General features: G+C 70.0%; 56 protein-coding genes (2 of these 56 running past the window's edge). 24 read left to right on the forward strand and 32 right to left on the reverse strand.

All coding sequences use genetic code 11. The features are described from left to right. A protein-coding gene (locus tag SK571_RS09740; RefSeq protein ID WP_319983693.1) for an acyl-CoA synthetase crosses the window boundary here: on the reverse strand, window positions 1-613 show its beginning. 902 nt of this gene lie to the left of the window's left edge; the window shows 613 of its 1,515 coding nt (coding positions 1-613); the start codon lies at window positions 611-613; its stop codon lies off the left edge, out of view. Window positions 614-638: 25 nt separating this feature from the next. Then, complete coding sequence (locus tag SK571_RS09745; RefSeq protein WP_319983694.1) at window positions 639-1,667, reverse strand: LLM class F420-dependent oxidoreductase; 1,029 nt, start codon at window positions 1,665-1,667, stop codon at window positions 639-641. A 45-nt stretch (window positions 1,668-1,712) separates the two neighbouring features. Here SK571_RS09745 and SK571_RS09750 point away from each other — a divergent pair, with 45 nt between their 5' ends. From SK571_RS09750 to SK571_RS09770, 5 genes are all read left to right on the forward strand, one after another. Then, on the forward strand, window positions 1,713-2,657 hold the full coding sequence (locus SK571_RS09750) for a Zn-ribbon domain-containing OB-fold protein (protein WP_319983695.1): 945 nt from the start codon (window positions 1,713-1,715) through the stop codon (window positions 2,655-2,657). Between the two features lie 7 nt (window positions 2,658-2,664). Further along, window positions 2,665-3,720, forward strand: a complete 1,056-nt coding sequence (locus SK571_RS09755; protein ID WP_319983696.1) for a thiolase domain-containing protein — start codon at window positions 2,665-2,667, stop codon at window positions 3,718-3,720. Beyond that, a complete protein-coding gene (locus SK571_RS09760; protein ID WP_319983697.1) occupies window positions 3,721-4,863 on the forward strand; it encodes a thiolase domain-containing protein in 1,143 nt (380 codons plus the stop codon). It abuts the gene before it with no gap. Next, a complete protein-coding gene (locus tag SK571_RS09765) occupies window positions 4,860-5,720 on the forward strand; it encodes a TIGR03619 family F420-dependent LLM class oxidoreductase (RefSeq protein ID WP_319983698.1) in 861 nt (286 codons plus the stop codon). Before SK571_RS09760 ends, SK571_RS09765 begins: the two co-directional genes overlap by 4 nt. A 62-nt stretch (window positions 5,721-5,782) precedes the next feature. Then, entirely contained in the window at window positions 5,783-6,157 is a 375-nt protein-coding gene (locus tag SK571_RS09770; protein ID WP_319983699.1) for a nuclear transport factor 2 family protein, read from the forward strand. 55 nt (window positions 6,158-6,212) lie between these two features. On the opposite strand, the gene SK571_RS09775 is transcribed toward SK571_RS09770, so the two are convergent. Next, window positions 6,213-7,439 carry a cytochrome P450 gene (locus SK571_RS09775; protein WP_319983700.1) on the reverse strand — a complete coding sequence of 409 codons (1,227 nt, stop codon included), beginning with the start codon at window positions 7,437-7,439 and terminating at the stop codon, window positions 6,213-6,215. Window positions 7,440-7,565: 126 nt separating this feature from the next. On the opposite strand from SK571_RS09775, the gene SK571_RS09780 reads away from it, so the two are divergent. Then, the gene (locus tag SK571_RS09780) at window positions 7,566-8,693 is read left to right on the forward strand and encodes a steroid 3-ketoacyl-CoA thiolase (protein ID WP_319983701.1); all 1,128 of its coding nucleotides are present in this window, start codon (window positions 7,566-7,568) and stop codon (window positions 8,691-8,693) included. Here SK571_RS09780 and SK571_RS09785 read toward each other — a convergent pair. Genes SK571_RS09785 through SK571_RS09795 form a run of 3 tightly spaced genes read right to left on the reverse strand, consistent with a single transcriptional unit; the run spans window position 8,677 to window position 11,244 of the window. After that, window positions 8,677-9,621, reverse strand: coding sequence for a BUD32 family EKC/KEOPS complex subunit (locus tag SK571_RS09785; RefSeq protein ID WP_319983702.1), 945 nt, complete (start codon window positions 9,619-9,621; stop codon window positions 8,677-8,679). The two genes, SK571_RS09780 and SK571_RS09785, sit on opposite strands and share 17 nt — an antisense overlap. A 10-nt stretch (window positions 9,622-9,631) precedes the next feature. Continuing rightward, the gene (locus SK571_RS09790) at window positions 9,632-10,486 is read right to left on the reverse strand and encodes an SDR family oxidoreductase (RefSeq protein ID WP_319983703.1); all 855 of its coding nucleotides are present in this window, start codon (window positions 10,484-10,486) and stop codon (window positions 9,632-9,634) included. After that, complete coding sequence (locus SK571_RS09795; RefSeq protein ID WP_319983704.1) at window positions 10,483-11,244, reverse strand: SDR family oxidoreductase; 762 nt, start codon at window positions 11,242-11,244, stop codon at window positions 10,483-10,485. Before SK571_RS09795 ends, SK571_RS09790 begins: the two co-directional genes overlap by 4 nt. A gap of 63 nt (window positions 11,245-11,307) precedes the next feature. Here SK571_RS09795 and SK571_RS09800 point away from each other — a divergent pair, with 63 nt between their 5' ends. The 4 genes from SK571_RS09800 to SK571_RS09815 are packed head-to-tail and all read left to right on the forward strand — an operon-like array spanning window position 11,308 to window position 14,603. After that, window positions 11,308-12,075 carry an enoyl-CoA hydratase family protein gene (locus SK571_RS09800; protein WP_319983705.1) on the forward strand — a complete coding sequence of 256 codons (768 nt, stop codon included), beginning with the start codon at window positions 11,308-11,310 and terminating at the stop codon, window positions 12,073-12,075. Further along, on the forward strand, window positions 12,050-12,847 hold the full coding sequence (locus SK571_RS09805) for a CoA transferase subunit A (RefSeq protein WP_319983706.1): 798 nt from the start codon (window positions 12,050-12,052) through the stop codon (window positions 12,845-12,847). The genes SK571_RS09800 and SK571_RS09805 overlap by 26 nt, the downstream gene beginning before the upstream one ends. Next, window positions 12,844-13,557 (forward strand): CoA-transferase subunit beta, encoded by a 714-nt coding sequence (locus SK571_RS09810; RefSeq protein ID WP_319983707.1) that lies wholly within the window; start codon window positions 12,844-12,846, stop codon window positions 13,555-13,557. The genes SK571_RS09805 and SK571_RS09810 overlap by 4 nt, the downstream gene beginning before the upstream one ends. After that, window positions 13,554-14,603 (forward strand): NAD(P)H-dependent flavin oxidoreductase, encoded by a 1,050-nt coding sequence (locus SK571_RS09815; protein ID WP_319983708.1) that lies wholly within the window; start codon window positions 13,554-13,556, stop codon window positions 14,601-14,603. The genes SK571_RS09810 and SK571_RS09815 overlap by 4 nt, the downstream gene beginning before the upstream one ends. Here the strand turns inward: SK571_RS09815 and SK571_RS09820 are convergent. From SK571_RS09820 to SK571_RS09835, 4 genes are read right to left on the reverse strand one after another with little or no spacing between them, the layout of a single operon-like run. After that, on the reverse strand, window positions 14,587-15,717 hold the full coding sequence (locus SK571_RS09820; protein ID WP_319983709.1) for an acetyl-CoA C-acetyltransferase: 1,131 nt from the start codon (window positions 15,715-15,717) through the stop codon (window positions 14,587-14,589). The two genes, SK571_RS09815 and SK571_RS09820, sit on opposite strands and share 17 nt — an antisense overlap. A gap of 13 nt (window positions 15,718-15,730) precedes the next feature. Beyond that, window positions 15,731-16,327: a TetR/AcrR family transcriptional regulator gene (locus SK571_RS09825; protein ID WP_319983710.1), complete on the reverse strand. Its 597-nt coding sequence runs from the start codon at window positions 16,325-16,327 to the stop codon at window positions 15,731-15,733. Window positions 16,328-16,341: 14 nt separating this feature from the next. Beyond that, on the reverse strand, window positions 16,342-17,085 hold the full coding sequence (locus SK571_RS09830) for an SDR family oxidoreductase (protein WP_319983711.1): 744 nt from the start codon (window positions 17,083-17,085) through the stop codon (window positions 16,342-16,344). After that, window positions 17,082-18,155, reverse strand: a complete 1,074-nt coding sequence (locus SK571_RS09835; protein ID WP_319983712.1) for an acyl-CoA dehydrogenase family protein — start codon at window positions 18,153-18,155, stop codon at window positions 17,082-17,084. Before SK571_RS09835 ends, SK571_RS09830 begins: the two co-directional genes overlap by 4 nt. A gap of 43 nt (window positions 18,156-18,198) precedes the next feature. Here SK571_RS09835 and SK571_RS09840 point away from each other — a divergent pair, with 43 nt between their 5' ends. From SK571_RS09840 to SK571_RS09865, 6 genes are read left to right on the forward strand one after another with little or no spacing between them, the layout of a single operon-like run. After that, entirely contained in the window at window positions 18,199-19,674 is a 1,476-nt protein-coding gene (locus SK571_RS09840; protein ID WP_319983713.1) for a FadD3 family acyl-CoA ligase, read from the forward strand. After that, window positions 19,671-20,501 (forward strand): enoyl-CoA hydratase, encoded by an 831-nt coding sequence (locus SK571_RS09845; RefSeq protein ID WP_319983714.1) that lies wholly within the window; start codon window positions 19,671-19,673, stop codon window positions 20,499-20,501. The genes SK571_RS09840 and SK571_RS09845 overlap by 4 nt, the downstream gene beginning before the upstream one ends. After that, window positions 20,501-21,592: an acyl-CoA dehydrogenase family protein gene (locus tag SK571_RS09850; protein WP_319983715.1), complete on the forward strand. Its 1,092-nt coding sequence runs from the start codon at window positions 20,501-20,503 to the stop codon at window positions 21,590-21,592. The genes SK571_RS09845 and SK571_RS09850 overlap by 1 nt, the downstream gene beginning before the upstream one ends. Continuing rightward, a complete protein-coding gene (locus SK571_RS09855; protein ID WP_319983716.1) occupies window positions 21,589-22,392 on the forward strand; it encodes an acyl-CoA dehydrogenase family protein in 804 nt (267 codons plus the stop codon). The genes SK571_RS09850 and SK571_RS09855 overlap by 4 nt, the downstream gene beginning before the upstream one ends. Next, on the forward strand, window positions 22,389-23,351 hold the full coding sequence (locus SK571_RS09860; RefSeq protein WP_319983717.1) for an acyl-CoA dehydrogenase family protein: 963 nt from the start codon (window positions 22,389-22,391) through the stop codon (window positions 23,349-23,351). The genes SK571_RS09855 and SK571_RS09860 overlap by 4 nt, the downstream gene beginning before the upstream one ends. Before the next feature lie 3 nt (window positions 23,352-23,354). Beyond that, window positions 23,355-23,936, forward strand: a complete 582-nt coding sequence (locus SK571_RS09865; RefSeq protein ID WP_319983718.1) for a hypothetical protein — start codon at window positions 23,355-23,357, stop codon at window positions 23,934-23,936. Here the strand turns inward: SK571_RS09865 and SK571_RS09870 are convergent. Beyond that, window positions 23,933-24,316, reverse strand: a complete 384-nt coding sequence (locus SK571_RS09870) for a helix-turn-helix domain-containing protein (protein WP_319983719.1) — start codon at window positions 24,314-24,316, stop codon at window positions 23,933-23,935. The genes SK571_RS09865 and SK571_RS09870 overlap by 4 nt on opposite strands. A gap of 42 nt (window positions 24,317-24,358) precedes the next feature. Here SK571_RS09870 and SK571_RS09875 point away from each other — a divergent pair, with 42 nt between their 5' ends. Beyond that, on the forward strand, window positions 24,359-25,174 hold the full coding sequence (locus SK571_RS09875) for a class I SAM-dependent methyltransferase (protein WP_319983720.1): 816 nt from the start codon (window positions 24,359-24,361) through the stop codon (window positions 25,172-25,174). On the opposite strand, the gene hsaB is transcribed toward SK571_RS09875, so the two are convergent. Genes hsaB through SK571_RS09915 form a run of 8 tightly spaced genes read right to left on the reverse strand, consistent with a single transcriptional unit; the run spans window position 25,160 to window position 32,678 of the window. Beyond that, window positions 25,160-25,732: a 3-hydroxy-9,10-secoandrosta-1,3,5(10)-triene-9,17-dione monooxygenase reductase subunit gene (gene hsaB / locus SK571_RS09880; protein WP_319983721.1), complete on the reverse strand. Its 573-nt coding sequence runs from the start codon at window positions 25,730-25,732 to the stop codon at window positions 25,160-25,162. The two genes, SK571_RS09875 and hsaB, sit on opposite strands and share 15 nt — an antisense overlap. Continuing rightward, window positions 25,696-26,598, reverse strand: coding sequence for an iron-dependent extradiol dioxygenase HsaC (gene hsaC / locus SK571_RS09885; protein WP_319983722.1), 903 nt, complete (start codon window positions 26,596-26,598; stop codon window positions 25,696-25,698). The genes hsaB and hsaC overlap by 37 nt, the downstream gene beginning before the upstream one ends. Further along, on the reverse strand, window positions 26,598-27,407 hold the full coding sequence (gene hsaD / locus SK571_RS09890) for a 4,5:9,10-diseco-3-hydroxy-5,9,17-trioxoandrosta-1(10),2-diene-4-oate hydrolase (RefSeq protein WP_319983723.1): 810 nt from the start codon (window positions 27,405-27,407) through the stop codon (window positions 26,598-26,600). The genes hsaC and hsaD overlap by 1 nt, the downstream gene beginning before the upstream one ends. A 10-nt stretch (window positions 27,408-27,417) precedes the next feature. After that, window positions 27,418-28,584 (reverse strand): 3-hydroxy-9,10-secoandrosta-1,3,5(10)-triene-9,17-dione monooxygenase oxygenase subunit, encoded by a 1,167-nt coding sequence (hsaA, locus tag SK571_RS09895; RefSeq protein WP_319983724.1) that lies wholly within the window; start codon window positions 28,582-28,584, stop codon window positions 27,418-27,420. After that, window positions 28,581-29,603 carry a 4-hydroxy-2-oxovalerate aldolase gene (gene dmpG / locus SK571_RS09900; RefSeq protein ID WP_319983725.1) on the reverse strand — a complete coding sequence of 341 codons (1,023 nt, stop codon included), beginning with the start codon at window positions 29,601-29,603 and terminating at the stop codon, window positions 28,581-28,583. The genes hsaA and dmpG overlap by 4 nt, the downstream gene beginning before the upstream one ends. Then, a complete protein-coding gene (locus tag SK571_RS09905; protein ID WP_319983726.1) occupies window positions 29,557-30,447 on the reverse strand; it encodes an acetaldehyde dehydrogenase (acetylating) in 891 nt (296 codons plus the stop codon). The genes dmpG and SK571_RS09905 overlap by 47 nt, the downstream gene beginning before the upstream one ends. Window positions 30,448-30,456: 9 nt before the next feature. Then, window positions 30,457-31,227, reverse strand: a complete 771-nt coding sequence (locus SK571_RS09910) for a 2-keto-4-pentenoate hydratase (protein WP_319983727.1) — start codon at window positions 31,225-31,227, stop codon at window positions 30,457-30,459. Continuing rightward, the gene (locus SK571_RS09915) at window positions 31,221-32,678 is read right to left on the reverse strand and encodes an FAD-binding protein (RefSeq protein ID WP_319983728.1); all 1,458 of its coding nucleotides are present in this window, start codon (window positions 32,676-32,678) and stop codon (window positions 31,221-31,223) included. The genes SK571_RS09910 and SK571_RS09915 overlap by 7 nt, the downstream gene beginning before the upstream one ends. Before the next feature lie 113 nt (window positions 32,679-32,791). On the opposite strand from SK571_RS09915, the gene SK571_RS09920 reads away from it, so the two are divergent. The 5 genes from SK571_RS09920 to SK571_RS09940 are packed head-to-tail and all read left to right on the forward strand — an operon-like array spanning window position 32,792 to window position 37,528. Next, window positions 32,792-34,363, forward strand: coding sequence for an FAD-dependent oxidoreductase (locus tag SK571_RS09920; protein WP_319983729.1), 1,572 nt, complete (start codon window positions 32,792-32,794; stop codon window positions 34,361-34,363). Continuing rightward, complete coding sequence (locus tag SK571_RS09925; protein WP_319983730.1) at window positions 34,360-35,487, forward strand: Rieske 2Fe-2S domain-containing protein; 1,128 nt, start codon at window positions 34,360-34,362, stop codon at window positions 35,485-35,487. The genes SK571_RS09920 and SK571_RS09925 overlap by 4 nt, the downstream gene beginning before the upstream one ends. Beyond that, window positions 35,484-35,723, forward strand: a complete 240-nt coding sequence (locus SK571_RS09930; protein WP_319983731.1) for a hypothetical protein — start codon at window positions 35,484-35,486, stop codon at window positions 35,721-35,723. The genes SK571_RS09925 and SK571_RS09930 overlap by 4 nt, the downstream gene beginning before the upstream one ends. After that, on the forward strand, window positions 35,716-36,684 hold the full coding sequence (locus tag SK571_RS09935) for a ferredoxin--NADP reductase (RefSeq protein ID WP_319983732.1): 969 nt from the start codon (window positions 35,716-35,718) through the stop codon (window positions 36,682-36,684). Before SK571_RS09930 ends, SK571_RS09935 begins: the two co-directional genes overlap by 8 nt. Window positions 36,685-36,694: 10 nt before the next feature. Continuing rightward, window positions 36,695-37,528: a MaoC/PaaZ C-terminal domain-containing protein gene (locus SK571_RS09940; protein ID WP_319983733.1), complete on the forward strand. Its 834-nt coding sequence runs from the start codon at window positions 36,695-36,697 to the stop codon at window positions 37,526-37,528. Here the strand turns inward: SK571_RS09940 and SK571_RS09945 are convergent. From SK571_RS09945 to SK571_RS09970, 6 genes are read right to left on the reverse strand one after another with little or no spacing between them, the layout of a single operon-like run. Then, window positions 37,508-38,650, reverse strand: coding sequence for a lipid-transfer protein (locus tag SK571_RS09945; protein WP_319983734.1), 1,143 nt, complete (start codon window positions 38,648-38,650; stop codon window positions 37,508-37,510). The genes SK571_RS09940 and SK571_RS09945 overlap by 21 nt on opposite strands. After that, window positions 38,647-39,030 (reverse strand): MaoC family dehydratase, encoded by a 384-nt coding sequence (locus SK571_RS09950; RefSeq protein ID WP_319983735.1) that lies wholly within the window; start codon window positions 39,028-39,030, stop codon window positions 38,647-38,649. Before SK571_RS09950 ends, SK571_RS09945 begins: the two co-directional genes overlap by 4 nt. Continuing rightward, on the reverse strand, window positions 39,017-39,901 hold the full coding sequence (locus SK571_RS09955) for a bifunctional MaoC family dehydratase N-terminal/OB-fold nucleic acid binding domain-containing protein (protein ID WP_319984021.1): 885 nt from the start codon (window positions 39,899-39,901) through the stop codon (window positions 39,017-39,019). The genes SK571_RS09950 and SK571_RS09955 overlap by 14 nt, the downstream gene beginning before the upstream one ends. Then, window positions 39,901-41,028 (reverse strand): acyl-CoA dehydrogenase family protein, encoded by a 1,128-nt coding sequence (locus tag SK571_RS09960; RefSeq protein ID WP_319983736.1) that lies wholly within the window; start codon window positions 41,026-41,028, stop codon window positions 39,901-39,903. Before SK571_RS09960 ends, SK571_RS09955 begins: the two co-directional genes overlap by 1 nt. Continuing rightward, window positions 41,018-41,980 carry an acyl-CoA dehydrogenase family protein gene (locus tag SK571_RS09965; protein WP_319983737.1) on the reverse strand — a complete coding sequence of 321 codons (963 nt, stop codon included), beginning with the start codon at window positions 41,978-41,980 and terminating at the stop codon, window positions 41,018-41,020. Before SK571_RS09965 ends, SK571_RS09960 begins: the two co-directional genes overlap by 11 nt. After that, window positions 41,981-43,882 carry an acyl-CoA dehydrogenase family protein gene (locus SK571_RS09970; RefSeq protein WP_319983738.1) on the reverse strand — a complete coding sequence of 634 codons (1,902 nt, stop codon included), beginning with the start codon at window positions 43,880-43,882 and terminating at the stop codon, window positions 41,981-41,983. It abuts the gene before it with no gap. A gap of 159 nt (window positions 43,883-44,041) precedes the next feature. Between SK571_RS09970 and kstR the strand changes: the two genes are divergently transcribed. Both kstR and SK571_RS09980 read left to right on the forward strand, forming a co-directional pair. Further along, window positions 44,042-44,617 carry a cholesterol catabolism transcriptional regulator KstR gene (gene kstR, locus SK571_RS09975; RefSeq protein ID WP_266037289.1) on the forward strand — a complete coding sequence of 192 codons (576 nt, stop codon included), beginning with the start codon at window positions 44,042-44,044 and terminating at the stop codon, window positions 44,615-44,617. A gap of 76 nt (window positions 44,618-44,693) precedes the next feature. Further along, on the forward strand, window positions 44,694-45,095 hold the full coding sequence (locus tag SK571_RS09980) for an MmpS family transport accessory protein (RefSeq protein WP_319983739.1): 402 nt from the start codon (window positions 44,694-44,696) through the stop codon (window positions 45,093-45,095). Here the strand turns inward: SK571_RS09980 and SK571_RS09985 are convergent, their stop codons facing one another. The 7 genes in view from SK571_RS09985 to SK571_RS10015 are tightly spaced (each overlapping or abutting the next) and all read right to left on the reverse strand, a layout consistent with a single transcriptional unit that may run on beyond the window. Beyond that, window positions 45,096-49,184, reverse strand: a complete 4,089-nt coding sequence (locus SK571_RS09985) for a CHAT domain-containing protein (protein WP_319983740.1) — start codon at window positions 49,182-49,184, stop codon at window positions 45,096-45,098. It lies immediately after the preceding gene. Next, entirely contained in the window at window positions 49,184-51,829 is a 2,646-nt protein-coding gene (locus SK571_RS09990; RefSeq protein ID WP_319983741.1) for a protein kinase domain-containing protein, read from the reverse strand. Before SK571_RS09990 ends, SK571_RS09985 begins: the two co-directional genes overlap by 1 nt. Then, entirely contained in the window at window positions 51,822-52,553 is a 732-nt protein-coding gene (locus SK571_RS09995; RefSeq protein ID WP_319983742.1) for a PP2C family protein-serine/threonine phosphatase, read from the reverse strand. Before SK571_RS09995 ends, SK571_RS09990 begins: the two co-directional genes overlap by 8 nt. Then, on the reverse strand, window positions 52,550-53,029 hold the full coding sequence (locus tag SK571_RS10000) for an FHA domain-containing protein (protein ID WP_319983743.1): 480 nt from the start codon (window positions 53,027-53,029) through the stop codon (window positions 52,550-52,552). Before SK571_RS10000 ends, SK571_RS09995 begins: the two co-directional genes overlap by 4 nt. Then, window positions 53,017-53,646, reverse strand: coding sequence for a 4Fe-4S single cluster domain-containing protein (locus tag SK571_RS10005; RefSeq protein WP_319983744.1), 630 nt, complete (start codon window positions 53,644-53,646; stop codon window positions 53,017-53,019). The genes SK571_RS10000 and SK571_RS10005 overlap by 13 nt, the downstream gene beginning before the upstream one ends. Further along, complete coding sequence (locus SK571_RS10010; protein WP_319983745.1) at window positions 53,640-55,514, reverse strand: AAA family ATPase; 1,875 nt, start codon at window positions 55,512-55,514, stop codon at window positions 53,640-53,642. Before SK571_RS10010 ends, SK571_RS10005 begins: the two co-directional genes overlap by 7 nt. Then, a protein-coding gene (locus tag SK571_RS10015) for a hypothetical protein (protein ID WP_319983746.1) crosses the window boundary here: on the reverse strand, window positions 55,504-56,607 show its 3' portion. The gene runs 45 nt beyond the window's last position; 1,104 of the gene's 1,149 nt are visible here — the last part of the coding sequence; its start codon lies off the right edge, out of view; it ends in the stop codon at window positions 55,504-55,506. The genes SK571_RS10010 and SK571_RS10015 overlap by 11 nt, the downstream gene beginning before the upstream one ends.

The raw sequence follows: 56,607 nt of genomic DNA on the forward strand, positions 1-56,607 counted from the left end.
ACCCGCACAGGTGCACGTGCCCGTCGTGCGGCTTGATCCCGAAGATGCCGAAGAACCAGGCGGCCGACGGCGGCACGACGTCGGGGTCGGCGCCGGTCAACGGCCTGCGCACGCCCTTGGGGCGGCCGGTCGTGCCGGAGGTGTAGAGCATCGGCGACCCGGTGGTGCGGCCGTCGGGCCTGCCTTCCTCGCCCTCGCCGAGCTTCGTCAGCGGGGTGAAGTCCGCGATCTCACCGACGGCGAACTTGGCCTCGGACGGAAGACCCGCCGCGGCTTCGACGGCCGCCTCGGCGAACCGTTCGTGGGCGACGAAAACCTTGGCACCGCTGTCCTGCACGAGATACGCGACCTCGGCCCCGGTCAGGTGCCAGTTGGCCATCACGACGTAGAGGCCGGTCTGGAAGGCGGCGAAGTACACCGACACCAGATCGGCGCTGTTGGGCAGCATCAGCACGATGCTGTCGCCGGGTTCGAGCCCCAGTGCCCGGAACCCGCGTCCGTAGCGGTTCGCGGTGTCCGCGAGCTCCGAATAGGTGATCTCGCGACCACTCGGATCGACCAGCGCGGTCAGGTCCGGCTGATCGGCAGCGATGTTCCAGAGTCCTGTGACCACACCCTCAAAGTAGAACGCGTTTCACCTACTGACAAGCCTCCGACAAGGCCTTGATCGAGGCAACGTCGCGGCAGCCGACGAGCAGCGTCGTGACGCCCGCCTTCTCCCACCGCCGGACCTCCTCGCGCACGTGCTCCGCGTTGCCGACGATGCTGATCTCGGCCACCAGCTCGTCCGGAACCACCTGCGCCGCCTCGTCCTTGCGCCCGGCCTGGAAGAGCCTGCCGACGTCCTGGACGACCTCGCCGTATCCCATGCGGGTGAACACCTCCGCGTGGAAGTTCATCCCCGGCGCGCCCATTCCGCCGATGTACAAAGCGACGAACGGCTTCAGCATCGCCCTGACCGAGGCCGGATCGTCCGTCACGACGACCTGACAGGTGGCCGCGACCTCGAAGTTCTCCCTGCTACGGCCTGACTTGGCGAACCCCTGGTCGAGCCACTCGTCGTACATGCCGGCGAGCCGTGGCGCGTAGTAGATGGCGAGCCACCCGTCCGCGATCTCCGACGTCAGCGCGACGTTCTTCGGACCCTCCGCACCGAGCCAAATCGGCAGGTCAGCGCGCAGCGGATGGGTGATGGGCTTGAGCGGTTTGCCGAGCCCCAGAGCGCCGGGCCCCTGATAGGGCAACGGGTAGTGCGGGCCGTCGTTGCGCACCGGCGCCTCGCGAGCCATCACCTGCCGCAGGATCGACACGTACTCCCTGGTCCTGGCCAGGGGTTTCGCGAACGGCCGCCCGTACCAGCCCTCCACGACCTGCGGCCCGGACACGCCCAGGCCGAGCACGAACCGTCCACCGGAGAGGTGGTCCAGGGTCAGCGCGTGCATCGCGCAGGCGGCGGGCGTGCGCGCCGACATCTGCACGACGGACGTGCCGAGCCGCACGCGCGAAGTCCCGGATCCCCACCACGCCAACGGGGTGAACGCGTCCGAGCCCCACGCCTCGGCGGCGAACACCGCGTCGAAGCCGAATTTCTCCGCCGCCGCCACGAGTTCGGCGGCGTTCTGAGGCGGACCGGCGCCCCAGTACCCGAGCTGCAGACCGAGCTTCATGCACCCATCTTGCCACCATTTCGAGAACCTGTTTCACTTTGATCTGTGACTCGGCCGCTGAGTGCTCCGCTCGACGTTGGCTTCGACTACACGCGCTCCCTCGGCCCGACGCTGGGCCGGTTCCTCTCGGATCTCCGCCGCCGCAAGGTGACCGGGATCCGCGGCAGCGACGGGCGCGTGCACGTGCCACCGCTCGAGTACGACCCCGTGACCGCCGAACGTCTGCAGGAGTTCGTGGACGTGGCGGCGACCGGTGTCGTGCGCGGGTGGTCGTGGATCCCCGAGCCCCTCGAAGGACAGCCGCTCGACCGGCCGTTCGCGTGGGCGCTGATCCAGCTCGACGGCGCGGACACCTCGCTGCTGCACGCCGTCGACGCGGGCTCACCGGACCAGATGGCGACCGGAACACGCGTGCGCGCAAGGTGGCGCCCAGAACGCGTCGGCGCCATCACCGACATCGAGTGCTTCGAGATCTCCGACGAACCGGCCGACCCGCCCGCGAAGGCCGACGACGTCACCATGGTCACCACGCCGGTGAACCTGCACTACACGCACTCGGCGTCGCCGACGGAGGACCCGTTCCTGCGCGGCCTCATGGAAGGCAGGCTGATCGCCCAGCGCTGCCCGGTGTGCGAGAAGGTCTACTTCCCGCCGCGCCCGGCCTGCCCCGTGGACGGTGTGCCGACGACGGACCAGATCGAGCTGTCCGACCACGGCACCATCACGACGTACTGCGTGGTCAACGTGCCGTTCCTCGGCCAGCGCATCCCGCCGCCGTACGTCTCGGCGTACGTGCTGCTCGACGGCGCGGACATCCCGTTCCTGCACCTGCTGCTCGGTGTCGCACCGGAGGACGTGCGGATGGGCATGCGCGTCGAAGCGGTGTGGAAGCCGCGCGAGGAGTGGGGCCCGACGATGCAGAACATCGACCACTTCAGGCCGTCCGGCGAGCCGGACGCGCCGTTCGACTCCTACTCCCAGCACCTGTGAGGCTCGCGTGCGTGACATTGCGGTAGTCGGCTTCGCGCAGACGCCCTGCGTGCGCGAGACGGACGGCACCACCAACGGTGTCGAGATGCTGGTGCCGATCTTCCACGAGGTGCTCGGCGGGCTCGGGCTCACCAAGACCGACATCGGGTTCTGGTGCTCGGGCTCCTCGGACTACCTGGCCGGGCGCGCGTTCTCCTTCGTCTCGGCGGTCGACGCGATCGGGGCCTTCCCGCCGATCGCCGAGTCGCACGTCGAGATGGACGCCGCGTGGGCGCTCTACGAGGCGTGGGTGAAGCTGCTCTGCGGCGAGATCGACACCGCCCTGGTTTACGGCTTCGGCAAGTCCTCTGCCGGGCAACTCCGGCGGGTCATGGCGATGCAGCTGGATCCGTACCTCGTGACGCCGTTGTGGCCCGATTCGCTTGGCCTGGCGGGCATCCAGGCACGCATGGGCATCGAGAACGGCCTGTGGGACGAACGCGCGATGGCCGCCGTGGCCGCGCAGAGCCGTTCCGCCGCCCTCTCGAACCCGCTCGCCCAGCTGTCCGGCGAGGTCGACGCCGACGAACTGCTGGCCCTCCCCTACGTCGCGGATCCGTTGCGGCGGCACGACTGCGCGCCGATCACCGATGGTGCGGCCACGATCGTGCTTGCGGCAGGCGACAAAGCGCGGGAGCTGTGCGAGCGTCCGGCGTGGATCACCGGCTTCGAACACCGCACCGACACACCGTCGTTCGGCACGCGCGACCTCACGACTTCTCCCTCCGCCGTGGCCGCGGGCAAGGCAGCGGGCGCCGACGGCGTCCAGGTGGCCGAACTGCACGCGCCGTTCACCCACCAGGAAATCCTGCTGCGCCAGGCACTCGGGCTCGGTGACGACGTGACCGTGAACCCCTCCGGCGGTGTGCTGGCGGGCAACCCGATGTTCGCGGCCGGCCTGGCGCGCATCGGTGAGGCCGCGCGCAGGATCCACGACGGCTCGGCGACCAAGGTCCTGGGGCACGCCACCAGCGGACCGCTCCTCCAACAGAACCTCGTCTGCGTGATGGAAGGGCGGGAGTAGATGCGACCGGCAGCAGTGGTCGGCGTCGGCCAGACGCACCACGCCGCGAAACGCCTCGACGTGTCGATGGCGGGCCTCTGCCGCGAGGCGATCGACCGCGCGATGGCCGACGCGGGCGTGGACTGGTCCGACATCGACGCCGTGGTCCTCGGCAAGGCACCGGACCTGTTCGAGGGCGTGATGATGCCCGAACTGTTCCTCGCGGACGCGCTGGGCGCGGTCGGCAAACCGTTGCTGCGCGTGCACACCGCCGGTTCGGTCGGCGGCAGCACGGGCAACGTGGCGGCCTCACTCGTCCAGTCCGGCGTGCACGACCGCGTCCTGGCCGTGGCGTTCGAGAAGCAGTCCGAGTCGAACGCGATGTGGGCGCTGTCGGTGCCGACGCCGTTCACCATGCCCGTGCACGCGGGCGCGGGCGGCTACTTCGCACCACACGTGCGTTCCTACATCCGCCGCGCCGGCGCTCCCGAACACGTGGGCGCGATGGTCGCGGCCAAGGACCGCCGCAACGGCTCCAAGAACCCCTACGCGCACCTCAAACAACCGGACATCACCGTCGAGTCGGTGCAGGCCTCCACCATGCTGTGGGACCCGATCCGGTACGACGAGACCTGTCCGTCGTCGGACGGCGCCTGCGCGGTCGTGATCTCGTCGAAACCCACGTCGGGCCAGGCCGCCTGGATCCGCGCGACCGCGATGCGCACCGAACCCACGACGTTCGCCGGACGCGACCAGGTCAACCCGCAGGCTGGCCAGGACGCCGCCAGGGCGTTGTGGAAGCAGGCGGGCATCACCGACCCGCTGTCCGAAGTGGACGCCGCCGAGATCTACGTGCCGTTCTCGTGGTTCGAGCCGATGTGGCTCGAGAACCTCGGTTTCACCGACGTCGGCCAGGGCTGGAAGCTCACCGAGGCGGGCGAGACCGAGATCGGCGGCCGCCTGCCGGTGAACCCGAGCGGCGGTGTGCTGTCGTCCAACCCGATCGGCGCCTCCGGCCTGCTGCGCTTCGCCGAAGCCGCCATGCAGGTCATGGGCACCGCGGGAGACCACCAGGTCGACGGCGCGCGGGTCGCGCTGGGCCACGCGTACGGCGGTGGTTCGCAGTTCTTCGCCATGTGGGTCGTCGGATCGGAGCAGCCGTGAAGTTCACCGTCGGTATCGCCATGAGCCCGCTCGACCAGCTGACCGAGTTGGCCCGGTGCGCCGAGGAGTGCGGCTACGCCTCGATCGCGCTGCCGGACTCCCTGTTCTTCTCGGAGAAGGTGTCCGCGGACTACCCGTACACCCCGGACGGCTCCCGCATGTGGAACGCCGACACCCCGTGGGTGGACCCGTTCGTCGCCGCGGCCGCGATGGGCGCGGTGACGTCCCGCATCAACTTCTACACGCAGGTCCTGAAGCTGGGCTCCCGCAACCCGTTGCTGCTCGCCCGCCAGGTCGGGTCGGTCGCGCACATGACCGGCAACCGCTTCGGCTTCGGCGTGGGCCTCGGCTGGTCGCCGGAGGAGTTCGAGTGGTGCGGTGTGCCGTACAAGAACCGCGGCCCGCGCGTGGACGAGATGATCGACGTGCTGAAGCTCGTGCTCGGCGGCGGCATGGTCGAGTACCACGGCGACTACTTCGACTTCGACCGGCTGCAGATGTCGCCGGCACCCACTTCGCCGGTGCCGTTCTACGTCGGTGGCCACTCCGCAGCCGCGTTGAAGCGCGCCGCCCGCGTCGGTGACGGCTGGACGTCGGCGATGATCAAGTTCGAGGAGCTCAGGTCGGTCATCGCGCAGCTCACCGATCTCGGCTGCTTCGAGCGGCCGTTCGAGATCCAGGCCGTGTGCATCGACCGGTTCGGGCTCGACGGCTACAAGCAGCTCGACGAGATCGGCGTGACCGACACGATCGTGGTGCCCTGGCTGTTCTACGGCGTCGGCTTCGACGGCAGCCTGCAGGCCAAGAAGGACGGACTTCGGCGCTTCGCCGACGAGGTGATCGGAGAGTTCGCGTGACTGCTGTGACTTGGACTGCGTCCAAGACCGAAACCCCTGCCCGCGTGGCCTCGTGGCGTTCTATGGAAGCCGTCTCGAGCGGCAAGAAGGACGAGTGGCTGGCCCTGTTCGCCGAGGACGCCGTCGTGGAGGACCCGGTGGGTCCGTCGATGTTCGACGCCGAGGGCAAGGGTCACCACGGCAAGGAGGCGATCGCCGCCTTCTGGGACCTCGCGATCGCCAACGTGGAGCGCTTCGAGTTCGCGATGCACGACTCGTTCGCGGCGGGCTCCGAGTGCGCGAACGTGGGCACGATCAGCGCGTTCCTGCCCGGTGGGGCGCGCGTCGACACCGAGGGCGTGTTCGTCTACAACGTGGGCGAGGACGGCCTGATCAAGTCGATGCGGGCGTTCTGGGAGACCGAACGAGCACTCGCGACCCTGCGCGTCGAGACCTGACGCCACACAGCATGAGGCCCCTCCATCCCGCAGGTGGAGGGGCCTCAGTCGTTTCTCACGCGTACTGGACGCGGAACTCCTTGATGCCGTTGAGCCAGCCCGAACGCAGCCGCCGCGGCTCCGCGACCTGCTTGATGTTCGGCATGGCGTCCGCGATCGCGTTGAAGATCAGGTCGATCTCCAGCCTGGCCAGGTTCGCGCCGACGCAGAAGTGCGCGCCGCTGCCGCCGAACCCGAGGTGCGGGTTGGGGTCGCGGGTGATGTCGAACTCCTGCGGGCGGTCGAAGACCTCCTCGTCGAAGTTGGCTGACGAGTAGAACATCCCGACGCGCTGCCCCTGCTTGATCTCCACGCCACTCAGCTCCGTGTCGGCCATCGCGGTGCGCTGGAACGACACCACCGGCGTGGCCCACCGGACGATCTCGTCACCGGTCGTCGCGGGCCGCTGGTCCTTGTACAGCTCCCACTGCTCGGGGTGGTCGAAGAACGCCTTCATGCCGTGCGTGATGGCGTTGCGCGTGGTCTCGTTGCCCGCCACGGCGAGCAGCAGCACGAAGAACCCGAACTCCTCCGACGCGAGCCCCGCGCCGTCCACGTCCGCCTGGACCAGCTTCGTGACGATGTCCTCGCGCGGGCACTTCCGCCGGTCCTCGGCCATCGTCCAGGAGTAGCCGAGCAGCTCGGTGGCGGCGGTCAGCGGTTCGATCTCGAACTCGGGGTCGTCGTAGGCGATCATCTGGTTCGACCAGTCGAAGATCTTGCGGCGGTCGTCCTGCGGGATGCCGATCAGCTCCGCGATGGCCTGCAACGGCAGCTCGCACGCGACGTCCGACACGAAGTCGCCGCTGCCCTTGTCCAGCGCCTCCGCGACGATCCGCTCAGCGCGTGCGGCCAGGGCCTCCCGCAGGCTGTTGACCGCGCGCGGGGTGAAGCCGCGGGAGATGATGCCGCGGACCTTCGTGTGCGTCGGCGGGTCCATGTTCAGCAACAACAACCGCTGCATCTCGATGTTGTCGCGCGGCATGTCGTCCTTGAAGCGGATGATCGCCGTGTTCTCCCGGCTGGAGAACAGCTCGCTGTTGCGCGAGATCTCCTTGACGTCGCGGTGCTTCGTCACCACCCAGAAGCCCTCGTCCGGGAACCCGCCCTTGCCCAGCGGCTTGGAGTTCCACCAGATCGGCGCGGTCTGACGCAGTTCGGCGAACTCCTCGAACGGCAGCCGGCTCGCGTACATGTCGGGGTCGGTGAAGTCGAAGCCTTCCGGGATGCGCGGCTTGCCCACAGAAACCTCCTAGGTGGAACGCGTTCTATCTGATTCAAACACGCTTGCGGCTTGTGTTGAAGCCCCCACACGGCCAATCTGGAGCAACACAGGAACGTGTTCTAGTTTGAGGCCAAGGAGGCTCGCGTGGGCAGTCCGGTGATCGTGGGAGCGGTGCGCACGCCCATCGGCAGGCGGAACGGCTGGTTGTCCGGCCTGCACGCCGCCGAGCTCCTCGGTGCGGCACAACGGGGACTTCTCGACCGGACGGGTGTCGATCCGTCCACCGTCGAACAGGTCATCGGCGGCACCGTCACCCAGGCGGGCGAGCAGTCGAACAACATCGCCAGGACGGCCTGGCTGCACGCGGGCCTGCCGCACACCACCGGCTGCACCACCGTCGACGCCCAGTGCGGGTCGGCCCAGCAGTCCACGCACCTCATCGCCGGCCTGATCGCGGCGGGCGCCATCGACGCCGGTGTCGCGTGCGGGGTCGAGGCGATGAGCCGCGTGCCGTTGCGCAGCAACATCGGTGAGACCGGGATGCCGCGCCCCGACTCGTGGACCATCGACCTGCCCAACCAGTTCGTCGCCGCCGAACGGGTCGCGGAACGGCGTGGCATCGGGCGGGAGGAGGTCGACCGGTTCGGCGTCCAGTCGCAGAACCGGGCACGGGCCGCGTGGGCGGCGGGCCGGTTCACCGCCGAGGTCGTGCCGGTGAAGGTCGGCGAAGATCTCGTGGACACCGACCAGGGCCTGCGCGAGACGTCGCTCGAAGCGTTGGCGGCTCTCAAACCGGTTGTTCCCGACGGCGTGCACACCGCCGGGACGTCGTCGCAGATCTCGGACGGTGCGTCGGCCGTGATGGTGGTGGACGAGGAGTTCGCGCGGGCCCACGGGCTGAAGCCGCGCGCCAGGATCGTCACGCAGTGCCTGGTCGGGTCGGACCCGTACTACCACCTGGACGGGCCGGTCGACGCCACCGCGCGGTTGCTGAAGCGCAGCGGGATGAAGATGGCCGACATCGACCTGTTCGAGGTCAACGAGGCGTTCGCGTCCGTCGTGCTGTCGTGGGCCGCGGTGCACCGGCCGAACCTCGACCGGGTCAACGTCAACGGCGGTGCGATCGCGCTCGGTCACCCCGTGGGCAGCACCGGCACCCGGCTGATCACGACCGCGCTGCACGAGTTGGAGCGCAGGGACGCGACGACGGCGTTGATCACGATGTGCGCGGGCGGGGCCATGGCCACCGGCACGATCATCGAACGGATCTGAGGTCCGCAGCCGGGTACGGGGTCCGCCGGCTCTCGTGCTGGAAGCGGCGGTAGAAGTCCTTCATCACCGCGGCGACGTCGTTGTGGCGGTCGAGGATCGCCGCGACCCGTGGTGGAGCTCCCTGGGAGCGCAGCTGGTACGCGAACCACATCACCAGGTGCGTGACGGTGTAGTGGCGGTCGTAGTCCTGGTTCTCGGCGAAGAACGCGATCTCCTCCTCGGACAGGTCGAACCGGGAGGAGATCGCGAGGCCGTAGTCGGCGAAGTACAGGCGTTCGCCGTCGGTCAGGATGTTCTGGAAGTGGCCGTCGAAGTGCAGCAGGCCGCGGGAGTTCATGAACTCCACCGAGGCGGCCATCTCACGTTCGACCATCTCGCAGGCACTTTCGAGGTCGTCCAGGCCGTTCAGCCAGTCGTGCAGGTTCTGCGGGACGTACTCCAGGAACAGCGCGATGCTCGCGGTCGACTTCTTCAGCGCCTCGATGCGGGGACCCACCTCCGGCCCCCAGTAGCCGACCGCCTCATCCAGTTCCGCGGACAACGTCTGGCCGGGGTGCGGCAGGACCCGCCAGTGGTACGTCAGCGGAAAGCCCTCGTGCTCACCCGCCAGCACCCAGTCCGTCGTCATGGTGTGCACGGCCAGCTCACGCCAGGCGCCGAAGCCTGCCGACCCGACCAGCCCGACACCGTAATGGGCGTGCACGGGCAGGTCGTAGAGGTTCGCCGTCGATCCGGCGTGCCGCAGCTCCAGGTCGGTCAGCGGCAGCCGCTTCACGAAGACCGGGATCCCGCCGACGTCCGCCAACGCCGTCGGCCCGCCGATTCCCGCCCCTCTCGGCTCGGCGCGGTTCACCAGTTCAGCGAGTTCGTGGTCGCTGAGCAGCGACAACGCGGCCGAGACGGTCCTGTAGGAGTCCAGACGGGTCACATGATCGAACCTACTCGGCTCCGTAGACCGGGGTCGGGTGGTCGTCGGCGATCAGCTTGCGCACGACGCCGCCCAGTTCCTCGGGCGACCACCGCTCGCCCTTGTCGATCTCCGGCCCGCGCTGCCACCCGTGCACGACGCAGACGCGCCCGCCGTCGACCTCGAACATCCGCCCTGTCACGTCCCCGGCCTCCTCGCTGCCGAGCCACACGACCAGCGGTGAGACGTTCTCCGGGGCCATCGCGTCGAACCCGTCCTCCGGCGCCGCCATCATGTCCGCGAACGTCGCCTCGGTCATCCGGGTCCGCGCGGCCGGGGCGATCGCGTTGACCGTGATCCCGTAGCGGGCCAGTTCGGCGGCCGCCACCAGCGTCAGCGACGCGATGCCCGCCTTGGCCGCCGAGTAGTTCGCCTGCCCGACACTGCCGAACAGGCCCGCCCCGGACGACGTGTTGATCACTCGCCCGGACACCGCGCCCCCGGCCTTGTGCACGGCGCGCCAATGCACGGCGGCGTGGTGCAGCGTCGCGAAGTGGCCCTTCAGGTGGACGCGGACGACCTCGTCCCACTCGTCCTCGCTGCAGCCGACGACCATGCGGTCCCGCACGATGCCGGCGTTGTTGACGAGCACGTCGAGTCCGCCGAACTCCGACACGGCGGTGTCGACCAGCCGTTTCGCACCTGCCCAGGTGCCGACGTCGTCGGTGTTGACGACGGCCCGCGGACCGATCAGGTCCGCCACCTCGCCCGCGACCGCTGCGGACAGGTCGTTCACCACGACCCGTGCCCCTGCGGCACCGAACGCCAGCGCGTGGGCACGGCCGATGCCACGCCCGGCCCCCGTCACGATCACAACCCGGTTCATGAAGAGCCCCCATCGGCAGCGGTCAGGAACGCGGGTGCTTCTCCCCCGCCGTGCACGACCAAGGTCGCGCCGCTGACGTAGGACGCCAGCGGCGAAGCCAGGAACACCGCGCACGCGCCGACCTCGTCCGGCGACGCGAGACGCCCCAACGGCACGGTCTTCGCCACGGCCTCGATCCCGGCCTCAGAGCCGTAGTGCAGGTGTGACTGCTCCGTGCGCACCATGCCGACGGCCAGCGCGTTGACCCGCACCTTCGGCGCCCACTCCACGGCCAGCGACGAGGTCAGGTTGTCGAGTCCGGCCTTCGCGGCGCCGTAAGCGGCGGTACCAGGCGACGGACGCCGGCCGCTCACACTGCTCACGTTCACGATAGACCCGCCGGAAGCCTGGGTCTGCATGACCGCGTTCGCCGCCTGGGACACCAGCAGCGGTGCCAGCAGGTTCAGCTCGACGATCTTCGAGTGAAACCGCGGCGAGGCCTTGTCCGCCAACGCGAACGGCGCCCCACCGGCGTTGTTCACCACGACGTCGAGCCGGCCGTGCCCGGCGACGATCCCGGACACCAGGGCGGCCACCTGATCGGCATCCCGCACGTCACACGCCACGAACGACGCGCCGTCCACCTCGGCGGGACGTCGCGCACACGTCACGACGACGGCCCCGGCGGCTAGAAACCCACGGGTGATGCCGAGACCGACACCCCGCACGCCGCCTGTCACGAGGACCACTGCTCCGTCGAGGTCCAGTTCCACATGCACCTACCCCGGTCGCTCCGGCACTGCTAAATTACCAAGCAATCGCTTGGTTCGGAAGGCGGCTCCATGGGAATCTCCAGCAGCCACACCGAAAACGGCATCATCGAGGTCACCGTCGACTATCCCCCGGTCAACGCCATCCCCTCGCAGGGCTGGTTCGAACTGGCCAAGGCCATCACGTCCGCGGGCGAGGACCCGGAGGCGCGGGTGGTGATCCTGAGAGCCGGGAACCGCGGCTTCTGCGCGGGCGTCGACCTCAAGGAGATCCAGCGCGCCGAGGGCTACAACGCGCTCGTGGCGGCGAACCGGGGATGCGCCAAGGCCTTCGCGGCCGTGTACGACTGCGAGGTGCCGGTGATCGCCGCGGTGAACGGGTTCTGCCTCGGTGGTGGCGTGGGACTGGTCGGCAACGCGGACATCATCGTGGCGTCCGACGACGCCACGTTCGGCCTGCCCGAGGTCGATCGGGGCGCGCTCGGCGCCGCGACGCACCTGGCCAGACTCGTGCCGCAGCACCTGATGCGGACGCTGTACTACACGGCCCGCAACGTCAGCGCGCAGACGCTGCACCACCACGGCAGCGTCGTCGAGGTCGTGCCGCGCGCACAGCTCGACGACGCGGCGCGCGAGATCGCCAAGGAGATCGCGAAGAAGGACACGTCGGTGATCCGCGCGGCCAAGGAGGCCATCAACGGCATCGACCCTCAGCGCGTGCACCAGAGCTACCGCTTCGAGCAGGGCTTCACCTTCGAGCTGAACCTCACCGGTGTGTCGGACCACGCCCGGCAGGCCTTCCTGGACGGAAACCATGCGCGACAAGCGAATGACAGCTGACGAGGTCGTCGGCGAGATCAAGGACGGGATGACCGTCGGCATCGGCGGCTGGGGCTCGCGGCGCAAGCCGATGGCCCTGGTCAAGGCCCTGCTGCGGTCCGGCGTCAGCGACCTCACCGTCGTGACGTACGGCGGGCCGGACGCCGGGCTGCTGTGCGCGGCGGGCAAGGTCCGCAAGCTGGTCTACGGCTTCGTCTCGCTCGACTCGATCCCGTACGACCCGTGGTTCAAGCGGGCGCGCGAGACCGGTGCGATCGAGGTCCTGGAACTGGACGAGGGCATGTTCCAGACCGGGCTGCGCGCCGCCGGGCACCGGTTGCCGTTCCTGCCGATCAGGGCGGGTCTCGGCTCGGACGTGCTGAAGTACGCGCCGGAGCTCAGGACCGTGCGGTCGCCCTACGACGACGGCGAGGAACTGGTCGCGATGCCGGCGTTGAAGCTCGACGTCGCCCTGGTCCACCTCAACCGCGCCGACAGGCACGGCAACGCCCAGTACCTCGGGCCGGACCCGTACTTCGACGACCTGTTCTGCCTGGCCGCGGACCGGCGTTACGTCTCGTGCGAGCAGGTCGTGGAGACGTTCGACGGGCCTCCGCAGACGTTGCTGCTCAACCGGATGATGGTCGACGGCGTGGTGGAAGCGCCGGGTGGAGCGGGATTCACCAGCTGCGTGCCCGACTACGGCCGCGACGAGGCCCTCCAGCGCGAGTACGCGGAAGCGGCCTCCGACCTGGAGAAGTGGCCGGACTTCTACGAGAGGTTCCTGCGATGAGCGACATCACGAGAGCCGAGGTCTGCGTCGCCGCGTGCGCCGACCTGTTCCTCGGAGCCGGGGAGACGCTCGCCAGCCCGATGGGCCTCATCCCGTCCCTCGGCGCCAAGCTGGCCCGCCTCACCACCGAGCCCGACCTCCTGCTCAGCGACGGCGAGGCGTTCCTGCTGACGCCCGAGTCCACTGTGGAAGGCTGGCTGCCGTACCGGAAGGTGTTCGACGTCGTCGCGCACGGCCGCCGGCACGTCGTGATGGGCGCGAACCAGGTCGACAGGTTCGGCAACCAGAACATCTCCGCGATCGGTGACCACGCGCGGCCCACCCGGCAGCTGCTCGGGTTCCGCGGTGCTCCCGGCAACACCGTCAACCACCGCACCAGCTACTGGGTGCCGCGGCACAGCACGCGGGTGCTGGTCGAGGCCGTGGACGTGGTGTCCGGCGTCGGCTACGACCGCGCGGCGGGGCCGTTCCACGACGTCCACCGCGTCGTCACGAACCTCGCCGTGCTCGACTTCGACACCCCCGACCACTCGATGCGCGTCGTCTCCGTGCACCCCGGCGTGTCGGTCGACGAGGTCCAGAAGCAGACGTCGTTCCCGCTCGTCGTCCAGGACGTCACCGAGACCAGGCTGCCGACCGACGAGGAGCTGGAGCTGATCAGGACCAGGCTCGATCCGCGGAGCAAGCGGGACAGGGAAGTCCCGCAGTGAGGACCGCGCTCACCGACCTGGTCGGCGTCCGGCACCCGGTGGTGCAGACCGGCATGGGCTGGGTCGCGGGGCCACGCCTGGTCTCCGCGACCGCCGAAGCGGGCGGGCTCGGCATCCTGGCCTCCGCCACCATGACCTACGCCGAACTCGAAGCCGCGATCAAGGAGACCCGCTCCCGCACGGCCGAGCCGTTCGGCGTGAACCTGCGGGCGGACGCGCACGACGCCCCGGAGCGGATCGACCTGCTGATCCGCGAACACGTGAAGGTCGCTTCCTTCGCGCTGGCCCCGAAACCGGACATGATCGCGAAGCTGAACGACGCCGGAGTCGTCGTGATCCCGTCGATCGGTGCGGCCCGGCACGCCGAGAAGGTCGCGAAGTGGGGCGCCCACGCCGTGATCGTGCAGGGCGGCGAAGGCGGCGGTCACACCGGTGGCGTCGCCACGACGTTGCTGCTCCCGAGCGTGCTGGACGCCGTCGACATCCCGGTGATCGCGGCCGGTGGCTTCTTCGACGGGCGAGGGCTGGCAGCCGCTCTGGCGTACGGCGCGGCCGGCATCGCGATGGGCACCAGGTTCCTGCTCACCCAGGAGAGCACGGTCCCGGACGCGGTGAAACACGCGTACCTGCAACGGGATCTGAACGGCACGGTCGTGACCACGCGCGTCGACGGCCTGCCGCACCGGGTCCTGCGGTCGGACCTCGTCGAGCACCTCGAGAAGTCCGGCCGGATCAGCAGCCTGGCGAGGGCCGTGACCAACGCGGCCAGGTTCCGGCGGCACACCGGACTGGGCTGGCGCGCGATGATCCGCGAGGGCCTCGCCATGAAGCACGGCAAGGACCTCACGTGGTCGCAGGTGATCATGGCCGCGAACACGCCGATGCTGCTGCGCGCCGGCCTGGTCGAGGGCAGGACCGACGCGGGCGTGCTCGCGTCCGGTCAGGTCGCCGGGCTGCTGGGCGACCTGCCGACGTGCGCGGACCTGATCGAGGGCATCGTCAAGGACGCCGAGGCGGCGATCGACCGGCTCAGAGCCGTTCGATGATCGTCACGTTCGCCTGACCGCCGCCCTCGCACATCGTCTGCAGCCCGAACCGGCCACCCGTCCGCTCCAGCTCGTGCAGCAACGTCGTGAACAGCTTCGTCCCGGTCGCGCCGATCGGGTGGCCCAGCGCGAGCGCTCCCCCGTTGACGTTCACCCGGCCCAGGTCGATCTTGAGCTCCTTGGCCCAGGCCAGCGCCACCGACGCGAACGCCTCGTTGATCTCGAACAGGTCGATGTCCGCAAGGGACATGCCGGCCCGGTCCAGCGCGTACCGGGTGGCCCGGATCGGTGCGGTGAGCATGTAGATCGGGTCGGATCCGCGGGCCGACATGTGGTGCACGCGGGCCCGTGGCGTCAGCTTGTGGTCGCGCACGGCCTGTTCCGACACGACCAGCACCGCCGAGGCACCGTCGGAGATCTGCGACGACAACGCCGCCGTCGTGCGCCCACCCGGCCGCAACGGCTTCAGCTTCGCCATCTTCTCCGCACTGGTGTCCGGACGCGGGCACTCGTCGGCCGCGACGCCGTTGACCGGTGCGATCTCCCGGTCGAACCGGCCCTCCTTGATCGCGGTGATCGCCCGCAGATGGCTCTGCAGCGCGAACTCCTCCATCTCGCGCCGTGACAAATCCCACCGCACGGCGATCAGGTCGGCCGCCCGGAACTGGTTGACCTCCTCGTCGCCGTACCGGTGCCGCCAGCCCTCGCAGCCCTCGAACGGGCTGACCGTCATGGCCGACCCGATCGGCACCTGCGACATGTTCTGCACGCCACCGGCGACCACGACGTCGGCCGTGCCGCTCATCACCGCCTGCGCGGCGAAGTGCAGCGCCTGCTGGCTCGACCCGCACTGCCGGTCGACCGTCACGCCCGGCACCTGCTCCGGGAAACCCGCCGCCAGCCAGGACGTCCGCGCGATGTCACCGGCCTGCGGGCCGACGGTGTCCACGCAGCCGAAGATCACGTCGTCCACGTCCGTCGGGTCGACGTCGACGCGGTTGAGCAGCGCCGTGATCACGTGCGCGCCGAGATCGGCGGGGTGCACGTGGCTCAGCTCGCCACCACGCCTGCCCGCCGGGGTCCGCACAGCCTCGATGATGTACGCCTCGGCCACGAGGGCCCTCCTTCTACGTCTTGGAGTTCTTGCGCCGGCCCGTGGCGATGCCGTCGAGCAGGATCGCGAGGTACTGGTCGGCCACCTCAACCGCTGCCAGGCCGCCGTCCGGCCTGTACCACCGCACGGCCACCCACACCGTGTCGCGGATGAACCGGTAAGCCACGTCGACGTCGAGGTCGGCGCGGAACACGCCCGTGCTCATGCCCTCCTCCAGCAACACCGTCCACAGCTTGCGGAACTCCACGCTGCGGTCCTCGATGTAGGAGAACCGTTCGAGCGGTGTGAGGTGCTTGGCCTCGTTCTGGTAGATCGCGACAGCGGCGTGCCGGGTGTCGATCGCCTCGAACGACGCCACCACCAGGGCTTTCAACGTCTGCTTCGGGCCGAGGCCTGCGTCGACGACCTCCCGGTAGCGCGCGAACAGCTCGTCCAGGAACGTCCGCAGGATCTCGTCCACCATCGACTCCTTCGAGTCGAAGTGGTGGTAGAGGCTGCCGGACAGGATGCCCGCCGCGTCCGCGATGTCCCTGACCGTGGTCTGCCCGTAGCCACGCTCGGCGAACATCTTCGCGGCGAGCTCCAGCAGCTCGGCCCTCCGGCTACTCATCGGTCGTTCCTTCCTCACGGGTGCTGGCTGCTCACCGAGACGACCTCACCCGTCAGGTACGACGAGTAGTCGCTCGCGAGGAACACGATCACATTCGCGACCTCCCAGGGCTCGGCGGCGCGCCCGAAGGCCTCACGGGACGCCAGTTCGGTCAGCAACTCCTCACTGGTGACCTTGGCCAGGAACGGGTGCGCCGCCAAGCTCGGGGCGACCGCGTTCACCCGGATGCCGTGCTCGGCCACGTCCATCGCGGCGCACCTGGTCAGCGCCATGACTCCCGCTTTCGCTGCGGCGTAATGGGCTTGACCCCTCTGTGCCCGCCAGCCGATCACACTGGAGTTGTTAACGACGACACCGCTTCGTTGGACGACCATTTGGCGTAGCGCGGCCCTGGTGCAGCGAAAGGTGCCGTTCAGCGTGACGTCCAGGACGCGGGACCACTCGTCGTCGGCCATGTCGAGCACGGACTTCTCGCCGCCGAGGCCGGCGTTGTTGACCATCACGTCGATGCGGCCGTAGCGCTCGACCGTCTCGTCGATCAGCTGCTGCACCTGCTGCTCGTTCGTGACGTCGCACGGAACGGCGTGGTCGGTGCCGAGCGTCTCGTGGGTCTCCTTGAGGCGGCGCTCGTGCCAGTCGCTGATGACCACCGTCGCGCCCTCTTCGAGGCAGCGTTTCGCGGTCGCCGAGCCGATGCCCGTGCCCGCCGCGGCCGTCACGACGACGATCTTGTCCTTGAGCAGGTCGTGGCCGGTCATCGCGGCAGCCCCAGGACGCGGTGGGCGATGATCTCGCGCTGGATCTCGTCGGAGCCGCCGTAGATCGTCTCCGCCCGGCTGAACAGGAACAGGCGCTGCCACTCGTTGTCGTCGATCATCGACTCGGGGCCGAGTGAGTCCAGCGCGAGCTCGCCGAGCCTGCGGTGCCAGCCCGCCCAGAACAGCTTCAGCACGGACGCCTCCGGGCCCGGTTCGTCGTTCAGCGTTCTCAGCGTGTGCGAGCGCATGACGTGCAGTTCGAGCCACGCCCTGGTGAGGCGTTCGTCCCGGGGCGCCTTGGCCATGATCGCGTCGAGCTGACGGCGGAAGCTCACCTGGTGGCCGAGCATCGCGGTGCCGCGCTCGAAGCCCAGGGTGGCCATCGCGATCTTCCAGCCCTCGCCGGGCCGACCGACAACGTTCTCCTCGGGCGTCACCGCGCCGTCGAAGAAGACCTCGTTGAACTCCGACGTGCCGGTGAGCTGGCGGATCGGCCGCACCTCGATGCCCGGCTGGTCCATCGGCACGAGGAGGTACGAGAGGCCCTGATGCCGTTGTGAGCCGGGTTCCGTGCGGCACAGGACGAAGATCCAGTCGGAGTAGTGCGCGTTCGACGTCCAGATCTTCTGACCGTTGATCACCCACTGACCGCTTTCGAGGGTTGCCCTGGTCTGCACGGACGCGAGGTCCGAGCCCGCGCCGGGTTCCGAGTAGCCCTGGCACCACAGCTCTTCGAGCGAGCGGATCTTGGGCAGGAAGCGTTCTTTCTGCTCCGGGGTGCCGAACGCGATGAGAGTCGGGCCCAGCAGACCCTCGCCGACGATGTCGACCTTCGCCGGAGCGGCGGCCTCCGCGTACTCCTCGTGGAAGATCACCTGTTCTTCCACGCTGCGCTCGCCGGGCCAGCCGAGGCACGTCCACCCGCTCCTGGCGAGGTGCCGGTGCCACCGCAGCCGTCCCTCGAACGCCTCGTGCTCGCGGCCCGGTCCACCCAGGCCGCGCAGCTCAGCGAACTCACCGACGAGGTTGGCGGACAACCATTCCCGCACCTCGCGCCGGAAGGACTCCATGCGCCATACTCTAACCTACCAAGCACTTGCTTTGGAGGGCGTGATGGCGGACGTTCCAAGCAGGCAAACGGTTTCAGCCGTGCTCGACCGCGCTGCTGCTTCGTACATCGACGCGGAGGCGTTGGTGGACGGGGAGGTTCGCCTCACCTGGACCGAACTGCGTTCGGCGGTGCTGGACGCGGCGCGCACGTTCGTGGCGACAGGTGTGCGGCCCGGCGATCGGGTGGCTCTGTGCGCGCCCAACTCCGCTCAATGGGTGGTCGCGGCGCTCGGGGCGTTGCACGCGGGTGCGGCTCTGGTACCGATCAACACCCGGTTCACCGCCACGGAGACGTTGGACGTGGTGAGGCGCAGTGCCGCGCGCGTCCTGGTCGTCGAGGGCCAGTTCCTCGGGCGCGACCGGGAGGCGGAACTGCGGGCGCTGTCGCCGGATCTTCCCGCGGTGGTGCGCATACCGGCTTCCTGGACGGGGTCCGGCGCCGATCTGCCCGACCTGTCGGAGGACCAGCTGTGCGACGTGATGTACACGTCGGGCACGACCGGGCGCAGCAAAGGGGCGATGAGCGCGCACCGGCAGTCGATCGGGGTGGCCGAGGCCTGGGCCGCCTGCGGTGAGCTGACGTCCGCCGACCGCTACCTGATCGTCAACCCCTTCTTCCACACCTTCGGCTACAAGGCCGGGATTCTGGCCTGCCTGCTGACCGGGGCGACGATCGTGCCGCAGCCCGTGTTCGACGTCGTGGAGACGATGCGGCTGGTCGAACGGGAACGGATCACCGTGCTGCCGGGGCCGCCGACGATCTTCCAGGCGTTGCTCGACCACCCCGACCGCGGCTCGTTCGACCTGTCGAGTCTGCGGCTGGCGGTCACCGGCGCCGCGGTCGTCCCCGTCGTGCTGATCGAGCGGCTGAGGGCGGAGCTGTCGCTGACCGTGCTCACCGCCTACGGCCTGACCGAAGCCGTCGTCGCCACCATGTGCCGCCCCGGCGACTCCCCCGAGACGGTCGCGCACACGTGCGGCGCGCCGATGGCGGGGTTCGAGCTCCGGCTGGGCGAACGGGACGAGGTGCTGTTGCGCGGCCCGAACGTGATGCTCGGCTACCTCGACGATCCTGACGCCACCGCGGCTGCCATCGATGCCGACGGCTGGTTGCACACCGGTGACGTCGGTGCCTTGGACGAGCGGGGCTATCTCTCGATCACCGACCGGCTCAAGGACATGTACATCTGCGGCGGGTTCAACGTCTACCCCGCCGAGGTCGAGCAGGCGCTCGCCCGGCTGCCGGGCGTCGCGGAGTCGGCGGTGGTCGGGATGGCCGACGCGCGGCTCGGTGAGGTCGGGGTGGCGCACATCGTCACGGCACCTGGTTCCTCGTTGACGTCGGACGAGGTGATCGCCTTCTGCCGCGAGCGGCTGGCGAACTACAAGGTGCCGCGCGCCGTCGAGTTCCACCCCGCGCTCCCCCGCAACGCCATGGGCAAGGTCCTCAAAACCCAACTGCGCAAGGAGAACGCGTGACAGTCTCGTATGAGCGGCGGGACGCGGTCGCCGTCGTGACCATGAACCGCCCGGAGTACCGCAACGCGCAGAACTCGGCGATGACCTACGCGTTGGACGAGGCCTTCACCCGCGCGGTGGACGACGACGAGGTCAAGGTGATCGTGCTGGCGGGCGCCGGCGACCACTTCTCCGCGGGCCACGACATCGGCTCGCCCGGCCGTGACGTCGACACGTCCTTCGAGCGAAAGGCCGTGATGTGGTGGGACCACGTCGGCCGTGAGGGCGGTGACCTCCGCTTCGCGCGCGAGATGGAGGTCTACCTGGGCATGTGCCGGCGGTGGAGGGAGATCCCGAAGCCGACGATCGCGATGGTGCAGGGCGCCTGCGTGGCGGGCGGGCTCATGCTGGCCTGGGTGTGCGACCTGATCGTGGCCGCCGAGGACGCGTTCTTCGCCGATCCCGTGGTGCGCATGGGGATTCCGGGCGTCGAGTACTTCGCGCACCCGTGGATGCTCGGCCCGCGGGCTGCTAAGGAGGTGCTGTTCACCGGCGACCGCTTCTCGGCGCAGCGCGCCTACGAGTGGGGCATGGTGTCGCGGGTCGTGCCTCGCGCGGAGTTGGAGGCGTCCACTTTCCAGCTGGCCGGGCGCATCACGGCGATGCCGCGGTTCGGGCTCGCGCTGGCCAAGAAGGCGGTCAACCAGTCCGAGGACCTGATGGGTCTGCGGGCCGGGATGGACTCCGTGTTCGGCCTGCACCACTTCGCGCACGCGCACAACGCCGAGGTGAGCTCCGACGCGTTGGCCGGCATGGACGCCCGTGCGATGAAGAAGGCATCCGGCTGATGGATCTCGACCTGGACGCCGCGACACTGGAATTCCAGGCCGAGGTGCGGTCGTGGCTGGCGGTGCACGTCCGGCCACTGTCCTCGATGGACACCGCGCAGGGCTTCGAGGAGCATCGTTCGTGGGAACGGCTGCTGGCCTCCGAGCAGCTGTCGGTGGTCTCGTGGCCGTCCTCGTACGGTGGCCGGGAGGCCTCGCTGCTGCAGTGGCTGGTGTTCGAGGAGGAGTACCACGCTTCGGGCGCGCCGGGTCGCGTCTCGCAGAACGGCATCTTCCTGCTGGCGCCGACGTTGTTCGCGCACGGCACCGACGAGCAACGCGCCCGGATCCTGCCCTCGATGGCGCGCGGCGACGAGGTGTGGGCCCAGGCCTGGTCCGAACCCGAGGCCGGTTCCGACCTGGCCTCGTTGCGCAGCACCGCCGTCCGCTGCGACGGCGGCTGGCTGCTGCGCGGCCAGAAGACCTGGAGCTCGCGGGCGGCGTTCGCGGACCGGGCGTTCGGCCTGTTCCGCACCGGCCCCGGCGAACGGCACCGCGGCCTGACCTACCTGCTCTTCGACCTGCGATCCGAGGGCGTGACCGTGCGGCCGATCGACCAGCTCGACGGCGAACCGGGCTTCGCCGAGATCTTCCTGGACGATGTCTTCGTGCCGGACCGCGACGTCGTCGGCGAGGCCGGCGACGGCTGGCGCGTGGCGATGAGCACGGCGGGCAGCGAACGCGGCCTGACCCTGCGCAGCCCGGGACGTTTCACCGCCGCCGCGTCCCGGCTGGTGGAGCTGTACCGCAAGAACCCGGACCCGGCGCTGCGCGACCGCGTCGTGGACGCCTGGATCGGCGCGCAGGCCTACCGGCTCCACACGTTCGGCGCTCTGGCCCAGCCTCCGTCCGGGCCCGCGGCCAGCGTCACGAAGGTGTTCTGGTCGGAGCTGGACGTCGCCCTGCACGAGACGGCACTCGACCTGCTCGGCGAGGTCGCGCCGGGGTGGCGGGACGGCTGGTTGTTCTCGCTGTCGGGCCCGATCTACGCCGGTACCAACGAGATCCAGCGCAACGTGATCGCCGAACGAATCCTGGGGCTGCCGCGATGATGTTCACGCTGTCGTCCGAGCAGACGGACCTGGCCGGAGTGCTGCACGGGTTCCTGGCCGCGGGAAAGACGGACCTGACCTCGCTCGGCCTGGACGAGGTGACCGACCCGGTCGACCTCGTGGTGGTGTTCGAGGAGCTGGGACACCACGCGGTCGCCGGACCGCTGATCGAGTCGCTCGCGGTGCTTCCGGCACTCGGCGCAGGTCCCGGCTCGGTCGCCTTCCCACCGCACGTTCCGCACGCCGTCGAGTCCGACCGGTACTTCCTGGTCGAGGGCGACACCCTCCGCGAGGCCTCCCCCACCGCCGAGCTCCAGTCCGTCGACCCCGGCCGCCGCCTCGTCGAACTCTCCGCAGGCTCGGTGCTCGCCACCGACGTCCCCGCCGCCCGAGCGTTCGACCTGGGCGTCCTGACCTGCTCGGCCCAACTCCTGGGACTGGGCCGCGCGATGCTCGACATGAGCACCGCCCATGTGCTGGCGCGCACCCAGTTCGGCAAGCCCATCGGCCAGTTCCAGGCGGTCAAGCACCACCTCGCGAACGTCCTGATCGGCCTTGAACTGGCCCGCCCGCTGGTGTTCGGCGCGGCCGTGACCATGACGTCCCTGGACGTCTCCGCCGCGAAGGTGGCCACCTCCGACGCCGCGTGGCAGGCCGCCCGCACCGCGTTGCAGGTGCACGGAGCCATCGGTTACACCGCCGAGCACGACCTCGGGCGGTTCCTCTTGCAGACCCGAGCCCTGCGCACGGCGTGGGGCAGTCCGTCGATGCACCGAGCGCGCGTGCTGGAGGCGTTGTGACACCGGAACAACTCGCGTTGCGTGACGCCGTCCGCAGCCTGCTCGACAAGCACTCGGACGTCCGCGCGGCCATCGAGACCCCGCACGGCTACGACAAGGACGTGTGGGCGCGGCTGTGCGACATCGGCGTGCTCCCGATCCCCGAACGGTACGGCGGTTCCGGCGCCGGCCTGGCCGAGACCCGCGTCGTGCTGGAAGAACTCGGCCGCACCCTCACCCCGTCCCCGCTGCTGGCCTCGACGCTGGCAGCTCATGCACTGCTGGCGACGGGCAACGAGGAGGCGTGCGACCGGCTGCTGCCCCGGATAGCGGACGGGACCGTCGCCACCCTCGTCTGGCCGTGGGACAACGCCCTGACCAGCCTCAACGGCACGGCGCGTTACGTACTGGACGGCGACCTCGCCGAGATCCTCCTCGCCACCGACGGCACCGACCTGTACGAGATCGACCTCGCCGGCGTCACCCGCGAGCACACACCGGCGATGGACCCGACCCGCCGCCTCGCCACGATCCACCTGACCGACGCCGCGGCGACCCGTCTCGGTCGCTGGTCACCCGAGTTCCGTGACGTCGCGCTGGCCGCGCTGGCTGCGGAACAGGTCGGCGCCGCCGCTCGAGCCCTCGAACTCACCGTCGAGTACACCAAGACCAGGGTCCAGTTCGGCAGGCCCATCGGGTCGTTCCAGGCTCTGAAGCACCGCATGGCCGACCTGCACGTCCTGGTGGAGACCGCGCGATCGGCCGCTCTGGCCGCTGCCGACGAGGTGTCCGCGGCGGTGGCGAAGGTCTACTGCTCGGAGGCGTTCTTCAAGGTCACCGCCGAGATGGTCCAGTTGCACGGCGGGATCGCGATCACCTGGGAGCACGACGCGCACCTGTACCTCAAGCGGGCGCACGGCAGCGGGCAGCTGTTCGGCAGCCCGGCCGTGCACCTCGAACGGCTGCGGACCAAGATCTGACTTGTGGATGTGAAGACTTACGCCACGGTCACCGACCTGTGCGCGCGGCTCGCGGGCCGGTTGGACGACGACACCCTGCGGTCGGTGCGCGAGGACTACTTCGGTGGCGAGCCCGCGCAGGCCGAGGCGGCGTTGTTGCTGACCATGGCGCACGAGAACATCGGCATCACGCAGGAGGAACACGACCTCGTCCAGTCCACGCTGGACGATCCGCACAGCCCGGACCTGGCCGCCGTGCGGATCATCGCCGCCGTGCCGCCCGTGCCGTACCGGTTCAGCCCCCACGGTCCCGCCGACGCGCCGGATCCGAGCCGGGCGGACCGCGTGCTGGCCGACGAGGCGGCCAGGTACGGCGGACGCGTCCTGCGCCGTGCCTGGAGGGATCCGCTGGCCGGAGCGCCGGACGTCGCGAAGTGGACCTACGTGCTGGAGGTGTCCGATGCCGATGTGCTCGGCGTTTTCGCCGGACTCTCCGGACGGCTGTGGGTCACGTTGCGGGAGAAGTGGCCGCTGGAGGTGGTCGGGCCGAGCCTCTCCCCGTACCAGGCCGCCGCCTCGGTCGCGCCCCGGATCTGGGTCGCCTAGGCCTGGCCCAGCACGCGGCGGAACGTCGGGCACTCCATGTGCGTCGGCGCCGGACAGGCCGCCGCGTGCCGCAGGTCGTCGCGCATCAACGCCAGCTTCCGGATCGTCGCGTCCAGCTCGTCGGCCTTGGCCGCGAGCATCTCGCGGTTCGGCGACGGGCGGCCGTCCGGCGAGAACATCAGCAGGATCTCCTCCAGCGAGAACCCGGCCGTGCGGCAGACCCCGATCAACGCCAGTTGCTCCAGCACGGCGACCGAGAACACCCGTGCCAGGCCTTGGCGGCGCACGCAGGTGATCAGGCCCCGCTCCTCGTAGTAACGCAGGGTCGAGGCGGGCACGCCGGAGCGCCGCACCACCTCGCCGATACCGATCTCGTCCACGACACTTGACCTCAAGCCGACTTGAAGTAGGACGGTAGGAGCATGACATCTGAGGTGAACAGCGAGCAGGCGGCCTGGTGGAACGCCGCGGGGCTGGGCTGGGCGAACGTGCAGGACATCGTCGACCTGATGCTCCGCCCGTTCCAGGACCTGCTCGTCCAGGCCGCGCTCGAACGGCCGCGCGAACGGGTTCTCGACGTCGGGTGCGGCACGGGCGGGGTCACGAGGGCGATCGCCGAGGCCACCGGAGCGGCCTGTGTGGGCATCGACATTTCCGAGACGATGCTCGCCGCAGCGCGTGAGCATGGAAAAGCGGAGTACCTCCTGGCCGACGCACAGGTGCACACGTTCGACGAGAGCTTCGACCTGGTCGTGAGCAGGTTCGGGGTCATGTTCTTCGAGGACCCCACGGCCGCGTTCCGCAACTTGCTGCGAGCCACGTCGCCGGGAGGCGACCTGCGCTTCATCACGTGGCGCACCGCGGCCGAGAACCCGTTCATGACCACCGCGAACAAGGTTGCGGCCCCGCTGCTGCCGGACGCGCCGGTGCCGGACCCGGACGGACCAGGTCCGTTCGCCTTCGCCGACCCCGGCAAGACGCGCAAGATCCTCGGAGAAGCAGGCTGGACCGGCATCGGCATCACACCGGTGGACCAGATCCGCTCCCTGCCCGAGGAGCTGCTGATTCCGTACCTGAGCAACCTCGGACCGATCTCCCGTGCGCTCAAGGAAGCCGCGGAGTCCGAACGGCCCCGGATCATGAGCGACGTCCGGAGCGCGTTCGACGGTTTCGTGCACGGTGACGAGGTGCGGATCCCGGCCGCGGTGTGGCAGGTCACCGCGTCAGCTCCACTCTGACTGGCGCTGCCAGGTCAGCAGGTTGTCGAGGACCTCACCGGACCAGCCGCGGGGGTCCAGCTCGGCGTGCGAGGCGTAGCGGCCGCGGTAGAACAGCAGCGGCTGCGCCTCGCGCACCGGACCCAGTTCGACGACCGAGCCGACGACCACGTGGTGGTCGCCGGCCTCGTGCACGACCGACACCTGGCAGTCGACCCACGTCAGCGCGCCGTCGAGCACCGGAGCACCGGTCGGGGACGGTGTCCACGACACGGTGGAGAACTTGTCCGTGCCCGCCCTTCCGAACACCGTCGACACCTCGCGCTGGTCCTCCGCCAGCACGTTCACGCAGAACGAGCCGGCCGAGGCGATCGCCGCCCAGCTGCGGGATGTCCGTTGTGGACAGAACAGGACCAGCGGCGGGTCCAGGGACAGCGCCGCGAAGGCCTGGCAGGCGAACCCGACAGGCCCTTCGGACGACATGCCGGTCACCACGGTCACCCCGGTGCAGAAGTGACCGAGAACGGAACGGTAGCGGGCTCCTACTTCTGGACGCCCACGCTGAAGTCGTGTCCCCACAGGCTCACCGCCGTGCTCTCGCGTGCGATCCAGTCCTCATCGTCGACCTGCCGTCCCTCGCAACCGAACTCGACGTCGAACCCGCCGGGCGTCTTCATGTAGAACGACAGCATCAGGTCGTTCACGTGGCGGCCCAAGGTCGCCGACATGGGCACCTTGCGCCGCGTCGCACGGTCCAGCGTCAGGCCCACGTCGTCGGTGTTCTCGACCTCGACCATCAGGTGCACGATCCCGCTCGGCGTCGGCATCGGCAGGAACGCGAGGCTGTGGTGGCGCGGGTTGCAGCCGAAGAACCGCAGCCACGCGGGCGGTCCGTCGGCGGGCCGGCCGACGAACTGCGGGGGCAGGCGCATCGAGTCGCGCAACCGGAACCCCAGGACGTCGCGGTAGAAGTGCAGCGCGGCCTCGTCGTCCGAAGTGGACAGCACGACGTGCCCGAGGCCCTGCTCCTCCGTCACGAACCGGTGACCGTACGGCGAGACCACGCGCCGATGCTCCAAAGCCGCGCCGTGGAACACCTCCAGCACGTTCCCGGACGGGTCCTCGAACCTGATCAGCCCGTTGACCCGGCGCTCGGCCAGGTCCTCGGCCGAGCCTTCGACGTACGCGACACCGGCCGAGGCCAGCCGTTTCGCGACCTCGTCCAGCTCGGCCTCGGTAGCGGCCTCCCACCCGGAGGCCTGCAGGCGGTCCGCCGAACCCGGCACGATCACCAGCCGCGCCGGGAAGTCGTCCATCCGCAGATAGAGCGCACCGGGAGTGGAGCCCTTGCCCTCGACCATGCCGAGGACCTTGAGCCCGAACTCGCGCCACCGGTCCATGTCGGTGGCCTCGATGCGGAGATAGCCCAGCGACCGAATGCTCATCACGCCTCCGTCAGGAAGTCGAGGGCGAGCCTGTTGAACTCGTCGAACTTCTCCAGCTGCGCCCAGTGCCCGCACCCGCCGAACACGTGCAGCTGCGCGCGCGGGATCAGCTTCGTCGCCAGCAACGCGCCGTCCAGCGGGTTCACCCGGTCCTCGCGTCCCCACACCAGCAACACCCGCTGGCGCAACCGATACGCCTCACGCCAGAGCATCCCCTGCTCGAAGTCCGGGCCGGAGAACGACTTGCCCAGCGCGGCCATGGCGCGCAACGACTCCGGCTGCCTCGCGGCCTCGAACCGTTCGTCGATCAGCTCCTCGGTGATCAGCGACTGGTCGAACACCATGATCCGCAGGAACTCCTCGATCTTCTCCCGCGTGGGTGTGCGGGCGAACGCGCTGAGCTTGCGCACGCCCTCGGTCGGATCGGGCGAGAAGACGTTCAGCGACAACCCGCCCGGCCCCATCAACACGAGCCGACCGGCGCGTTTCCCGTTGTCCAAGGCGAACCGGACCGCCGTGCCGCCGCCGAGCGAGTTGCCCAGGATGTGCGCCTGCTCGACCTCCAGCGAGTCCAGCAGGTCCTTCAACGCCCGGGAGGCGAAGGAGAAGTACTGGTCGTGCTCGGCCGGCTTGTCCGACTGGCCGTAGCCCGGCATGTCGACGGCCAGCACGCGGAACGACTTCGCGAACACCGGGATGTTCGCGCGGAAGTTGCTGAGGGCCGAAGCGCCGGGTCCGCCGCCGTGCAGCATGACCAGCGTTTCCGCGTTGCCGGTACCGGCTTCGTGGTAGTGCAACCGCACGCTCATCAACGCCCCCTCAGAACAAGCCGTCGCGGACCTGGATGCCGAGCTCGTTCTTGCCGTACAGCACGAGCACGCGCTCCGGGTCGTTGGCCGCGTGCACACGTGCGGCGTGCGCGTCGCGCCAGAACCGCGGCAACGGCAGACCGGCGTTGATCGCCTTCCCGCCCGCGCTCTCGAAGAGCCGGTCGATCGCGGAGATCGCCCGCGCACTGCCGAGCACCTGGTCGCGCCGGGCCCGCAGCCGCATCTCGATCGGGATCTTCGTGCCGGCGACGGCGTGCGCCCACTCGTCGTTGATGTCCTTCTCCAGCTGCCACCACGCGGTGTCGATGTCGCTGGCCGCCGTGGCGATCCGCACCTGGGCGAACGGGTCGTCGACCGACTTCTCACCCAGGTAGGCGGCCCGGACGCGCTCACGGGTCACGGTGACGTGCACGTCGTACGCGCCGGTCGCCATGCCGATCATCGGCGCGGTGATCGCGTACGGGTGGATCGTCCCGTACGGCATCCGGAACAGCGGGCCGGGATTGACCTCCTGGCCAGGGCAGACGCATCGAGCCGTGTGGGCCATGCTCAACGTGCGGTGCTCCGGCACGAACACGTCGTCCACCACGATGTCGTTGCTGCCCGTGCCGCGCAGGCCGACCGTGTCCCACACGTCGTTGATCGTGTAGTCGGCGATCGGCAGCAGGAATGTCCGGAAGTCGACCGGCTTGCCCTCGTCGTTCATCACGAGGCCGCCGAGCAGCACCCACGTCGCATGGTCGCAGCCGGACGAGAAGCTCCACTTGCCGCTGAACCGGAACCCGCCCTCCACCGCGGTCGCACGGCCCGTCGGCGCGTAGGAGGACGAGATCCGGGTGTCCTGGTCCTCACCGAACACCTCGTCCTGCGCCGCCACGTCGAACAGCCCGACGTGCCACGGGTGCACGCCCAGCACGGACGCGACCCAGCCCGTCGACCCGCACGCGCTGCCGATCATCCTGACCGCGGTGTAGAAGTCGAGCGGATGCGACTCGAAGCCGCCGTACCGCACGGGCTGCAGCATCCGGAAGAACCCGGTCTCCTGCAACGCCTTCACCGACTCCGGCGGCACCTTGCGCAGTTCCTCCGCCTCGGCCGCGCGATCGGCCAGCGCGGGCAGCAGTTCGCGCACCTTGCCGAGGATTTCCTCGCTCATCGGACTTCCTCCCTGCTCAGCTCCAGTGCGATGTCGATCAGCTGGTCCTCTTGCCCGCCGACGAGCTTGCGTTCGCCTGCCCTCACGAGGATCTGCGCGCCGGACACGCCATAGCGTTGCGCCTGCGTGTACGCGTGTTTGAGGAAGCTGGAGTAGACGCCCGCGTACCCCATCATCAGCGCCATCCGGTCGAGCAGGCACTCCTCGGGCATGACGGGCCGGACGACGTCCTCGGCCGCGTCCACGATCTTGAAGAAGTCGACGCCGGTCTCGAACCCCAGCTTGTCGCACACCCCGACGAACGCCTCCAGCGGTGTGTTCCCCGCGCCTGCCCCGAATCCGCGCACGCTGCCGTCGATCTGCTTCGCGCCGGCCCGTGCCGCGGCAACGGAGTTGGCGACGCTCAGCCCGAGGTTCTCGTGCCCGTGGAAGCCGACCTGGGCATCCGAACCCAGCTCGGCGACCAGCGCGGCCACCCGGTCGGAAACCTGCTCCAGCACCAATGCGCCGGCCGAGTCGACCACGTAGACGCACTGGCACCCCGCGTCCGCCATGATGCGGGCCTGCTTCGCCAACGCCTCCGGCGGCTGCGAGTGCGCCATCATCAGGAACCCGACGGTCTCCAGGCCACGTTCGCGAGCCAATGCGAAGTGCTGCACGGAGACGTCGGCCTCGGTGCAGTGCGTGGCGATCCGGACGATCGAGGCGCCGTTGTCCTGCGACACCAGGATGTCGTCCTTCACCCCGACGCCCGGCAGCATGAGCACGGCGATCTTGGCCTGCCGGGCCGTCTCCACGGCGACCTTGATCAGCTCCTGCTCGGGCGTGTGGCTGAAGCCGTAGTTGAACGACGACCCGCCCAGCCCGTCGCCGTGCGTCACCTCGATCACCGGTACCCCGGCGCCGTCGAGTGCCGCCACGATCGAGCGGACGTCCTCGACCGTGAACTGGTGCCGCTTGTGGTGCGAGCCGTCACGCAGTGACGTGTCGGTCAACCGCAGACTCAGACGCTGCTGCACGGGCGATCTCCTCCCCCACCTTGGTCGCGGCGGCCGTCATGATGTCGAGGTTCCCGGCGTACTCCGGCAGGAAGTCGCCCGCTCCCGCGACCTCCACGAAGATCGCCACCCGGCCGGCGTCGAACTGCGGTTCGCGCAGCAGCCGGAACCCCGGCACGTACGAACGGATGTCGGTCTCCATCCAGGCGATCGAGTCCGTGATCGGGTCGGGATCGGCGTCCTCGGGAATCGCGCAGAAGATCGTGTCGCGCATGATCATCGGCGGATCTGCCGGGTTGAGCACGATGATCGCCTTGCCGCGCCCCGCCCCGCCGATCGCCTCGATGCCCCGGCTGGTGGTGCGGGTGAACTCGTCGATGTTGGCCCGCGTGCCAGGCCCCGCCGACACCGACGCGACGCTCGCGACGATCTCCGCGTACGACACCGGAACCACCCGCGACACCGCGTGCACCATGGGAATCGTGGCCTGGCCACCGCACGTGATCAGGTTGATGTTGGGCGCGTCCTGGTGCTCGCCGAGGTTCACCGGCGGCACGACGTACGGCCCGACCGCGGCCGGTGTCAGGTCGATCGCCCGGATGCCCGCCTCGGCGTAGCGCGGGGCGTTGGCCCGGTGCACCGCCGCGGACGTCGCCTCGAAGACGATGTCCGGCAGCTCGTCCTGGCGCAGCAACCACTCCGCGCCGTCGACCGAGACCTCGAGCCCCTGATCGGCCGCACGCCTGAGTCCCTCGCTGGCCGGGTCGATGCCCACCATCCAGCGCGGTTCCAGCGCCGGCGAGCGCAGGAGCTTGTAGAGCAGGTCGGTGCCGATGTTGCCGGAGCCGACGATGGCCGCCTTCACCCAGTCACCTCATTCGAATTTCAGGTCTACGGAACCGAGTCCGGTGAACTCGGCGCGGAACTCGTCACCCGGCCGGGCGTCGATGGCACGCGTGCACGAACCGGGCAGCACGATGTCGCCCGCCAGCAACCGGACGCCGAAGCTCGCGACCTTCGCGGCCAGCCACGCCACCGCGATCGCCGGATCACCCAGCACGGCGTCACCGCGTCCCTCGGCGACCAGCTCACCGTTGCGCCGCAACGTGGCCGTGACCGCGCCGATGTCCAGTTCGGACGGACGCACGCGCTCGGAGCCGAGCATGAACCCGGCCGATGACGCGTTGTCCGCGATGGTGTCCTGCAGGCCGATCCGCCAGTTCTCGATGCGGCTGTCGATCAGCTCGATGGCCGGCGCGACGAACTCGGTGGCGTCCAGAACGTCCTCGACCGTGCAGCCCTCGCCGGGCAGGTCGCGGGCCAGCAGGAACGCGATCTCCACCTCGACCCGCGGGTAGAGGTAGGCGGACGCGTCCGCGGTGCCGGCCAGCTGCATGTCGTCGAGCAGGTGGCCGTAGTCGGGTTCGTCGACGCCCATCATCTGCTGCATCGCGAGCGACGAGAGCCCGACCTTGTGGCCGATCACGTCGCGGTTGCGGTGGCGGACGTTGAGCAGCTGGATCTCGTACGCGTCCACCACGTCGATCTCGGGGTACAGCTCCACCAGCGGTTTGATCGGCACGCGGTCGCGTTCGGCCGCGCGCAGCAACTCGGCGGCAGCCTCCCTGGACTGGATCGTCAGCACCTGGCCTCCTTCGCTGCGTGTTGCCCTGCCCGGCGGCCCGAGAAGACGCAGTCAGCGAGCGCGAGGCCGCTGACGTAGGACTCCGAGCACACCCCGACCGCCGATCGGCCGGCCGCGTACAGGCCCGCAACTCCTTGCACCTGACCGGTGTCCTCGTCCACGACGAGCCCGCCGAGCGTGAGCATCGGGCACGGGTAGCCGAACCCCGCGCGCACCGACACGTTGATCAACGAATAGGGAGGCGTCCCGAACGGTTCGGGCGGCGCGATTCCGGCCTTGGCTGCGACCTCTTCGATCGTCGGCGCGGTGACGAGGCCGCGGCCGAGCAGGTAGCGGACCTGCCAGCGCTGGAACCGTGCCGTCTGTGTTTTCACCTGGGCGCGAGCGGTTCGCAGGATGTCGTCGTCGATCAGCAGCCAGGCCTTGCCGCCGCGCTCGACGATCTCGCCTCCGATGGCCGCGCCGTACAGGGTCGCGTCACCGAAGCGCTGCCCGGCCGGGTCGACCAGAACCCCGCGCTGCAAAGCGCTGGGAGGCGTGATGAACCGCCACACCGAGATCTTGTCCATGCGGGCGGTCCTGCCACCGGCGGCGACGCCGAGCCGGATCCCGCCACCGTCGTCGCCGGGCGTGCCCAGCGCGAGGCCGCCGCGGTAGGCCGGCGCGTGCTCGTGGACCAGTGCCCGATCGGAGATGAAGCCGCCGGCCGCGATGACCACGCCCTGCCCGGCGTGGACCACCAGCGGCCGGCCGAACCGTTCGAGCCGCGCTGCCAGCCCGAACAGCCTCTTGCCCAAAGGCGGGTAGTAGAGCCACGGCTTCGCGCCCGCCCTGGACAACGCCCCGTGCAGAACCCGTGGAAGCCCGGTGAGAGTCCGGCACCGCACACCGGTCACCCGGCCGTCCGTGACGATCAGCTCGACGGCCCGGGTCTGCGGCATGACCCGCACGCCCGCGCGCCGGGTCGCCTCGGCCAGCCGGGTGAAGAAGACCCTGCCGGACGTGCCTTTCGCCCTGGTCCTGTGCCCGCGCGGAGCAGGATCGGGCCAGGCGTCCTCACTGCCGGACAGGTAGAGGTAGTGGTCGTCGGTCGGGTACGAGGTCTTGAACGGCGAGACCCGCGCGTCGAACGGGACGCCCTGGTCCTCCAGCCACGCCAGCATCTTGGCGCTGTCCTCGCAGAACCGCCGCAGGGTCTCCGGGGACACCGCGTCCCGGACCTCGTGCCTCAGGTAGGAGTACATCGCGTCGACCGAGTCGGTGACACCGGCCTCGACCTGCTGCCGCGTCCCGCCGCCCGCGTAGACGACGCCGCCGGACAACGCGGTCGCGCCGCCACCGGCGAAACGGTCCAGCACCACCACGGACGCACCGGCTGTCGCGGCCTCGACGGCGGCGCACGCGCCGGCCGCGCCGAAGCCGATGACGACCACGTCAGCGGTGACTTCCACGCAACCCTCCAGAAACAGGTTCTTGGTGAGTCGACTTGCCTGGAACTCCTACACCATAGCGCCAAACCGCCTCAGAACTATAACCTGTTCTAGTCTGAGCTCCGGGAGGTGCGATGTACGACGTGATCGTCGTCGGCAGTGGCGCGGCGGGCATGACAGCCGCGCTCTGCACCGCTCGAAACGGCCTGCGAACCCTGATCATCGAGAAGGCCGCGCACTACGGCGGCTCGACCGCGCGGTCGGGCGGCGGCATCTGGGTGCCGAACAACGCCGTGGTCGCAGCCAACGGCGTACCCGACTCGCCGGAGCGGGCCGCCACCTATCTCGCGCACATCGCTCCGGACGTCCCCAGCGAGCTGCGCGAGGCGTTCCTGGACGCCGGACCGGCCATGCTGGCGTTCGTCTGCGCCCACACACCGCTGAAGTTCCGCTGGGTCCGCGAGTACTCCGACTACTACCCCGAGGCGCCGGGAGGGCAGCCGCGCGGCCGCTCGGTCGAGCCCCTGCCGTTCAACGCGGCCCTGCTCGGCGAGGACATCAAAGACCTCGAACCGCCGTACGTGCCGACGCCCGCGGGCATCGTGATCACCCAGACCGACTACAGGTGGCTGACCCTGATCGGCAGGCACCCGCGCGGCATCTTCACCGCCGTCAAGGTGTTCGCGCGCCGGTTCCTGCCGGGCCGCCGCCTCACCATGGGCCAGGCGCTGACCGCGGGCCTGCGCGCCGGACTCACCGCGCTGAACGTCGAGGTCAGGCTCAACACCGCGATGACCGACCTGCACCACGAGAACGGCCGCGTCGCCGGAGTTCTCGTGGGCGAGAAGGTGATCCTGGCGAAGCACGTGGTGCTGGCGTCCGGCGGGTTCGAGAACAACGAGCAGATGCGCAAGCAGCACCAGAACATCGGTACGGAGTGGACGGTGGGCGCCAAGGCCAACACCGGTGACGGCATCGAGGCCGGGCAACGGGCCGGAGCCGCCGTCGCGCTGATGGACGAGGCGTGGTGGGGCCCGTCGGTCCCGCTGCCGCGCGGCCCGTTCTTCCTGCTCGCGGAACGGTCCCTGCCCGGCTGCGTGCTGGTCGACAAGACCGGCCGCCGGTTCGTGAACGAGGCGGCGCCCTACATCGACGTGGTCAACGCGATGACCGGCAACACCTGGCTGGTCTTCGACCACTCCTACCGCGGCCGCTACCCGTTCTGCGGCATCCCGCCCCGGCGCCCGCTCCCCCGGCGCTGGAAGGAGTCGGTGCTCACCGCGCCGAGCCTCGAAGAACTCGCCCAGGAAGCCGACCTGCCGGAGCTGACCGAGACCGTCCGGCGGTTCAACACGCTGGCCGTCGACGGCAGGGACGTCGACTTCCGCCGCGGCGACAGCGCGTACGACCGCTACTACGGCGATCCGCGCACCAAGCCGAACCCCAACCTCGCGCCGCTGACCACCGGCCCGTTCTACGCGGTCAGGATCGCGCCCGGTGACCTCGGCACCAAGGGCGGCCTGCGCACCGACGCCCGCGCGCGTGTCCTGCGCGAGGACGGTTCGGTGATCGACGGCCTGTACGCGGCGGGCAACACCAGTGCTTCGGTCATGGGCCACACCTACGCGGGCGCGGGCGCCACCCTCGGACCGGCGATGACGTTCGGGTACCTCGCCGGCCTCGACATCTCTGGAGGAGAGCGATGACGCAGGACAGCGTGCGGACGATCGACGCGGGCACGCCGCCGGCACGGTTCGCGCGCGGCTGGCACTGCCTGGGCCTCGCCAGCAGCTTCCGCGACGGCAAACCACACGCCATCGAGGCGTTCGGCACGAAGCTCGTGGTGTTCGCGAGCGACGACGGCAAGATCAACGTCCTGGACGGGTACTGCCGGCACATGGGCGGCGACCTCACCCAGGGCACGATCAAGGGCAACAACATCGCCTGCCCGTTCCACGACTGGCGCTGGGCGGGCAACGGCAAGTGCGTCGACATCCCCTACGCCAAGCGGGTTCCGCTGCGGGCGCGCACCCGGTCGTGGATCACGCTCGAAGAGAACAAGCAGCTCTTCGTGTGGAACGACCCGCAGGGCAACCCTCCGCCCGAGCACATCACGATCCCGCGCATCGAGTCGGCGTTCAGCGACGAGTGGAGCAACTGGACCTGGGACTCGGTGGTGATCGACAACGCGAACTGCCGCGAGATCATCGACAACGTCGTCGACATGGCCCACTTCTTCTACATCCACTTCGCGTTCCCGACCTACTTCAAGAACGTGATGGAGGGCCACGTCGCCTCGCAGTACCTGACGACGCGCGGCCGTCCGGACGTGGCGATGGGCTCGAACTACACCGGTGACGTGGAAGTCCGCTCGGAGGCCGCGTACTACGGGCCGTCATACATGATCGACTACCTGTGGAACGACTACAAGGGCCTCGAGATCGAGACGGTGCTGATCAACTGCCACTACCCGATCTCCCCGACCTCGTTCAAGCTCCAGTGGGGCGCGATCGTGAAGAAGCTGCCGGGCGTCGACGACGTCCACGCGGACAAGATCGCGGCCAAGTTCGCGCGCGGCATCGGCGTCGGGTTCCTGCAGGACGTGGAGATCTGGCAGAACAAGTCGCGCGTCGACAACCCGTTGCTGTGCGAGGAGGACGGGCCGGTGTACCAGCTGCGGCGCTGGTACGAGCAGTTCTACGTCGACGTCGAGGACGTCACCGACGACATGGTGCGGCGCTTCGAGTTCGAGGTCGACACGAGCCGGGCGATCGAGGTGTGGGAGAAGGAGGTCGCCGAGAACCTCGCGCGCCAGGAGCAGGCGACGTGAGCGAGCGCGACGAGTTCCTCGTCGGTGGCATGGTGCCGGTCGGGTGCGACTGCGGCAACCGGGTGCTGGTGAAGAAGAACAGCCCGCAGCACACGAGTGTGCAGTGGCTGTCCGACACCCGTGACTGCCCTGAACTGTGCGGCGCGCGGGCGGCGCTCGTGCCCACCTGCCTGCGGTTGCGCGACAGCATCGAGAAGGCCGTGCGCGAGGGAACGCTGGAGGTCGCCGATGGCTGAGGTGCACCGGCTTCGGGTCGACGCCGTGATCGAGGAGACCGCCGACGCGCGCTCGTTCGTGCTGTCGGGCGCCGACTTCGCGGTGAGGCCCGGCCAGTTCCTGACCGTGCGGGCCGGAGACGTGGCGCGCTGCTACTCCCTGTCCAGCGCGCCGGGTGAGCCGTTGAAGATCACGGTCAAGCGGACGCCGGACGGGTACGGGTCGCACTGGATGTGCTCGTCGCTGGCCGCCGGGATGGAACTGGACGTGCTCGCACCGGCCGGGGTGTTCACGCCTTCGTCGCTGGACGGGTCGTTGCTGGCGTTCGCGGCCGGGAGCGGGATCACGCCGGTCATGTCGATCATCCGGGCCGTGCTGACGCAGGGTTCGGGGCGGGTGTTCCTGTTCTACGCCAACCGGGACGAGGCTTCGGTGATCTTCGCGCGGGAGCTTTCCGGGCTGGTAGATCAGCATCCGGATCGGCTGACCGTCGTGCACTGGCTGGAGTCGGTGCAGGGACTGCCTTCCGTGGCGGGGCTGCGGGCGTTCGTCCGGGACTGCGACGAGGCGTTCGTGTGCGGGCCCGGGCCGTTCATGGAGGCCGCGCGCAAGGCGTTGCACGACGTGCCGGTCGTGCACGTCGAGAAGTTCGTGTCGCTGTCCAGTGATCCGTTCTCGGCCGTGGTCCCGGTGGTCGACGACCGGCCGGACGCCGTCGTCGAGGTCGAGCTGGACGGTGAACAGCACCGCTTTCCGTGGCCCGCGCGGACGAAGCTGCTCGACCTGTTGCTGGAGAAGGGACTCGACGCGCCGTACTCGTGCCGCGAGGGTGCCTGCAGCGCGTGCGCGTGCCGGCTGGTCGAGGGCGAGGTCAAGATGCTCAACAACGACGTGCTCGACCCCGAGGACATCGCCGAGGGCATCGTGCTGGCGTGCCAGTCGGTTCCGGTCACCGACACCGTGAAGATCACCTACGAGTGAGGGGCGCCTGATGCCGATCGATCCTTCCGTCGCCGTCGGGGCGGAGCTTCCCGAGGTCGAGTTCTCCTGGACCGAGTCCGACGTGCTGCTCTACCACCTGGCGCTGGGGGCGACCGAGCTCCGTTACGTCTACGAGCAGGGCTTGCGCGTGCTGCCGACGTTCGGGGTGGTCGCGCCGCGCTTCCACGAGACCGCGCCGCCCGCCGTGTCGTTCCCCGGTGTCGACATCGACCTGGCCCGGGTTCTGCACGGCACGCAGGAGATCACCGTGCACGCGCCGTTGCCTGCCGAGGGTGAGGCCGTGCTGCGGACGCGGATCGCGGACGTGTGGGACAAGGGCAAGGCCGCGGTCATCGTGCAGGAGTCGACGGCCGTGACGCCGGACGGGACCGCGCTGTACACGACCCGGTCCAGCATCTTCGCTCGTGGCGAGGGCGGGTTCGGCGGCGAACGCGGGCCTTCGGGCAAGGTCGAGGTGCCCGAACGCGAGCCGGACTTCGTGATCGAGACACCGACCCTGCCGCAGCAGGCCTACCTCTACCGGCTGTGCGGTGACCGCAACCCGCTGCACGCCGATCCCGAGTTCGCGCAACGGGCCGGGTTCGACGCGCCGATCCTGCACGGGCTGTGCACGTACGGCGTGGTGTGCAAGGCGGTGATCGACGCCGTGCTCGACGGGCCGGAGCAGGTGGCGTCGTTCGGCGCGAAGTTCGCGGGCGTGGTGTTCCCCGGCGAGACGCTGACCACGCAGGTGTGGCGGGACGGTCCGCGGCTGGTGCTGACGACGTCCGCCGGGGACCGTCCCGTTCTCGCCGACGCGGTGCTAACCCTGGCCGAGGACTAGGCCGCTGGTCGGGACGCCGGTGCCGGCGGTGACCAGGACGTGCTCGACGCCGGCGACCTGGTTCACCGCGGTGCCGCGGATCTGGCGCACCCCCTCGGCGATGCCGTTCATGCCGTGCAGGTAGGCCTCGCCGAGCTGGCCGCCGTGCGGGTTGAGCGGGAGCGTCCCGTCCAGTTCGAGCGCTCCGGACGCGACGAAGTCCTTGGCCTCGCCCCGTCCGCAGAAGCCCAGCTCTTCGAGCTGGACCAGGACGAACGGCGTGAAGTGGTCGTAGAGCACGGCGACGTCCACATCGGACGGACCGATGCCCGACCTCTCCCACAGTCCCCTGGCCACCACTCCCATCTCGGGCAGCCCGGTCAGGTCGTCGCGGTAGTAGCTGGTCATCGTGAACTGGTCCGCGCCGCTGCCCTGCGTCGCCGCCCTGACGTGCGCGGGCTTGGCCGGCAGGTCGCGGGCGCGTTCCGCCGACGTGACCACGAGCGCGACCCCGCCGTCGCTCTCCTGGCAGCAGTCGAGGAGCCGGAGAGGTTCGGCGATCCAGCGTGACGACTGGTGGTCGTCCAGGGTGATCGGCCGGTCGTGGAACCACGCGTGCGGGTTCGTGGCGGCGTGCTTGCGGTCGATCACCGCGATCCGGCCGAAGTCCTCGCTCGTGGCGCCGTACTCGTGCATGTACCGGCGGGCGAACATGGCGACCATCGCGGCCGGCGTGCCCAGGCCCATCGGGTACGACCAGCTGTTGTCGATGTTGGCCGCGGCCGCCGTCTGAACCTGTCCGAACCGGTGCCCGGAACGTTCGTTGAACGCCCGGTAGCAGACGACGACCTTCGCCGCGCCGGTCTCGACGGCCATCGCGGCCTGCTGGACCGTCGCACACGCCGCACCGCCGCCGTAGTGCACGCGGCTGAAGAACGTCAGCTCCGGGATGCCCAGCTCGCGCGCGACCGCGATCTCGGCGTTGGTGTCCATGGTGAAGCTGACCAGGCCGTCCACATCGGACGGTTCCAGTCCGGCATCGTCGAGGGCGGCTCTGACGGCCTCGGCTGCGAGCTGGAGTTCGCTGCGGCCGGAGTCCTTGGAGAAGTCGGTCGCGCCGATCCCGACGATCGCGGCGTTCACGAGGGCACCTCGATCTTCACGGTTCCGGTGACGTGGTCGCCGTGCGCGGTGCGGCCGACGACCTCGATGGTCAGGTCCTGCTGCTCGCGTTCGACGACCTGGCCGAAGAACTTCAGCGTGTCGTAGGCGAAACAGGGCGCGCCGAGCTTGATGTTCACCTGCCGCACCAACGCCTCCGGGCCCGCCCAGTCCGTGACGTAGCGCTGCACCAGGCCGGTGGTGGTGAGGATGTTGATGAAGATGTCCTTCGAGCCGCGCTGGACCGCCAGGTCGCGGTCGTGGTGGACGTCCTGGAAGTCGCGGGTGGCCAGCGCGGTGCTGATCACGAACGTCGGGGTGGCCTCGACGTGCCACTCGGGCAGGGAATCACCGATCCGCACGGGGCCTCCAGCTGGGCATCGTCAGCTCGTCGTCGACCTTGGTGAACACGACCTCGACCGGCAGCCCGACGCTCGGCTCACCGTCCAGTTCGCCCAGCATCCGCACGCCCTCGTCCAGTTCGACCAGGGCGATGACGAACGGGGTCTGCTTGCCGGGCACCTGCGGGTGGTGGTGCACGACGTAGCTGTAGACCACGCCGTAGCCCTCAGAGACGAGGTACTTCGGCTTGGTGGCACCGCATTCCGGGCACATCGGGCCTGGAGGGTGCCGCAGGAGACCGCAGCCGCCACACCGCTGGATGCGCAGCTCACCCAGCCGGGTGCCTTCCCAGAAGTACTCGGTGTCGCGGTTGACCGACGGCCGGATCGCCTGAGCCTTCGGGGCTTCCGGCTTCGGTTCGGGCTTGGGCGCGGGCTTGTACTTCAGCACGCGGAACCGCATCTCGGCGACGGCCTCGTCCCCGACCCACCAGGTGCTGCGGGTCGTCACGAACCAGCCTTCGCCGAGCCCCGTCCGCTTCGGTCCGGTCACGTCCTCCAGGCTCGTCGTGACCGACAGGTGCTCGCCGACCTCGAGGTACCGGTGATAGGTCTGATCGCTGTTCGTCGCGACCACGGACGTGTACCCGGCCTCGTCGAGGACGGCCATCATCGCGCCGAGCGGGTCGTCCGTCGCGCGTTGGCCGCGCAGTCCGGCCATCGTCCACACCTGGACCATCGCGGGCGGTGCGACCTCGGTGTAGCCGGGGTGTTCGTCGCCGATGGCCTCCAGCCAGTTGTTGATCATCGGCAGGTTGACCGGGTCGCGGGCCAGTCGTGGCGCGGACTCGCCCTGTTCGGCGATTCGGGCGGCCTCTTTTTCGATGTCGATCATCGCACCACCCTCGGCAGACCGAGCCCGATGTTCGCGATCAGCTCGCGCTGGATCTCCTGCACTCCCCCGCCGAACGTCAGCACGAGGTTGCGCCGCGCCTGGACGTCCAGCCAGCGCACCAGTTCCGCGTCCGCGCCGTGCCGGCCGACCAGCTCCTCCAGCAACCGGCCGACCCGCTGGGTCCGGTCGGCGGCGAACACCTTCGTCGCCGAAGCGTCCGCGACCTCGACCTCACCGCTCGCGACCTGCCAGTTGAGCAGCTCGTTCACGCGGTGGACCGCCCGTGCCTCGGCCAGAGCCCTTCGCACGTCCGGTTCGTCGAGGAGCTGACGTTCCGAGGCCCAGTCGTGGACCCGCTCGACCAGGGCGCCGAGCCGGCCGGAAGGGCCGAGCATCACGCGTTCGTGGTTGAGCTGCGTGGTGATCAGCCGCCAGCCCTTGTTCTCCTCACCGACCCGGCGGGCTTCGGGCACGCGGACGTCGTTGTAGTAGGTGGCGTTGACGTGGTGGGCGCCGTCACAGGTGATGATCGGCGTCCAGGAGTAGCCGGGGTCGGTGGTGTCGACGATCAGGATCGTGATGCCCTTGTGCCGCGAGTCCGGCGCTCCGGTGCGGCAGGCCAGCCACACGTAGTCCGCGTCGTGGCCACCGGTCGTGAAGGTCTTCTGCCCGTTGACGACGTAGTGGTCGTCTTCGCGGACTGCCTTGGTGCGCAACGCGGCCAGGTCCGTGCCCGCGTCGGGCTCGGTGTAGCCGATGGCGAAGTGCAGGTCGCCGCTGAGGATCTTCGGCAGGAAGAAGTCCTTCTGCTCCTGCGTTCCGTACGTCTGCAAGGTCGGTCCGACGGTCTGCAGCGTCACGTACGGCAGCGGGACGTCCGCGCGGGCGGCCTCGTTGACGAAGATCTGCTGCTCCACCGGCCCGAACCCCAGGCCGCCGTACTCCTCCGGCCAGCCGACGCCGAGGCGTCCGTCCCGCCCCAGCCTCCTGACCAGCTCGCGATATGTCTCGCCGTGCCGTTCGGTGAGCATCGCCTCGCGTTCGGCGGCGGACATGACGGTCGCGAAGTACTCGCGGAGCTCGTCGCGCAGCTTGCGCTGCTCCGCGGTGAGGTCAATGAACATCGAGGGCTCCCAAGCGGTGCTCCACTCCGCCGACGAACCGCGTCAGCTCCTTGGCCACGCCGTAGTAGCGGTGCATCGGGTAGGTGATGTCGAGCCCGAGGCCGCCGTGCAGGTGGTGGCAGGTGTGCACGGCCGGCAGGGTCTCCGCCGCGAGCCAGTAGGCAGCCGTGTCCAGGTCGTTGTCGTCGAGGCTCCACGCGGCGGTCAGCGCGGCCAGGTGCAGGGTGCGCGAGGCGATGTAGACGTCCGCGACCAGCAACGCGGCGGCCTGGAAGGTGGCCAGCGGTTTGCCGAACTGGTGGCGGGTGCCGACGTGCTTCACGGTGAGGTCGAGAGCGCCGGCCAGGACGCCGTCCGCCACTGCGCAGGCTCCGGCCAGCGCGAACCGGCGAATGCCGTCCTCCGCGCCTTCCAGCAGTTCACCTCGGGCGCCTTCGAGTCGGACCGTTCCGTCCGATGTGGACACGCCGGGTCGCGCAGGGTCGACGACGAACACACCCCTGTTCGTGCTGACCAGGATTCGGCTCGCCTCTGCGGCGTACGGCACGTTGATCTTCACGCCGAAGATGCCGTCCGGCCCTGCCGTGGTCTCCGGTTCGGCGGGCAGGGGCCGCGACGGTTCGCTCAGCGCCGCCGTCAGCACCCCGTGCTGCTCGGTCACCAGCGGCAGCAGGGCGTCCTGCTGCTCGGCGGTGCCGTACCGCACGATCGGCAGCACGCCCAGCGCGAGCGTGGCCAGCGCCGGGACGTCCACCGCCCGCCGGCCGACCTCGGTGAGCAGCACGGCCGTCTCCAGCACGCCGAACCCGTCGCCACCGAGCCGTTCCGGAACGGCCAGGGCCAGCAACCCCGCCTCTCCCAACGCCTTCCAGGGGGTGGCGCTCTCCCTGCCCAGCACGTCGGCCGCCAGGGTGGCGATCTCGCGCTGGGTCTCGTCGAGCTGGAAATCCATTTAAGGCTCCCTCGGTAAGCCGAGAATCCGCTCGCCTGCCAGGTTCATCAGCACTTGCGTCGTCCCGCCCGCGATGCTCAGGCAGCGGCTGAGCAGGAACTCGTGCATCTCGCCGCTGTCCACGGCGGCGTCCGGCCCGAGCAGGTCGACCGCGAACTCGGCGACGTCCTGCCGCTGCCGCACCCCGACGAGCTTGCGCACGCTGGACTCCGCGCCCGGTTCCTGCCCGCCCAGCACCCGCAGGCTCGCTCGCAGGTCCAGCACCGACACCGCGAGTCCCTGCGCCACCAACGCACCCAGCCGTTCCGCGTGGTCAGGAGCGGCCGGGGACTTGAGGACCTGTTCGAGAGGCTCGCCGAGCGACGAGCCCATCGCGACGCGTTCGTTCGCGAGGGTCGTGCGGGCGAGCCGCCAGCCGTCGTTCACCGTGCCGACCACGCAGTCGTCCGGCACGAACACGTCGTCGAGGAAGACCTCGTTGAACCGCGCGTCGCCGGTGATCTCCCGCAACGGCCGCACGTCGATGCCCGCGGAGCGCATGTCGACCAGGAAGTACGTGATGCCCTTGTGCTTCGGCACGCTCGAATCCGTGCGGGCCAGGCAGATCGCCCAGTCGGCCTGGTGCGCGAGCGACGTCCAGACCTTCTGACCGGTGAGCCTCCAGCCGCCGTCGGTTTTGAGAGCCTTGGTGCGCAACGACGCCAGGTCCGAGCCGGCCTCGGGTTCGCTGAACAGCTGGCACCAGGTCAGCTCACCGCTCAACGTCGGTGGCACGAACCGTTCCTGCTGCTCGGGCGTTCCGTGCCGGAGGATCGTCGGCCCGGCCCAGCCGCCGATGACCAGGTCCGGCCTGCGCACCCCGGCACGGGCGAACTCGCTGTCGATCACCATCTGCCGGGCGGGTCCGGCGTCCTGCCCGTACGGCTTCGGCCAGTGCGGCACCAGGAAACCGCTGCTCGCCAGCCGTTCCCGTGCTGCGGCGGGGTCGAGTCCGGCGATCTCCTCCGCGAACGTGCGCACGTCCGGATCGGACTCGACCTGGACGGCGAGCGACCGGCGTGCACCGGCCAGCACCAGCTCGGCGACACGCCGGCGCCACCGCGCGACACCGCCCGCGAGCTGCTGCAGCGCCACCGCCCGGCGCAGGTAGCGGTGGGCGTCGTGTTCCCAGGTGAAGCCGATGCCGCCCAGCACCTGGATGCAGTCCTTGGCGTTGCGGACGGCCGCGTCGAACGCGACGGCACCCGCCACCGCGGCCGCCAGCGGGTGCTCGTCGTCGCCGACCGACCGGGCGGCGTCCCAGGCGACCGACGAAGCCTGCTCGGCGCGGCACAGCATCTCCACGCACAGGTGTTTCACGGCCTGGAACGACCCGATGACACGCCCGAACTGCTGACGCTGTTTCGCGTACTCCACAGCGGTGTTGAGACACCAGGCGGCAACCCCGCTGGCCTCGGCGGCCATCAGCGTCACCGCGAGATCGGTCGGATCCGCCACCGCCTCGCCCGGCTCACCGACCACCACCGACCCGAGTGAACGTGAGTGGTCCACGGCTTCCAGCGCCGTGACGGTCACCTGCCCGGCGGGCACGAGCGTCCAGTTGTCCGTTTTGAGCAACAGGTGCGTCGCTTCGGCGGCACCGACCACGTGGTGAGCCGAGAACCCGAACCCGGCGACCCCGTCGAAATCCGGGAACAGCACCGACGTCAGCGCCGTGGGCAGCAACGGCCCGGGCACGAGGTTCTCGGCCGCCCGCTCCAGCATCACCGCGAGATCGGTGACCGTGCCGCCCTCCCGCGTCACCTCGAAGAACCCGACCTTGACGAGATCTGCCCACTCATTCCCGGCGGCGTCCACGCTGTCGCGCAACGCTCGTTGGTCCCCGGTCGTGGCGATCGGCATGCGGCCTCCTCCAGTACATGAAGAAGTTTATAGAACGTGTTCTATTTCCGGCAACAGATCATGGCTGCCAAACCGATCGAGTATGATGCGAACGCAGCTGCAACACGTTCCAGGAGGATCATCTCCGTGTCACCTTCGAAGTCGCGCACGGACGCGCTCATGGCGGGCGACGAGCTCAGCTCGGCCGCGCAGCGCGAACGCCGCAAGCGGATCGTCGACGCGACCATCGCGCTGGCGTCCAAGGGCGGGTTCGACGCCGTCCAGATGCGCGCGGTGGCCGACCGGGCGGACGTCGCGCTGGGCACGTTGTACCGCTACTTCCCCTCGAAGGTCCACCTGCTCGTGTCGAGCCTCGCCGTCGAGCTGGAGCGCGCCCAGGAGAAGATGGACCGCACCACCGTTCCGGGCGACTCGCCGTACGAGCGCGTGCTGTTCGTGCTCGGCCGCATCACCAGGGGCCTGCAGCGCAACCCGCACCTCACCGAGGCGATGACGCGCGCGTTCACCTTCGCCGACGCCTCCGCGGGCGCCGAGATCGACAAGGTCTCCTGGCTGATGGAGAGCATGTTCACGAAGGCGATGAGCGACGAGGCGCCGACGGACGAGCAGAAGGCCATCGCCCGCGTCATCGGCGACGTGTGGCTGTCGAACCTGGTCGCCTGGGTCACCCGCCGCGCCACGGCCACCGACGTCGCGAACCGCCTCGAACTCACGGTCCGCCTGCTGCTGAAGTGAGTCGTCCCGCGGGATGACCCGCGAGTCACACCGCCGAACGATGCCGGCGCACGCGCCCGCCACTACCGTCTGTCCTATGAAGACGCTCGCAGTCGTCCTCGCCGTACTGGCTATGGTGGGCGGCGGAACGGTGCTGCTGGTGAACCACTACGGCGGCTGGACGACGCTGACCGGCAAGGCCTGGGCCATCACCTACGAGGTGTCGGCGCAGCCCGCCGAGACGCTCGTGGAGGTGACGTACGCGGAGTCGGCCACGCGGTACCGCAAGCAGACACCCCAGATCGTCACGACCGAGAAGCCGCTGCCGTGGTCGTTCGAGGTCGTGATCAACGCCGGCGAGAGGGCGCAGGTCTCCGCCACGCCCAAGGCCGACCAGGTGCTGACGTGCCGCATCCTGCTGGACGGCGTGAAGGAGCTCGCGTCGGCGACCGGCAAGCCCGGCGCGACGGTCAGCTGCGACTCCGTGACCGGCACCTGATCACCAGCCGTGGTGCGCGAAAGCCGCCCAGTACACGGGATTCGCGAGCGAGGCAGCCCTGCCGAGCTCGCTGAGATGCCTCGCCACGCCCGCGGGAACCACGCGGTCGTGGTCGAGCGCCCACAGCTGCACCGCGCGCAACGCGTCTCGCGGCCGCATGTCCCGGCGCGCCAGGAAGTCGTAGAACACGCACATCAGCAGCGCCGACTCGACGTCGTCCACCTTCCACTTCGTGCCGACGACGCCGGTCGCCCCGGCCGCCACGTACGCGGACGCCAGCGTGAGCGACTCGTCGTGCAGGCTCGCCGTCAGGTCGCTCTCACAGGCTGCCAGCACGACCAGCCCGCCGGGCACACCGTTTCGGCGCGCTGCCGCGTGGCGCAGCATCCGTTCGACGGACAGATCGGCGCGGGCCAGCTCCAACGCCGACTGAGCGGGTGTCGCACCCGCACTGGCGTGACAGCCCAGGTGCTGCAGTGAGGCTCCGTTCTCCCCCAGCACCTCGTCGGGCGTACCTGCCCCGCGCACCGGTACCCCCGGCCCGACCTGGCCGTAGAAGTGCCCGTGCGGGTAAAGACCGTGCAGGAACTCCGCCTCGTACTGCGCCGCGGCCAGCGTGCCCGCCGGGTTGCTCACCACGACCGGCGAGGCGCCCACCGGTTGCCGATCCCGTTGCGCGAGCTCGCACAGCTGCCGGGCGGACGCCGCATAGGTGAATCCCGCTTCGCGCACCGCCGTCCGGCCCTCACCAGCGGCGGCGTGCCACGGCACCACGCCCAGCGCACCGGCCGGTACCAGCACGAGCCAGGGAAGTCCCCCGGAGAACCTGTGCAGCAACGGTTCCACAGCGGCCCGCCACGCCCAGGCGCACAACGCGGGCAACGCCTCGCGCCGGTGCCGGTCGTCCATCGCGAGGTACCGGCCCACCTGGCTGTCCGGCCCGTCCAGCAGCAACGGCAGCAACACCTCGGACACCGCGCCGTCCGCCGTCGTCACGAGAGCCCGCCCGGTGTGCCCGTCCTGACCGGGCACCAGATGCACGAGCCCTGCGGCGTCGAGGCTCCGCAGCGCGGAGGCGATCTCCTCCGACGACGGCGGCGTCAACGCCTCGACGACGTTGCCCAGCACGGCGAGCGCCCGCCGCCGCACGTCGCTGGGCGCGAAATCCGGCCCCGCACCGGCCACGGCTCCCGCACCGGACTCGAACTCGGCGGCCAGGTCGACGTGCCCCGCCGCCTTCAGCCTCGCGGCGATGCCGGACGTGAAGGTCGCGCTGTGCAGCACGAGCCCGCGCCCCCACTCGACCGCCTCGACGGCCCGGCCGAACTCACCCGACGCGGCACAGCGCAACGCCACCCGCTGGCCACGAGCGGCGGCGTCGGCCGCCTGCTGCGCCGCGTGCTCCCCGGTGTTCTGCAGCAGGACGTGCCGCGCCCGGATCCTCAGGGTGTCGAACCCGACCGAGATGGCGGCCGTCCCGTACCCCAGCGCGGCGAGACTCCAGCAGCTGTCCGCCATGCCGTCGAGCAGTCCGGTGGCGTCCCGCAGGCTCAGCGAGCCGACGTCGAGAGCGGTGTAGTGGCGCAACGCCTGGTCGAGATCCGCAGCGCTCCGGGTGATCTTGTGCCGGGTGTGCCAGAGCATGGAGAGCCCGAACACCGCGAAGCCGTGATCGACGCGGTTCGTCCCTGCGTCGTCGCGGATCGCCTCCAGCTCGGCTATCCCGTCGAGGAACTGTCCGGAGTCGCCTCTCGCGGCTGCCGCGGCCGTCGAGCCGTACAGCGAGGCCACGGTGGTCGAGGCGTACATGGCCGAGCCGGCCTCGACTCCGCCCGAGACCATCCCGAGCTGGTCCAGCGCATCCGCCGTCATCGCCAGGTCGTTCGCCTCCTGTGCGCGCTTCAGGAGCGCCTGCAGGAGGACGAACCGCTCCGTCACCAGGGACATCGGATCCAGGTCGCTGTCGTCCAGCGCCTTCAGCCGCGCGCGTATCTCGGCCGGGGCCAGGCCGAGGTCGAACAGGGTTCCGCTGGTCAGGAACGGTTCCAGCAACCGCAGCACCTCGTCGACGTCGGCGACGTCGAGCCCGCGGGCCAGCTTCGACTCCCGCAGATCGCGCAGATGCCGGAAACCGGCGTCGTGGTCCTGGTGATCGCCGTGGTCGTGGAACCTGCTCAGCAGCACCGAACCCAGCATGAACCAGGCGCGGTCGTGGTCCTCGGTGCCCGGTGTGGCCAGGCTCATCGCCTCGCGGCAGTGGCTGATGGCGGTCCCGTAGTGGTCCGCGCGGTCCTGGACGGTCAGCAGGAGCTCCAGGCGCGCGAGCTGGACCAGGAAGACCGACCGGAGATCGGCGTCCACGTCCGGGTCCGCACATGCTTTCTCCAGTGCGGCTTTGGCGTTGTCCAGCGGAACTCCCGCCACTCCGCCGCGTGCGTGCACGTCGGCCACGACCGCACCGTGCAGTCCCAATGCGACAGTCCGGAGCGGGTCGTCCACGCCTGCGACACCGAAGTACTCGTCCAGCAACACGGCCGCCTCGATCTCGGCGTCGCGATCGTTCGTGTCCTCGCCGTGGCCGGCGAGCAGCATGGCGTGCCGCACGAGCAACTCCAGGGCGAACGGCTCCTGCCCGCTGACGGCGGCGCGGGCCGCGGCAACGGCGTGCAGTGCGGTCAGCCGGGTGTCCGGGTCTTCCACCAGCTTGACCGTCATGGCCGCCACCGCGCAGAGCCAGTCGGGTCCGGGCCGCTCGTGCTGCCTGAGCCAGTCGAGCAGGTCACAGGCCGACTGCTTCTCGTTGCCGTCGCCGATCACGGACGTGGCGAGGGACTCCGGCACCGCGGCCTGGTCGTCCACCACCATCGCCAGCAGTGCGTGCGGCAGCTGTTTGGTCCAGCCCAGTTCGGACGGCTCCCGCACGCACATCCGCAACAGGTGCTCGGCCTCTGCCCGGTCGGCACGTCCGCGCAGCGCCAGTGAGGCCGTCGCGATGGCGAGGTACGGCAGGAGCACCTCCGGTGGCGGCACGTCCTCGCCGTCCGTGATGGCCGCGAGGCGGCCGATCGTCCTGACCACGCCCTCGGCATCTCCCGCCAGCCAGTACGCCTCCGTCAGCGCCAACCCGACGGGTCCCTGCTCCGGTTGAGCGGCGAACGCGTCGACGAGGTGGTCGATCAGCCCGGGCAGCTCCGCGCGGTTCCCGCGGGCACGGCTGATCAGCAGGTCGCTTCGCCGAGCCGCGTACTGCCCCTTGTGGTCCTCCCACCGGGGAGAGTGCTTGACGGTGTCGAGCACCCTCAACGCCTCCGTGCGGGCGATCATCTCGTCCGAGCCGTCCATCAGGAGGTCACTCAGCTCGAAGGCCGCGGCCGGATCGTCGAGAGCCACCATCTCGTAGAGAGCGATCGCCTCCTCCCTGTCCGCTTTCCTGTCGCGGGCGTAGGCGTCGACCGTCGTCCCGAACCGGAACGTGAGGAGTTTGGCGAGGTCCACCACCGCCTCGGCACGCAGGCTCTCGGCGTCCGCGTCGAACAGGTCGAGGCTGCCGTAAAGGCAGTGCTCGGCCTCGTCCAGGAGTTCGGGCGCCGGGTTCTCGTCGGCGTTCAGCTCACGCCGGAACTGCTCGCGCAGCGTCTGTCCGAGCAGTGACAGCACCTTGGCGCGGTCCTCCTCGTCATCGGGGTCCCGTGACGCGAGAGCGCGCAACTCCGCGACGACCTCAGCGAGGTAGGGGCGATCGTCCGCGTCGGTGGCGTTGTAGCGGATCTGGATCAGCTCGACCAAGTCGAGCCGGAAGTAGAACGTGTCGGAGTAGCCGACCACGAGGCGCAGTTCCGCGACCGCGGCGTCGATCTCGCGGACGTCCTGCCGCATCCGTGCCCGGCACCGGTGCCACTCGGCGCTCAGGTAGTGCGCCCACAGCCAGTCGAACGACGGTTCGCCGGCGACGGCCTGGATCCAGTCGAGGTGGTACCGGACCTCGTCGAGCACCGCCTGGTCGCCGGGCTCGCCCTCGTCCATGCGCGTGTCGAACTCGAACAGCAGCGACTCGACGCGGTCGAACCGGTCGCGGTGGTCGTCCGTCATCAGGCATCCACCACCCGGCGGATCCCGCGCACGCACAGCACCGTCACCGGCAGGTGCACCAGGAGCGCGGCCCAGAACGCGGCCTGTCCCCACAGTCCGGCGAACGACAGCAGCGGTTCGCGCAGGTACGGAAGCCACAGGAACTGCAGTGCGGGCACCGGCTTCGCGATCGCCGCCAGCACGAGCACGGCCAGCACGCCGATCGTCAGCGTCCCGATCGTGTTCCTGCCCGACATCGCGACCACGGCGGCAACCCCGGCCAGCGCCAGCAGGTAACCGCTCTGCAGGAACGCCGCGTAGCCGCCGGCGTCGGCCGTGCCGACGTCGGCCGTGTGGATGGTCAGCCGCAGGACGACGGCGGCCCAGAACACCATGGCCAGCGCCACCAGGGCCAGTGCGTAGACCACCACCCGGCTCGTGCCCGTCGCACGCCTCCCGCTCACACCACGCGACACCGTTTCCGGCAACCAGGACCGGGCGAGCCCCGCCAGGCCGAGGCCGCCACCGGCCATGAGGACCAGACCGACCACGATCCCCTCCGCCCACACCTCGGCGAGCGACGCCACCTGGCTCTCCACCAGCTCCGGCGAGCCGACGGCGGTGAACAACGGGAGGTACGGCGAGGCGAAGCCCAGAGCGACGGCCGACACCACTCCGGCAGCCACCGCGCCCCTGGTGCGCACCAGCAGGACCAGCTCGGCCGCCAGCACCATGAACTGGGGCCCCAGCCCGAGTTGGGCCGACGCACCGAGCATCGCGGCCTGGCGCTCGCCGTCCGGCCCACCCCCGAAGGCGAGTTCCCCGTTGCGCAGCACGACGACGACCCACGCGATGGAGGTCATCGCGAACCACAGCCCCGCGATCGCGCCGAGCTTCCTCGCCGCACCGCGTCCGGAGAACCTCCTGACCTCGCGCCGCGGGCGTTGCAGCACCACCCGTTCCTGCAGGATTCCCTGTGCCAGCAGGGTCGCCCTGCCCTCCGCGGTCGTGGTGGCCGGGAACTGCTTCGCCAGCGGACGCCACCAGGGCACGTTCGCGACCCGCACCCACCACGACGGCCTCAACACGGGTGCGGCCTGGTCCGGACGCAACACGAGCAGCAAAGCCATGCCGTGCATGCGTTCACGTTCACCGGATGTCAGCGCGCCCGACCCCGTCTGCCCGACGATCCGTTCCGCTGCCTGCACCAGCACCGGAAGTTCGGCGGCGGCACGGTCCAGCACGGCGCACCGGCCGGCGCATCCGTTGTGCCGGCAGTGGTAGCCGCCGGCGGTGCCGAGCACGTCCCCGAGCACGACCTCGCCCGCGAACTCGAACCCGTCGGGTTCCTCGAGCACCGCGACCAGCCCGTCGCTGTCGACCGGACGTCCCCGGTAGCGCGGGGTGACCTCGGGGGCGAACGCCGCACCGAACGCGAGCACCGCGCTGTGCAGCCGTGCAGAACCCGCGGTCGCCCGGCTCAGGCGCAGCATGTCGAACCGCCGGTCGAGTTCCTCCGCCTTCAACCAGTCGTCGAGGACCTGGCGTCCGTCACCTGTGGTCAGCCAGCGTTCAGCGGCGTGCGGGTTGTCGAGCATCGCCACCGCCAGGTCCGCGGGATCGGTGAACGTCCTGCCGTCCACGAAGGTGATCGGCGAGTGCCCCGGCGCCCTGGCCCGTCCGCGGGCCGTGACCGCCGGACTGCCGCCGGCCAGCCAGCTCTCGACCTGCGCCCAGCCCCACCTGTCGACCGGGTCGGTGGTGAGCAGACCGGTGATCAGCAACCTCCACCGCTCGTCGGTGACCTCGGTCAGGTCGAGCTCGCCGAGCGCGCGGATGCGTTCGATCGCCTCGTCGGACAGCATCTGGCCGTTGGCACGCTGGAACCGCCCGTGCCCGGTGAAGAGCTGGTACGCGATCTCGCCGAGCGTCCACCACGGCCACGGCCAGCCTTTCTCCTGCCAGTACTGCTCCGGCGGCGTGTAGGCGCGCGCGGCCATCGTGGTGCTGCCGATCTGCTGGCTGGCGGTGAACCCGACGACGCCGCCGAAGTCGGCCACGACGTACTCGCCGCCGGCCCGCCGCATCAGGTTGTCCGGCTTGACGTCGATCGGGTTGCGCCGCACCTCGGTCTGCCAGAAGTGCAGTGCCTGGGCGAGTTCGCGCAGGACGCCGCGCGCCCACTGCTCCGACCGGCCGGCGGCGAACCGCTCGCGGATCTCCTGGTCCAGCGTGGCTTCGAGCAGTTCCATCGCCACCCAGTAGATCGGGCCGTACGGGCTGTAGAAGAACTCGTAGCGGTGCAGTTTCGGGACGTGCCTGCGGAACTCGCTGTTGTCCAGGTGCGCCAGCAGCTCCAGGTCGGCCTGATGCCCGGCCCAGTGCACCTTCACCGCGACCTCGTCGCCCTCGGCCGTGCGGCGGCAACGCCAGACCACGCCCTCGGTTCCGGTGCCGAGGACACCCGCCGGTTCGAACCGGTCCCGCAACTGGTCGGGGAACTCCGGCGCGCCCGGTTCCTCCCGTGGTGCCGCGCCCTGCTGCACGGTCGGCACGGCGCCCTGCTGCACGGTCGGCACCGATCCGCGTTCCTGGTTCTGCCCGCCCGTCGGGTGAGGTCCCTGTTGCACGGTCGGGGTGCTGGGTCTCGGTCCCGGCTCAGTCATGTCCTTCTCCTCCAAGCCACACGTCGACCACGCACACGGACACGTTGTCCGGGGCACCGGCCTCGACCGCGGCCTGGTGCAACGCCTCCGCGGCGTCGAAAACCGTTCCCAGCGCCGCGTTCTCCCTCACGACGGCGGCGTCCACATAGGAGTGCAGTCCGTCCGTGCACAGCAGGAACCGCAGGCTTTCCGCGGTGTCCACCTGACGTACGTGCGCCACGACCTCCCGGCCGGGGAGCCCGCCCAGCACCTGGGTGAGCGTCCCGCCCGCGACCTGGTCGACGTCGTCCGTCGTGAGCTGCGTGACGAGGCCGGGTTCGACGTAGTACGCCCTGCTGTCCCCCACGTGACAGGTCGTGATCAGGTCGTCGGCGATCAGCAACGCCGTCGCGGTCGTCGCCGTGCCGGTCAGCTCCGGTCGCGACCCGCCCAGCTCCAGCAGGTCCTGGTGCACGCGGCCGAACACCCCCACGGGGTCGTCGGCGAGGCCGGGCAGCGCGGCGCTCAACGCCGTCACCGCGAACTCGCTCGCCACCTCGCCCGCCTGGTGCCCTCCGAGGCCGTCCGCGACCACGACCAACACCGGTTCGGCGGTCCGGCTCGCGAGCACGACGGGTTCGCTCATCTCCTGCGGCGCCAGCCATCCGAAGACGGCGACGCGGTCCTCGTTGCCGTCGCGCACGAGGCCGCGGCTGGTGATCGCGGCGACGTGCACGCGCTTCACGACGGCAGTCCGAACTCGTCGTACCGCACGCCTTCGACGTGCAGCTCCACGTCCCGGCCGAGCCGCACCACCTGGCCCGCCTCCAGCCGGCGCGGGACGGTCAGCTTCCGGCCGTCCACATAGGTGTGGTTGAGCGAGCGCTCGTCCCTGATGTACAGATGGCCGTTGAGCGGGTAGATGGTGGCGTGCAGCCGCGAGACCTGGGTCAGCTCCGCCATGTCCGGCACGGACGCGAGCGGCCCGGTCTCACGGCCGATCTCCATCCCGTCCGCCGGAATCTCGATCAGGCGACCCGTGAACCGCAGCGTCAGCGGCGCCGCGGCGGGCTCCGCGACCACCTCGGGTTCCGTGACGGTGAACGCCGCCGCGCGGACCGCCTCCAGCGTCGTGGCCGGGTGTGTGCCGCAGAACCCCGGTTCGGTCGAGGACGGGCAGCCGTCCGGGTCGTCCGGGCAGCGGTAGGTCACGGTCGCCATGCGGCCTCCTCGAAGACGATCCCGTTGTCGCGCAAGCGCCTTTCCACCTTCGGCAGCACGCCCGGCGGCGGTACGCCCACCAGCCACAGAAGCCCGTCGTCCACCCGCACCTGCACCTGCGCGCGGCCGGTGGCCAGCTCGACGAACGGCCGGTAGCGCTGTTCACCGAGCGGCGTCAGCGGGATGAGCCGCTGGTTGGCCGACCCGCGCCAGATCAAGCCCGGCTGCGCTCCCGCGACGTACCGGCCGGTGATCACCGCGTCCACGTGGTCGAGCACGCCCAGCTGCTCGTCGTCCAGCTCACCGAGCTCGTATCCCGTGTACAGCAGGACATCTCGGCCTTCGAGAGACAACGACGCCAAGAACTCCCTCAGGGCCGTGGCCTGTTGCAACGGCTCTCCCCCGCTCACCGTCAGCCCGTCGACTCCCGCGCGCACGGCCTCCTGCCACAACGACCGCAGGTGATCGAGGCCGACCCCGGTCCCCGCGCCGGGCTCCCAGGTGTCCAGGGACATGCAGCCCTTGCAGGCCAGAGTGCAACCCTGGAGCCAGATTCCGAGACGACGACCGGGGCCCAGAGCGGTGATCGGGTGCAGCACACGGCTCGTTCTCAGCACCGCGTCACCTCGGCCCGCCATCCGTGCGTGCCGTCGACGAGCTGGTCGACCCGCCACGTCTCGTCGAGCGCCGGCGGTTCTCGCAGCACCATCTCCGACAGCGGATTGATCAACGTCGTCTCGACCGCGTTGTTCACCCCGCGCCCGCCGTGGCCGAGGTTCTCGATCGCCCTGTCGTACAACGTCCTGCGCGCGGCCTGGCCGATCTCCAGCCGCACCCGGTGCACGACGTCCATCCGGCGCGCGACCGACGACAACGCCTTCTCCAGCAGCGCGGGCACGATCTCCGGCTGGATGAAGTCCATCGCGATGAACGCGTCACCGAGCCGGTTGCGCAGCTCCGGCCGGCCGATCTTGTTGTCGAAGAACGACTCGAACGACTGCTGCAGCACGCGGCGCACCTCGGCGGGGTCGTCGCGGTAGGTGAAGCGCGGCGGAGCACCGGGCGGTGCCATCGGGTCGGTCACCCCGAGGTTCGAGGTGAAGATCAGCACGCTCTCGGTGAAGTGCACGGTCGAACCGCGGCCGTCGGTCAGCCTGCCGTCCTCCAGCACCTGCAGGAACAGGTCGAACAACCGCTCGTGCGCCTTGTCGATCTCGTCGAACAGCAGCACGCTCATCGGGTTCGCCCGCACCGCGTTCGTCAGCTCGCCGCCCGCGTCGAACCCGACGTAGCCGGGCGGGGCGCCGACGAGCCGTTCGCGCGCGTGCTCCTGCTGGAACTCGCTCATGTCGAACCTGACCGGCTCCGCGTCCCTGCCGAAGATCAGCCGGGCGACGCCCTTGGCCAGTTCGGTCTTGCCGACACCCGTCGGCCCGGCGAGGAAGAGCACGCCGCGCGGCCGGTTCGGGGAGCTGGACGACTGCGCGCCGGTCAGCCCCGCCGCCGACCGCATGAAGATCTCGACCGCCTTGCGCACGGCGCGGTCCTGGCCGATCACGCCGATCGCCGCCGGATCGGCCTCCGCGATGATCTTCCGAATGGACGACGCCGCCCACGGGTTGTTGCGCACCCCCACCCTGTACAACCGCGCGGCCTCGTCCAGCCTGCTGACCGGCAGTCCACGGTCGATGGCCACGCTGCTCACCGCGAGCACCTCGGCGTTGCTCATCCCGTGCGTCACCGAGACGAGGTTCTCCGCGGCCGTGTCGATCGTGCGCTGGTCCGCGGCCTGGGTGCCCTTGCTCATCACCACGGTCACCGCGTGCCTGGCCGCCGCGAGCCGTTGCTCGACGGGCGCGGCCGGGATGGTGATCACCTTGACCGTGCGCGGTGAGATCGCGAACTCGACGGGCAGCTGTTCCTCGCGCTCGGCGACCCAGAAGACGGTGTTGTAGGGCATGACCGGCGACGACCCCGGCACGGTGCGGGCTTCGTGCGCAAGTGCCTCAGCGGCGGCCATCAGCAGCTTGCCCTCGCCGGTGAGCTCCGCGCGCGGCGAGCCCAGCCTGGCCGCGAACGGGAACAGCATCCCGATCGGCGCGGTGCGGAAGGTGACGATCTCCCTGAGCACCCGGCGGGTCCGGCGCAGCACCAGGTCGTCGGGCGAGCCGCCGTCCCTGCCCGGCGCCGACAACGCGTCGTCGGCGATGAACTCCCGCAACGCGTCCGGCAGAGGCAGTTCGCCGTCGCGCAGCCGCCACACGTCGAGGCGGTCGCGGGCGATGTCGAACACCGCGAGCGCGGCGAACCCGCGCAGCCGGCACGACCGTTCGACCACCTGCGGCAGGTCGAACGGCGCCAGCGCCGATCCGGTCCCGGCCGGCAGGAAGTACGTGTCGCGGACGTTGCCCACCAGCAGGATCTGCGGGTGGGTGACGAGTGAGAGGTCCAGCTCACGGACCCAGGCGGGCACCTCAGCTTTCATGGTGCCGCTCCTTCACCGTCGTCTTCGTCGCCGGTTTCTGCTGCCTGCCCGGCAACGGGGCGGGTGCGACGGGGACCGCCCTGCCCGGATCGCCCCGCAGGAACGGCGTGTCACCGAGCTGGATTCCTCGCTCACGCAACTTGGCGTGCAGTTCTGGCAGCGTTTCGTCGCAGTACGCGGTCTGCACGGCGGTGGCGTGCGCACCGCTCTCAGCCCGATCCTCGGCACGGACCACCGCGGTGAGCAGCGACGTGCCGTCCTCCGGCAGGCGCACGAGCAGCCCGTAGCCGTCCTGCGCGCGGAACCCGACGACCGCCTGCTGCTCGGTCGTCAGCAGCGACTCGAACTCTTCGCCGACCACACAACCGAGTTCCGCCAACGCCTCCGCGGTGGCGTCCGCGACCTTCCGCCGATGGCGGGCCCGGTCCTCCCGTTCGATCGAGGCGAACACCAGGTCTGCCACCTGCTCGAGGTCCGTGGCCGTGGTGACGAGGTCGCGCAACTGCTCCTGATCGCCGGGGGTGGCGTCGCGCACCAGTTCCAGCAGGCGCACCCGTTCTCCTTCGAGCGCCGCGGCGTCCCGGCGGCGCACGATCGACCTCTGGATGATCACCGCGATCTCCAGCGACAACGACCTGGCCCGCACCACGGTGGCCGCCTTCGCCAGTTCCGCGAACACCTCCCGCGCGGAGGCGACGCCCTCCTCGTCGCAACGGTGGCCCTGGTCCGCCATCAGCGACTCGGCGTCGGCGACCGCGCTCCGCAACGCGAGGGTGTCGCGGTCCGGTCCGGACTTCGCCGCGGCCAGCTCGTCCTGGGCGGACAGTCCGGTCACCACGGTGCCGCCGGTGGCCTTGCCGATCTCGGCCCGCCACTTCTGCCGCCAGGCTGCGTTGATCGACTCGTCGGCATCGGCGTGCGCGGCGGACACCCGGTCCAGAAGCGCCTGCAGGTCGTCGCTGCTCGTGTCGTCGGTGAAGCCGCCCCTCACCGCGGGGATCGCGAGCCCGATGCCGCGGGCCCGCGCTCGCACCCCGGCCAGTCGCGCGAGCGCGGACGCGACGTCAGCGCGCAACTCCCGTCTGCGCCTCGC

It is taken from the genome of Lentzea kristufekii (genome assembly GCF_033949925.1).
In the GTDB taxonomy this organism is placed as follows: Bacteria; Actinomycetota; Actinomycetes; order Mycobacteriales; family Pseudonocardiaceae; genus Lentzea; species Lentzea kristufekii.

Coding starts and splice junctions, on each gene's coding strand:
- SK571_RS09745 (WP_319983694.1), bottom strand. CDS start 1,667: ATGAAGCTCGGTCTGCAGCTCGGGTACTGGGGCGCCGGTCCGCCTCAG.
- SK571_RS09760 (WP_319983697.1), top strand. CDS start 3,721: ATGCGACCGGCAGCAGTGGTCGGCGTCGGCCAGACGCACCACGCCGCG.
- SK571_RS09770 (WP_319983699.1), top strand. CDS start 5,783: ATGGAAGCCGTCTCGAGCGGCAAGAAGGACGAGTGGCTGGCCCTGTTC.
- SK571_RS09790 (WP_319983703.1), bottom strand. CDS start 10,486: ATGAACCGGGTTGTGATCGTGACGGGGGCCGGGCGTGGCATCGGCCGT.
- SK571_RS09800 (WP_319983705.1), top strand. CDS start 11,308: ATGGGAATCTCCAGCAGCCACACCGAAAACGGCATCATCGAGGTCACC.
- SK571_RS09805 (WP_319983706.1), top strand. CDS start 12,050: ATGCGCGACAAGCGAATGACAGCTGACGAGGTCGTCGGCGAGATCAAG.
- SK571_RS09810 (WP_319983707.1), top strand. CDS start 12,844: ATGAGCGACATCACGAGAGCCGAGGTCTGCGTCGCCGCGTGCGCCGAC.
- SK571_RS09825 (WP_319983710.1), bottom strand. CDS start 16,327: ATGAGTAGCCGGAGGGCCGAGCTGCTGGAGCTCGCCGCGAAGATGTTC.
- SK571_RS09830 (WP_319983711.1), bottom strand. CDS start 17,085: ATGACCGGCCACGACCTGCTCAAGGACAAGATCGTCGTCGTGACGGCC.
- SK571_RS09835 (WP_319983712.1), bottom strand. CDS start 18,155: ATGGAGTCCTTCCGGCGCGAGGTGCGGGAATGGTTGTCCGCCAACCTC.
- SK571_RS09840 (WP_319983713.1), top strand. CDS start 18,199: ATGGCGGACGTTCCAAGCAGGCAAACGGTTTCAGCCGTGCTCGACCGC.
- SK571_RS09850 (WP_319983715.1), top strand. CDS start 20,501: ATGGATCTCGACCTGGACGCCGCGACACTGGAATTCCAGGCCGAGGTG.
- SK571_RS09855 (WP_319983716.1), top strand. CDS start 21,589: ATGATGTTCACGCTGTCGTCCGAGCAGACGGACCTGGCCGGAGTGCTG.
- SK571_RS09875 (WP_319983720.1), top strand. CDS start 24,359: ATGACATCTGAGGTGAACAGCGAGCAGGCGGCCTGGTGGAACGCCGCG.
- hsaC (WP_319983722.1), bottom strand. CDS start 26,598: ATGAGCATTCGGTCGCTGGGCTATCTCCGCATCGAGGCCACCGACATG.
- hsaD (WP_319983723.1), bottom strand. CDS start 27,407: ATGAGCGTGCGGTTGCACTACCACGAAGCCGGTACCGGCAACGCGGAA.
- hsaA (WP_319983724.1), bottom strand. CDS start 28,584: ATGAGCGAGGAAATCCTCGGCAAGGTGCGCGAACTGCTGCCCGCGCTG.
- SK571_RS09920 (WP_319983729.1), top strand. CDS start 32,792: ATGTACGACGTGATCGTCGTCGGCAGTGGCGCGGCGGGCATGACAGCC.
- SK571_RS09925 (WP_319983730.1), top strand. CDS start 34,360: ATGACGCAGGACAGCGTGCGGACGATCGACGCGGGCACGCCGCCGGCA.
- SK571_RS09935 (WP_319983732.1), top strand. CDS start 35,716: ATGGCTGAGGTGCACCGGCTTCGGGTCGACGCCGTGATCGAGGAGACC.
- SK571_RS09940 (WP_319983733.1), top strand. CDS start 36,695: ATGCCGATCGATCCTTCCGTCGCCGTCGGGGCGGAGCTTCCCGAGGTC.
- SK571_RS09960 (WP_319983736.1), bottom strand. CDS start 41,028: ATGTTCATTGACCTCACCGCGGAGCAGCGCAAGCTGCGCGACGAGCTC.
- SK571_RS09965 (WP_319983737.1), bottom strand. CDS start 41,980: ATGGATTTCCAGCTCGACGAGACCCAGCGCGAGATCGCCACCCTGGCG.
- SK571_RS09970 (WP_319983738.1), bottom strand. CDS start 43,882: ATGCCGATCGCCACGACCGGGGACCAACGAGCGTTGCGCGACAGCGTG.
- kstR (WP_266037289.1), top strand. CDS start 44,042: ATGGCGGGCGACGAGCTCAGCTCGGCCGCGCAGCGCGAACGCCGCAAG.
- SK571_RS09980 (WP_319983739.1), top strand. CDS start 44,694: ATGAAGACGCTCGCAGTCGTCCTCGCCGTACTGGCTATGGTGGGCGGC.
- SK571_RS09985 (WP_319983740.1), bottom strand. CDS start 49,184: ATGACGGACGACCACCGCGACCGGTTCGACCGCGTCGAGTCGCTGCTG.
- SK571_RS09990 (WP_319983741.1), bottom strand. CDS start 51,829: ATGACTGAGCCGGGACCGAGACCCAGCACCCCGACCGTGCAACAGGGA.
- SK571_RS10000 (WP_319983743.1), bottom strand. CDS start 53,029: ATGGCGACCGTGACCTACCGCTGCCCGGACGACCCGGACGGCTGCCCG.
- SK571_RS10010 (WP_319983745.1), bottom strand. CDS start 55,514: ATGAAAGCTGAGGTGCCCGCCTGGGTCCGTGAGCTGGACCTCTCACTC.